We start from the raw sequence: 57211 nt of genomic DNA, 5'->3' as shown, positions 1-57211 counted from the left end.
CGAGACGTCGTCCGCGAGGAGCAGCTCGGCGTCGGCGGCGAGGGCCCGCGCGAGCGCCAGCCGCTGGACCTGCCCGCCGGAGAGCCGCACCCCGCGGTGGCCGACGAGCGCGTGGGCACCACCGGCGGTCGCGACGTCCGGGCCGAGCCGGGCGTCGTCGACCGGGCCCTCGAAGGAGCGCCCGTAGCCGAGCTGGACGTTGTCGGCGAAGGTGCCCGACAGCACCCGGGGCACCTGCGCGACGTACGCGACCTGACCGGGCCGGAGGAAGACCTCGGGGTCGTCGACCTCGCGGCCGTTCCACAGCAGCCCGCCGCGGTGGTCGACGAGCCCGGCGAGCGCCCGCAGCAGGCTCGACTTGCCCGAGCCGATCTGGCCGAGGAGCAGGACGAGCTCGCCCGCCCGGACCTCGAGGTCGACGTCCTCGACGCCGACGGTCCCGTCCTCGTGGACGGCGGTCATCCGCTCGAGCGTCAGCGTGCGAAGGGGGACGCGCGGCACCTCGGGCGGCTCGGGGGCCAGCCCGGTCACCAGGTCGACGCCCTCGGGCTGGTCCATGAGGTCGACCCCGCCGGCGAGCCGGCTCGTGACCTTCTGCCAGGCCCGCACCCCCGGGGCCTCGGTGACGACGGCCCCCGCGACCCGGCCGAACCAGTCGAAGCCGCCGACGGCACCGACGACGAGGAGCGCGGTCGCCAGGCCCCACCACTGCCAGAGGACCGCGGCCCAGGCGAGGACCATGCCGGCCTGCACCATGACCATGGGCACCCCTTCGAGCACCGCACGGACCCGGTGCTCCCGCACGGCGGCCTCGACGCGACCCCCGTCGACCCGGCCGAGATGACGGCGGACGTCCGGGACCCGTCCCGCGAGCTTGACGGTGCGGGCCGACTCGAGGGTCGAGACGAGGGCACGGCCGAAGTGGGCCCGGGTGGCCGAGGCGTGCGCGGCCGAGCGGCCGGCGACCGGACGCCCGAGGGCGCTGGCACCCGCGGCCGCCCCGAGGACGAGCAGCAGGACCATGCCCGCGAGGGGGGTGCCGGCCGAGACCGCCGTGATGAGGACGATCATCAGCCCGTTGACGACGTCGACCCAGCGGTCGGCGTAGCGGGCGTAGCGGTCGGCGTCCATGGCCCGCGCGACGATCTCGCCCGCGGGGACCCTGTCGAGGCGACGGTCCGCGGTCTGGCCGACGAGGACCGACATCCGCACGCGGAGCATGATCTCGATCCACCAGCGCGGGTACCGGATGATCGCCGCGGCGAAGAGCACGGGACCGGCGAGGATCGCCGCGACGCACACGAGCAGCCACCACCAGGGGTTGCCGCCCCGGCTCAGCTCCTCGACGGTGTGCCCCCAGGCGAAGCCGGTGAGGGCACCGATCGACCCGGTGAGCGAGAAGCCGAGGAAGAGGCCGACCGAGAGCAGCCCCCACTCCGGCCGGACCGTCAGGACGTGCCAGATGCCGCGGGCCAGCGACGGCCCGTCGCCCGTCGCGGGGCGGACCGGAGGCTCGACGCGGCGTCGGTTGCTGCCGATGGCACGCAGGGCGTCGGGGGCGTCCTCGGCCTCCGGGCCGGGGTCGTCGGAGGCCGAGCGGAGCAGGTCGCGGAAGGGGCCTTCCTGGACGACGAGGTCGGTGCGCGGACCGTGCTGGATGAGCCGGCCGCCCTCGAGCACGGCGACGAGGTCGGCCCGGGCGATCGTCGAGAGCCGGTGCGCGACGAGGATGCCGGTGCGGTCCCGCAGCAGGCGGTCCGAGGCGGCGACGACGCGGGCCTCGGTCACCGGGTCCATCCGGGCGGTCGCCTCGTCGAGGACGACGAGCTGGACGTCGCGCAGGAGGAGCCGGGCGAAGGCGACGAGCTGCTCCTCGCCGGCGGAGAGGGCAGCACCGCCGGGACCGAGCACGGTGTCGAGCCCGTCGTCGAGGGCGGCGACCCAGTCCCCGAGGCCGAGCTCGGCGACGACCTCCTCGAGCCTGGAGCGGTCGACGTCGGCGAAGAGCGCGATGTTCTGCGCGAGGGTGCCGGCGAGGATCTCGGTGCGCTGGGTGACGACGCCGACCGAGCGCCGCAGGTGCTGGAGGTCGAGGTCGAGCACGTCGACGCCGCCGAGCAGCACGGTCCCCGGCTCCGGGTCGACGGCCCGGGAGACGAGCGAGGCGAGCGTCGACTTGCCCGACCCGGTCCGCCCGACGAGCGCGAGGGTGCGCCCGGCAGGGAGGTGCAGGTCGACGTGCTCGAGAGCGAAGGTCCCCTCGGCGTAGCTGAAGTGCAGGTCGCGGAAGGTGAGATCGAGCTCGCCCGTGGGCACCGGCAGACCACCCCGAGGCTCCGGCTCGACCGCGAGCATCTGCCGCAGCCGCATGACCGCCCCGAGCCCGGCCTGGAGGTCCGGCAGCTGCTCGGCGACCCGGCCGACGATGCTCACGAAGCTCGTCGTGACGAGGAAGAGCGTGACGAGCTGGGCGACGGAGAGCCCGCCGCTCACGGCGACCGCGATGCCCGCGACCGCGATGGCGACGAGCAGCGAGTGCAGCAGGAGCATGCCGCGCATCGTCATGACCCGCTCGACGACGAGGACCTCGTGGAAGCGGTCGTGGACGACCGCGGAGAGCCGGGCGAGCCGTTGCACGGCGAAGGGGGCGCCGCGGCTCGTGCGCAGGTCGTCGCGTCCCGCGACGCCCTCCTCGAGGGCGGCGGCGTGGTCGGTCCAGGCGACCTCCTCGACGACCTTGCGCTCCACGACCTCGTTCATGAAGGGACGCATCACGAGGTAGGTGAGCACCGCGAAGACCGGGAAGAGGAACCAGGCCGGCCACCACGTCACCGCGGCGACGACCCACATGGGCAGCGCGGTGATGAGCGCGCGCAGGGCCATCCAGACCTGCTCGCGCACGAGGGTGCCGACGTCGTGGGTGTCGTCGTCGACCCGGTCGAGGACCTCCCCGACGGCCTGCTCCGAGAGAGCGTGGAGGGGCTGGTCGAGGGCGGCGTCGACGAGGTCGTCGCGCAGGCGACCCTCGGCGCGGACGACGACGCTCGACCAGAGGAAGCGCCCGACGGTGTCGAGCAGCCCGCCGCCGACGAGGCAGGCGGCGAGCCACAGGACGAGGGTGGAGCTGGGCCGCTCGGCGAGCCGGCCGGCGAGGACGGACCCGGCGGCCTGGCCCAGCGCGTAGACGACGAGCGCGGCGATCGCGGCTCCCGCGAGGGGGTGCCGCAGCCGGCGCCAGCCGACCTGCCGCTCGGGCGGGGTCGGCGTCGCCCCGGCCTCGGGGGCCGTGCGCGGTGCGGGGGCGAGCGTGGTCATGACCGGCCCGAGCGTACGCGCGTCCCCCGACCTGGCGACACCGACTTTTCGGGCACCCGCTCCCTGGGGTGCGAGGAGCTCTGCGACGAGCCTCGACGGGTCAGAAGATCGTGACGCGCTCCTGCGGTGCGAGCCACATGCCGTCGCCCTCGCGCACCCCGAAGGCGTCATGGAAGGCGTCGATGTTGCGGCACGCGTTGCCGCGCAGGTCCTGCGGGGCGTGCGGGTCGATCGCGAGCAGCCGCTCGGCCTCCTCGGTGCGGGCGTCACCGCACCACACCCGCGCCCACGACACGAAGAAGCGCTGGTCTCCGGTCAGCCCGTCCTCGCCGACCCTCGTCGCGGCCTCCTCCCCGACGGCGAGCCGGTAGGCCGCGTGGCCGATGGCGAGCCCCCCGATGTCACCGATGTTCTCCCCCACCGTGAGCGCGCCGTTGACCGACCGCCCGGGCGCGGTCCGCGAGCTCTGCCCGTCGAACTGCGCCTTGAGCCGGTCCGCGAGCGCGGTGAAGCGCTCCTTGTCCTCCGCGCTCCACCAGTCACGCAGCGCCCCGGTCCCGTCGAAGCTCGCACCCGAGTCGTCAAAGCCGTGGCCGATCTCGTGGCCGATGACGGCGCCGATGCCGCCGTAGTTGCTCGCGGGGTCGGCGTCGGCGTCGAAGAAGGGCGGCTGGAGGATCGCCGCGGGGAAGACGATCTCGTTCATCCCTGGGTTGTAGTAGGCGTTGACCGTCTGCGGGGTCATGAACCACTCGTCCTTGTCGACCGGCCCGCCGAGCTTGGCGAGCTCACGGTCGACGGCGACCTCGTGGCCCCGGCCGACGTCGGCGAGGAGGTCGCCGGTCAGCTCGAGGGCCGAGTAGTCCTTCCACCGCACCGGGTACCCGACCTTGGGGGTGAAGGCCTCGAGCTTGGCGAGCGCCTCCCCCTTCGTCGCCTCGCCCATCCACGGCAGACCGGCGAAGGACCGTCGGAAGGCCTCGACGAGGTGCGCGACGAGGTCGTCCATGGCCTCCCGGCTCGCGGCCGGGAAGTGCCGCTCGACGTAGAGCCGGCCGATGGCGTCGCCGAGGACGGACTCGATGAGAGAGACCCCGCGCTTCCAGCGGGCGCGCTGCTCGGGGATGCCGGAGAGGGTGCGCCCAACGAGGTCGAAGTGCGCCGCCGAGATCTCCCGGGTGAGGTAGGGCGCGGCCGAGAGGACGACGTGCCAGCGCAGCCACGCGCGCCAGGCCTGCGGGTCGACGGCGCCGAGGGCGTCCGAGAGCGCGGTGAGGTAGGCGGGCTGGCGGACGATGACGCGGTCGAGGGCTCCGGCCGGCAGCCCCCACCCCGTCGCCCAGGCGTCCCAGTCCATGGCCGGCGCGGCGGCCCGGATCTCCTCGAGGGTCTGCGGGTTGTACGTCGCGACGGCGTCGCGGTTGGCGACCCGGTCGTTGTGCCCGGCGGCGAGCCGGTGCTCCACCTCGAGCACCCGCTCGACGGTCGCGTCGAGCTCGGCCTCCGGGGTGCCGGTGAGGGCGAGGAGGGTGCGGACGTGACCGCGGTAGGCCTCGAGGACCACGGCGTGCTGCGGGTCGCGGTAGTAGCTCTCGTCCGGCAGCCCGAGGCCGTCCTGCTCGAGGTAGATGACGTACTCGTCGGGCTTGCCGTCGTCGGTGTTCACGAAGGGGGCGAGCGTCCCGGTGACGCCGAGGCGGCCGAGCCGCCCGAGGGCGGCCGCGAGGGTGGACGCGTCGGTGACCGTCTCGACCTCGTCAAGAAGTGGGCGAAGGGGTGCCGTCCCCGCCGCGTCGACGGCGTCGACGTCCATGAAGGCGGCGAAGAGGGCGCCGATGCGCTGGGCGTCCGGGTCGGAGCCCGGGTCGGCGGCGACCTCGTCGATGATCGTGCGGACGTCGGACTCGCTCCGCTCGCGCAGCACGTCGAAGACGCCGTAGCGGCCCTTGTCGGCGGGGATCTCGACCGAGCTGAGCCAGCTGTTGTTGACGTGGCCGTAGAGGTCGTCCTGCGGACGGACCTCAGGGTCGAGCGGGTGGTCGAAGGTCGGCGGGGTCTGCGTCGTCACGCCCGCCAGTCAAGCACGCGTCAGGCGGAGCGCCTGCGCGACGGGGTGGCGCTGCTCAGCGCGGAGGAGGTCTTGCTCGCGGCGCTGTCGGCGCTGCTGCGGACCCGGACGACGACCCGCTCGCCGCGCGGCGTCAGCAGGTCACGGCCCTCGCGGCGCGCGGGGATCGCCACGAGCCCGAGCACGCCGATGGAGAGGACCAGGCACACGAGGAGGCCGACGACGATCGCAGTCATGCCTCCATGATCCCTGCCGAGGCCCCGCTGAGCCAATCGACACGCCCCGGCGAGACCGACGACGTGCTCGCGGCTACGACGCGACGTCGCGGATGCGCTGGCTGACGACCGTCGTGATGCCGTCGCCGCGCATCGAGACGCCGTAGAGGGCGTCGGCGATCTCCATCGTCCTCTTCTGGTGGGTGATGACGATGAGCTGGCTGGAGCCGCGCAGCTCCTCGAAGAGGGTGATGAGCCGGCCCAGGTTGGTGTCGTCGAGGGCGGCCTCGACCTCGTCCATGATGTAGAAGGGCGAGGGCCGCGCCTTGAAGATCGAGACGAGCAGGGCGACCGCGACGAGCGAGCGCTCGCCGCCGGAGAGCAGCGAGAGCCGCTTGACCTTCTTGCCCGGCGGGCGGGCCTCGACCTCGATGCCGGTCGTGAGCATGTTCGACGGGTCGGTGAGCGTCAGCCGCCCCTCGCCGCCGGGGAAGAGACGGGAGAACACCCCTTCGAACTGCTCGGCGGTGTCCCGGAAGGCCTCGGAGAAGACCTGCTCGACCCGCTGGTCGACCTCGGCGACGATGTCGAGGAGGTCCTTCTTGGACTGGCGAAGGTCCTCGAGCTGGGTGGTGAGGAAGGTGTGCCGCTCCTCGAGCGCGGCGAACTCCTCGAGCGCGAGCGGGTTGACCCGGCCGAGGGCCTTGAGCCCGCGCTCGGCCGTCCGCAGCCGCTTCTCCTGCTCCTCGCGGACGTAGGGGCGCGGCTCGGGCATCTCGAAGTCGTCGCCCTGCTCGTCCGGGCCGGGGACGTAGGGCACGCCCTGGTGGGGGCCGTACTCCTCGACGAGCACCTCGGGGTCGATCCCGAGCTCCTCGATGGCGCGCTGCTGGAGCTGCTCGATCTTGGCGGTCTGCTGGGCGCGGGCGACCTCGTCGCGGTGGACGGAGTCGGTGAGCTCGCGCAGCTCGTCCTGCTGGACGGCGAGCGCGGCCCGCATCTCGGCGAGCCGGGTGTCCCGGGCGGCGCGGGCGGCCTCGGCCTGCTCCTGCTCGGCGGCCGCACGGGTCACGGCGGCGGCGGTGATCGCGGTGGCGTGGCGGGCGGCGGCCTCGACGGCTGCGGCGATCTCGGCCTCGCGGCGGCGACGCTCCTGACGGGCCTTGAGCCGCTCACGGGCGGCGATCTCGTTGCGGGCCGCACCCTCGAGGGACTCGGCGCGGCCGTGCAGGGCGCGGGCCCGCTCCTCGGTGGTGCGCAGGGTGAGGCGGATCTCCGTCTCCCCCGTGCGGGCGCGGCTCGCCTCGAGCTCGAGCCGGTCGCGCTCGTCGGTCGACGGGTCCCTGTCGGAGTCGCCCTCGGCGGGCTCGGCCTGAGCCTCGTCGAGCCGGGTCTGCAGCGCGGCGAGCTCGGCCCGGTCGGACTCGAGCCCGGCGGTGAGGTCGGTGATGGCCTTGCGGGTGCGGTCGGCCTCGGCACGCGCGACCCGGGCGGTCTGCCCGAGACCGCCGAGCTGCTCGGCGACGGCGGCCATCTGGGCGTCGCTGTCGTGCAACGCGTCGAGGGCGGTCTCGGCGGCCTCGCGGGCCCGGGTCTCGGCGGTCCGGGCGCTCGCGAGCTCGAAGCCGGCCTGCTCGCCGCGCCGGGTGGCCTCGGCGACCGCCTCGCGGGCCTCGTCGAGCGCGGACTGGAGCTCGAGCAGGCTCGGCGCGGAGGCCGACCCGCCCCGCACGAAGCCCGGGCCGAAGACGTCACCGGCTCGGGTCACGGCGGTGACGCCCTGCTCGGTGAGCCGCATCGCGTCGTCGTCGTCGCTGACGAGGGCGACCCGGTCGAGGACCTGGGCGACGGCGTCGGCGACGGTGTCCGGCGCGGTGACGACGTCGGCGGCCCAGGTCGCGCCGGAGGGCAGCGACGGCCAGCCGGAGCGGTCGACGGAGGCCGCGGTCGAGCCGACGACGAGGTAGATCTGCCCGGCGTCCTCCTCGCGGAGGCGGCGGACCGCCGCGGCGGCGTCGGAGGCCGAGCCGACGGCGAGCGCCTCGGAGGCGGAGCCGAGCGCGGCGGCGATGGAGGCCTCGTGCCCGCCGGAGACGGTGATGAGCTCGGCGATCGAGCCGAGGATCGTCGGTCCGCCCTCGCCGGCGGCGTCACGCAGCGCCTGGGCGCCGTCCTTGCGACGAAGGGAGAGCTCGAGGGCCTCGACGCGGGCCTGGGCGGCGCCGCGGTCGCGCTCGGCGGCGCGCTCGGCGTCGACCCAGCGGGTCACCTCGGCCTCGGCGGCCGCGTGCGTCGCGCTGGCCTGCTCGTAGGCGTCGTCGAGCCCGGCCTCGCTGCCCTCGGCGTCGACGATCGTCGCCTCGAGCCGACGGAAGGCCTGCTCGGCCTCCGTGGCCCGCTCCTCAGCCCGGGCGATCACCCCTTCGAGCCGGCCGACCTCGGCCTGGGCCGCCTCGACCTTGCTCTGCCGGGCGCCGACCTGACCGGTGAGCCGGGCCAGACCCTCGCGCCGGTCGGCCGCCGCCCGGATGAGGCGCTGGATGCGCTCGACCTCGGCGCTGTGCGCCTGCTCGGCGGCCTCGCGGGCGGCGGTGGCATCGGCGAGGCGGGCGGTGATCTCCGCGATCTCGGCGCGGAGGCGCTCCTCGTCGGCGCGGGCGGCGGCGGCCTGCTGGCGCAGCTGCTCGGGATCGCGGCCCGAGGTGGTCTCGTGCTCGTCGTCCTGGCCGAGGAGGCGCACCCGCTCGGCGGCGACGGAGGCGGTGGACTCGAGGCGGTCCGCGACGGACCGCAGGCTGACGAAGCGGCGGCCTGCCGCCGAGACGAGCGGGGCCGCCTCGGCCGCCTGTCGCTCCTGCTCAGCGATGGCGGCGCGCGCGGTGACGAGCTCCTCCTCGAGAGCGGCGCGCCGGCGCAGCAGCGCGGTCTCGTCGGCGACCTCCTGCTCGAGCGCGCTCGTCAGCTGGACGAGGTCGTCGGCGAGGAGGCGGAAGCGGGCGTCGCGCGCGTCGGTCTGGATGACCTGGGCCCGGCGAGCAGCCTCGGCCTGGCGGCCGAGCGGGCCGAGCTGACGCCGGATCTCGGTCGTGAGGTCGGCGACACGGGCGAGGTTGACCTCCATCGTCTCGAGCTTGCGCAGCGCCTTCTCCTTGCGCTTGCGGTGCTTGAGGACGCCGGCGGCCTCCTCGATGAAGCCACGTCGCTCCTCAGGGGTCGCGCGCAGGACGGTGTCGAGCTGGCCCTGGCCGACGATGACGTGCATCTCGCGGCCGATGCCGGAGTCGGAGAGCAGCTCCTGGATGTCGAGGAGCCGGCAGGACGTGCCATTGATGGCGTACTCGGAGCCGCCGTTGCGGAACATCGTCCGGCTGATCGTCACCTCGGTGTAGTCGATCGGCAGGGCGCCGTCGGTGTTGTCGATGGTCATCGCGACCTCGGCACGGCCGAGCGGCGCGCGGCCGGCGGTGCCGGCGAAGATGACGTCCTCCATCTTGCCGCCGCGCAGGCTCTTGGCCCCCTGCTCCCCCATGACCCAGGCGAGGGCGTCGACGACGTTGGACTTGCCGGAGCCGTTGGGGCCGACGATGCAGGTGATCCCCGGCTCGAGACGCAGAGCCGTCGCCGAGGCGAAGGACTTGAAGCCCTTGAGGGTCAGACTCTTGACGTACACGGCGGCGAGCCTACCTGCGACGGGGGCGCCGCCCCGGCAGCCCGGGCGTGCTCAGCGGGTGGCGGTGGGGTCGCCGTCGGCGGCCTCGCGGCCGGCGATCGCCTCGTGGTGGCGGATGACCTCGGCGATGATGAAGTTCAGGAACTTCTCCGCGAAGTGCGGGTCGAGGCCCGCCTCGTGCGCGAGTCCGCGCAGCCGCCCGATCTGCCGCTCCTCGCGGGCCGGGTCGGCCGGCGGGAGACCGAGGGTCGCCTTGAGCACCCCCACCTGCTGGGTGGCCTTGAAGCGCTCCGCGAGCAGGTGGACCAGGGCCGCGTCGATGTTGTCGATACTCTGCCGCAGCCGGTCGAGGTCGGGAGGTGTCTCGCTCACCCGGCCACCGTAGGTGGCCCCTCCGGCCGGACGCGACCGGGTCTCACGACTCGAGGATCACTTCTCGACGAAGCCGGTGGACTCCCCCTGCGCCGTCCCGTCCTGACGGACGACGGAGGTGACGTGACCCGGTCTGCGCGAGGACGAAGGCGCAGTCCGCAGGTGCGAGGAACGAGCCTCGGAGGGGGACTCGCGCAGCAGCGCCTCGAGGCGGTCGATCTGCTCAGGGTCACCCTCGGCGACGACCTCGACGCGGCCGTCGTCCATGTTGCGGGCGTGACCGACGAGGCCGAGCTCGAGCGCCCTGGCCCGGGTCCACCAGCGGAAACCCACGCCCTGGACCCGACCGCGGACGAAGAAGGTGGCGCGCGCAGTCATGACGGGCACGGTAATCCTTCGTCGCACCTCAGGGGAGCAACGTCGGTGCGCCTCCCCGACGTTGTCGGTGCGAGGTCCTAGCGTGCCCCTCGTGGGCGCACCGATCCCGACGACAGCGGTCCCGGCACCGGCCTCGGCCGAGGGCCGTCTCGACGGCGCCCTGCCCCCACGCCCGCCGCGGGGTCACCTCGCCGGCCTCGACGGCATCCGCGCGCTGGCGATCGGCGCGGTGATGCTCTTCCACCTCGATCCCGACTGGCTGCCGGGCGGCTTCCTCGGGGTCGACGTCTTCTTCGTCATCTCGGGCTTCCTCATCACCACGCTGCTCGTCCGCGAGACCGAGCGGGACGGGTCGATCGACCTGCGCGGCTTCTGGACCCGGCGGGCCCGGCGGCTGCTCCCGGCGCTGCTCGTCGTCGTCCCGGCCTGCATCCTCATCGCCCGCACCGTCGAGGCCGACCTGCTCGTGGGGATCCGGCGGCAGGCCCTCGGAGCCCTGACCTTCTCGACGAACTGGCTCGAGATCGCCAACGGCAGCGACTACTTCCACTCGACGAGCCCGCAGCTGTTCATGAACTTCTGGTCGCTGGCGGTCGAGGAGCAGTTCTACCTCGTGTGGCCGCTCGCGACGATCGTGCTGCTCTGGGCCCGGCGCCGCCTCGGGCTGAGCTGGGGCGCTCTCGGCGCCGCCGTGCTCGCCATCGGTGTGGTCTCGGCGGCGCTCATGGCGCTGCGCTACGACCCGGCGGACGTCACCCGGGTCTACTACGGCACCGACACCCACCTCGTCGGCCTCATGCTCGGCGCGGCCATGGCGATGACCTGGGCGGGGCCCTCGCGGGCCGGCACGACGAGCGCCGCGTGGCACCGCTGGCGTCGGCACATCATCGGCGGCGCCGGCGTGCTGCTCGCCGCCCTCCTCGTCCTGGCCCAGGAGGGCTCGGCGTGGACCTTCCGCCTCGGCATCCCGCTCGTCTCGCTCGCGACCGCGGTGCTCGTGCTGGCCTCGGTCGACCGGCCGGGACGCCTCCGCACCGTCCTCGAGGCCGCACCGATGCGCTGGATCGGCACGCGCAGCTACGGCATCTACCTCTGGCACTGGCCGGTCATCCTCGTCATCGGCCAGGACATCCCCACGGCCGCCGGGACCTCGGCCTTCGTGTGGACCCGGATCTGGGCAGTCGTCGTCACGCTCGCCCTCGCCGACCTGTCCTTCCGCTTCGTCGAGACGCCCGTGCGCCGCCTGGGCTTCGGCGGTGCGGTCGGGGCGATCGGTCGCCGGCTGCTGCGCGTGCCGCCGCGAGCACGACAGATCACGGCGGCCAGCGCCGCGCTCTCGGTGCTCGTCCTCGCGGCCGTGCTGCTCACCGCCCCGGACAAGACGAGCACGCAGACCACCCTGGAGAGCAACGCCGCCCAGGCCGCCGCGCCCCGAGCGACCCAGGCCGTCGAGGTCGCCACCGGCAACCCCGACTTCCGGATGCCGCAGGGCAAGGAGATCGATGTCTTCGGCGACTCGATGGCCGTCGGCTCGCTGCACGCCCTGCGCTACTACTTCCCGGGCATCCAGATCGACGCGAAGTCCAACCGTCGCTGGTCCGACGGTCGCGAGCAGGTCGCGGCGGCCGGCGACTCCCTGCGCCGCGCCGTCGTCCTGGCCTTCGGGACCAACGCCGGCAGCGACGAGCAGACCATCCGGGCCCTGCTCGACGACATCGGCCCCGACCGCATGGTCGTCATCGTCAACCTGCACGCCGACCGGCTGAGCCGGATCGCCGAGGACAACGCGACCCTCGCGGAGATCGCCAAGGACCACCCCAACGTCGCCGTCGCCGACTGGGACGGCGCGGTCTCGGCCGACCCCGACCAGCTGCAGGCCGACGGCATCCACCCCTCGCTCTCGGGCTCGCACGTCTACGCCAAGGTGATCCGTCAGGCCTTCGCCGACCTCTCCGAGGAGCACACCGGCAAGGCCGTGACGCTCAAGGAGCTGCCGATGCCGTAACCCCGGCACGCCAGAGTCAGGCACGAGCCAGGTCGAGGCGGGTCAGGGCCACCGAGCGCGGGCTCCCGGCCACGAGGCTGAGGATCACCCCGGCCACGCGCGCCCGGAAGGCGCCGGGGTGGACCCCCGCCTCGAGCCGGGTGGCCCACCGGTCGGCCACTGCTGCTCCCTCCGGGTAGTGCTCGGGCGAGAGGTCAGCGAGCACGGCGAGGTGGGCGACGAGGCAGGCGAGGTCGTCCTCGCGCCGGCCCGGGCCGGCGGTGTCGACGTCGATGAGCCGCTGCGGCTGCCCGTCGGCGCAGAAGATGTTGGCCTCGTGGAAGTCGCCGTGCGTGGGCACGAGCGGGCCGACCGGGAGGGTCTCGGCGAGGTGCTGGATCTGCTCGGTGAGCCGGGCGATCTCCGCGGCGTGGTCCGGGAGCGCTGCCGCGGCCATCGCGCCGTGGAAGTCCGCCCGGTCGGTCCACGAGGGCCGCGCGGGGAGGTCGAGCAGCTCCGCCGGGAGAGCGTCGAGAAGGGCCAGCGCCTCGGCCGGGTCGGGCTCGACGGTGGACTCCCCGATCTGCCAGGCCGAGAGCGACTCGGCGAGCGGCTGCCCCGGGACGACGGCGGTCACGAGCACGCCTGGCTCGGGGACCGCGACGACCTCGGGGCCGATGCCCGCGAGGAGCGCGTGCCGACGCTCGAGCAGCTCCCCCTTGTCGGGGCGGACGACCTTGGTGAAGTAGGTGCGGCCGGCCCGCTCCGTGCGCAGCACGGCCCGGCGCAGCGGACGGTAGACGAGCACCTCCGTCGTGTCCTCCCCCGTCGGACCCGGCAGCCAGCCCGCGAGCGTCTCGGGCGTGCACGCCCCGTCGAGACCGGGCAGACGCGGGTCCTCGGGGTGCCGCCAGACCCGGAGGTCGACCCCGTCGACGGTCACGGTGGCCGCCGATGCGACGTCCGCGGTGGTGACGACGAGGTAGTCCTGCCGCGCGTCTGCCCCTTCGCCGTAGCTCACGTGATAGGTCACCGAGGTCTCGGCGCCGACGCGGTCGTGGACCTCGTCGACGGTGCAGGTGAAGCGCGGCAGCTGGGCCCCCGGCGCACCGGTCAGGGCGCTCTGGAGGACGTCGGCGGCCTCGGGGCCGGTGAGCAGGGCGACGACGTCAGGCACGGAGCCATCCCATCAGGCGCAGACCCCGGTCGCCACCAGGCGACGGGGGTCTCGAACCCGCACGGGTGTCAGTCGGCGGAGTCCGCGGTGGGAGCCGACTTCGCCGAGACCGGGCTCACCGGCGACGGGGCGCTCTTCGGGCTTGGGGCGCTCTTCGGGCTCGGCGCGCTCTTCGGCGACGGGGCGCTCTTCGGGCTGGGGGCGCTGTAGGCCGAGACCGCGCTCACCGGCGACGGCGCGCTCTTCGCCGAGGCCTGGACGCGGGGTGCGGCCGGCGCGGGAGCCTTCTGCACCGGGGCGGTGGCCGCTGACCGGGCCGAGGGGGCCGACCTCGCGCTCTTGGCGGACTTGGCGGTCTTGGCGGACCTTGCACTCTTGGCCGACGCCGCGGACGTCGCCGAGACCGCGGACGTCGCCGAGACCGTGGTCGAGGTGGAGTCACCCGTGGCGGGGACGGAGATCCCGGGGCGCGGGTCGCCGGTCGGGGCGAGCTGGCCCTGGGCCAGGGCGACGCCGCCGAGGGCGGTGAGGCCGAGCGCTCCGGTGACGGCCCAGGCGGCGGTCTTCTTGGTGATCATGTCGTGCTCCCTTGCTCGGTTCCTGCGGTAGGCCTCAAGGCTGTCAGCGCGCCGTGAAGGAAGCGTGAGGCTCCGATGAGACCGCTCTCATCGACCGTCAGGAGCGCGGCCTCCGCGGCCGAGGCTGGCAGCGGGGGCACGAGGTCGAGCTGCGGTTCATGAACTGCTCGCGGCGCATGAGCGTGCCGCACCGCGGGCAGGGCCGGCCCTCCTGGCCGTACGCCGCCAGGCGCCGGTCGAAGTACCCGGAGGCACCGTTGACGTTGACGTACAGCGCGTCGAAGCTCGTGCCCCCCTGCTCGAGCGCCTCGCCCATGACGTCCCGGGCGTGACCGAGGAGACGCTCGATGGCGGGCTTGGTCAGCCCGGACGCCGGGCGCTCGCCGTGGATGCCCGCGCGCCACAGCGCCTCGTCGGCGTAGATGTTGCCGATGCCGGAGACCACCCGCTGGTCGAGGAGGACCCGCTTGATCCCGCTGCTGCGGCGCTTGACCTCGCGCGCGGTCGCCCGCACGTCGTAGGCCGGGTCGAAGGGGTCGAGGGCCACGTGGGAGAGCGACTCCGGCACCCCGTCGGGACGAAGGGGTGACCAGGCCAGCCCGCCGAAGGTCCGCTGGTCGACGAACCGCAGCTCCGGGCCGGCGTCGTCGAAGACGAAGCGGGCGTGGAGGTGGGTCTGGTCGGGGGTCTCGGCAGGACTGACGAGCATCCGCCCGCTCATCCCGAGATGCACGATGAGGCCGTGGTCGGGGGCCTGCGCCGCACGCGGCGCGACGGTGAGCCAGAGGTACTTGCCACGCCGGCAGGCCCGGTCGAGGTGCGCGCCCTCGAGCTGGTGCGCCAGGTCTGCCGGACCCGGGACGTGCCGGCGTGCGACGCGTGAGCCGGAGATCTCGACGTGGTCCAGGGTGCGCCCGGCGACGTGGTCGGCCAGCCCGCGACGGACGACCTCGACCTCGGGGAGCTCTGGCATCAGGAGGCGGGCGGGGCCGGCTCGCCCTCGGTGATCGCCGTCCAGGCGACCTGCGCGGCCTGCTGCTCGGCCACCTTCTTGGTCCGGCCCGTCCCGATCCCGCGGGACTCGTCGTCGACGAAGACCTCTGCGGTGAAGATCTTCTCGTGGTCCGGGCCGGTCGAGGAGATGTGGTAGGCGACGGTCGTGGCGCCGGCGGCGGCAGCTGCCTCCTGGAGCGAGGTCTTCCAGTCCAGGGCCGCCCCGAGGGTGGCGCTGCGCCGCATCACCGGGTCGAGCAGCGAGTGCACGAGCCGACCGGCGGCGTCGAGCCCGCGCGGCTGCGGGGTGGAGAGGTAGATCGCGCCGATGACCGCCTCGAGGGTGTCGGCGAGGATCGAGTCCTTGTCGCGCCCACCCGTGGCCTCCTCGCCCCGGCCCAGCCGGACGAAGTCACCGAGACCGATGGTGCGTGCGACCTCCGCCAGGGCACGCATGTTGACGACCGCCGAGCGGAGCTTGGCCAGCTCGCCCTCGGACATCTCGCCGTGGGTCTCGTGCAGGTGCGCGGTGACGACGAGCCCGAGGACCGAGTCGCCGAGGAACTCCAGTCGCTCGTTGTGCGGGATCGCGCCGTTCTCGTACGAGTACGAGCGATGTGTCAGGGCACGCGAGAGCAGCGGCTCGTCGACGGGCTCCCCCGTCACCTCGATGAGGTGCTCGAGGAGCTCGTCGACGGGCCGCTGCGAGGGCTCGCTGCGCTGTGTGCTCACAGCGAGGAGACTCAGCCCTGGTGCTCGGTGCGGTCCGCCGTCGCGTAGTAGCGACCCTTGTAGGTGCCGCAGGTCGGGCAGGCCTGGTGGGCCGGAGCCGGCGACTTGCACTGCGGGCAGGTGGAGAGCGCCACAGGGGTCGCCTTCCAGTTCGCCCGGCGCGACCGGGTGTTGGAGCGCGACATCTTCCGCTTCGGGACAGCCACGTCAGGTCCTCTTCTCTTCGTCGTCTCCCCCGGCACCTTCTGCCAGAGGTCGGAGGGCGTCTAGCGCCGCCCACCGGGGGTCAATCTGCTCGTGCTCGTGGTCCGGGTCGTCCTCGAGGCGGAACCCGCACTCCGGGCACAGCCCGGGGCAGTCCTCCCGGCACACGGGTTGGAACGGCAGCGCCGGCAGCACCGCGTCCCGGATCACCGGGTCGAGGTCGATGGTGTCGTCCTCGATCCGGAGCTCCTCGTCCGCATCCTGCTCGGTGGCCACCTCGCGGTGGTGCCGAGCCCGATCGGGCCACACGAAGAGCTCCTGGAAGCGGACGTCGACCGGCAGGTCGAGGTCGTCCAGGCACCGTACGCATGCCCCGGTCGCGGTGGCGTCGACCGTCCCTGTCACGAGGATGCCCTCGTGCACCGACTCGAGACGCACCTCCAGCTCCATCGGCTGGCCCGGTGCCACCGCGAGGACATCGGTCCCGAAGTCCTGCGGTGCCTCGACCGTGCGGCGCACCTCGCTCATCGACCCGGGTCGACGACCGACGTCCTTGGCGTCAAGGACGAAGGGCGAGGCTGGGTCGACGCGCTCCATGGCTCCACACATGTCGGATGGGACGGTCCACGTCATCGTGACGCAGACCGACGCACAACGTTACCGGAGCAGTCGCCGCTCCCCCAAACCCGACCCTGGACGAAGGGGCGGACCCCCCTTCGTCCGGGGTCAGGGGCGGGGCAGCCGGGCGATCAGCTCGTCCCGGACCCGGTCGCTCACCATGCCGGTGACGTCGCCGCCGAGGCGGCAGACCTCCTTGACCAGCGAGCTCGAGACGTGCTCGAGGGTCGGGTCGCCGGGGAGGAAGACGGTCTCGATGCCGGTGAGGTGACGGTTCATGAGCGCCATCGGCATCTCGTAGGCGAAGTCGGTGCCGCCGCGCAGCCCCTTGAGGATGACGGTGGCCCCGACCTGGGTGCACACGTCGACGAGGAGCTGGTTGGCGAAGGCCTCGGCCCGCACGCCGGGGAGGTCGGAGGTCTCCTCCTCGATGAAGGCGAGCCGCTCCTCGACGGCGAAGGTGCCCTGCTTGGCCGGGTTGTGCAGGACGGCCACGACGACCTCGTCGTAGATCGTCGCGGCCCGACGGATGATGTCGACGTGGCCGGCGGTCACCGGGTCGTAGGACCCGGGGCAGAGCGCGCGCTGCACCCCGCTCACTGCTCGGTGGGCTGCTCGTCGTTGGGGAGCAGCCCGTCGTCGTAGGCCTGCTTGACGATCGCCTCGACCTGCTCGAGCGAGCCGCAGCCCTGCTCGAGGAGCTGGTTGCGGGCGGTGGCGAAGGCGACGCCGAGCTCGGCGCGCAGGTCCTCGGAGGCGTCGGTCTGGGCGGGGTTGAGGATCGTCAGCTCCTCCTCGCCGATGTGGTGCATGAGCACCTCGGCGACGGCCTCGAGGGCGTCCTCGTACTTCTGGGTGTCGGTGCCCTTGGCCTGGAGGAGGTGGAGCAGCGCCTCGTTGGTCGCGGCATGCTCCTCCTCGCCGTGCTCCTCCTCCTCGCCGTCGATGACCTTCTTCGTCTTGAGCTTGGGGTAGACCTCGTGCTCCTCGGCCTCGGAGTGGGCCACGAGGAGCTCGGAGAAGGCCTGCCGGACCGCCTCGCGGTCGGCGTCGACGTCGCGCATCTGGCGGAGCATCTCCTCGAAGATGCGGTGGTCGTCCTTGATGAGCTCGACGATGTCGCCGCTGGTGGGCCGGGGGATCTCGTAGTCCGTCATGGCGCCAACATAGTGCTCGCGGCGGTCAGATCTGGTAGTCCGGGGCCCACCGCTCCGCGTACCAGAGGACGGTCTCGCCGTAGGTCTTCTCCTCGGTGCGCACCAGACCCATCGGCCAGGTCGGCTCGGGGCTGCGGGTCGACCGCTCGACGACGACGAGCGCCTCGGGGGCGAGCCACTCGTGGGTGAGGAGCAGGTCGAGGACCCGGCCGAGCGACTCCTCGTCGACGTCGTAGGGCGGGTCCGCGAGGACGAGGTCGTAGGTCAGGCTCGCGGGGCGGGCCAGCGCGGCCTCGACGGTGCCGGCCTGGACGCGCGCGCCGGCGACGCCCACGTCGGCGATGTTGCCGCGGATCACGCCGACGGCGCTGCGGTCGGACTCGACGAGCAGCACGCTCGCCGCGCCCCGGCTGGCCGCCTCGAGGCCGAGCGCCCCCGAGCCGGCGTAGAGGTCCATGACGTGCGCACCGTCGACGACCCCGCGGGCCTCGAGCGAGGAGAAGAGCGCCTCGCGGACACGGTCGCTCGTGGGACGGGTCGACTGGCCGCCCGGGGTGCGCAGGCGTCGTCCGCCGGCCTGGCCGCTGATGATGCGCGTCACGGTTCCATGATGAGTCATCGGCGCCTCGGCCCGCGCGTCGGGTCAGGACTTCTCGAGGTAGGCGGCGCGCTCCTCCTCGGCGAGCCGCTCGAGGGCGGCGGCGAGGTCGGGGTGCCCGGCGAGCTCAGGGTCGGCGGCGAGGACGGCGTCGACGTCCTCGCGGGCCTGCTCGATGATCGCCTCGTCGCGCAGCAGCGAGAGGTGCCGCAGCTGGCTGCGCACCCCCGACTGGGCCGTGCCGAGGACGTCTCCCTCGCGGCGCTGGGCGAGGTCGAGGCGGGCCAGCTCGAAGCCGTCGGTCGTCGCGGCGAGCGCCTCGAGGCGCGCTCGGGACACCTCGGCGTCCGACCCGGTGAGCAGCAGGCAGACACCCGGGTGGCCGCCACGACCGACCCGGCCGCGGAGCTGGTGCAGCTGGGAGATGCCGAAGCGGTCGGCGTCGAGGATGACCATCGTGCTCGCGTTGGGCACGTCGACGCCGACCTCGATGACGGTCGTCGAGACGAGCACGTCGACCTCACCGGCGGAGAAGCGGGCCATCACCTCGTCCTTGTCCTCCGGGCGCATGCGGCCGTGGAGCGCGGCGAGGCGCAGCCCGGCGAGCGCCGGCACCTGTGAGAGGAGCTCGACAGTCCCGACGACGTCGGCGAGCCGGCGCTCGGGTGCCTCGTCGTCGGGCACGCGCTCGCCGTCGGCGTCGTCGTCACCGGGGTCGGTGTCGCTCACGAGGTCGACGCCGTCGTCGACCGCGTCGTCGTCGCCGCCGATGCGCGGGCAGACGACGTAGGCCTGCCGACCTGCGGCGACCTCCTCGGCGAGCCGCTGCCAGGTGCGCTCGACCCAGCGCGGGTTGTCGACCGGCACGACATGGGTGGTGACCGGCTGGCGGCCCCGGGGCAGCTCGCGCAGCGTCGAGGTCGCCATGTCGCCGAAGACGGTGAGCGCGACCGTGCGCGGGATCGGGGTGGCGGTCATGACGAGGAGGTGCGGGGGGTGCTCCCCCTTGGCCCGCAGGGCGTCGCGCTGCTCGACGCCGAAGCGGTGCTGCTCGTCGATGACGACGAGCCCGAGGTCGGCGAAGGAGACGACGTCCTCGAGGAGCGCGTGCGTGCCGACGACGATGCCGGCCTGCCCGGAGGCGATGCGGGTGAGCGCCTCGCGGCGGGCCTGCGCGCCCATCGACCCGGTGAGCAGCTGGACCCGCGTCGCGTTGTCCGCGCCGCCGAGCATGCCCGCCTCGGCGAGGTCGCCGAGCAACACCCGGATGGTCCGCTCGTGCTGCGCCGCGAGCACCTCGGTCGGGGCGAGGAGCACCGCCTGCGCGCCGGAGTCGACGACGGCGAGCATCGCACGCAGCGCGACGACGGTCTTGCCGGAGCCGACGTCGCCCTGGAGCAGCCGGTGCATCGGGGTCTCCGCGGCGAGCTCGCCGAGGATCTCCTCCCCCACGGCCACCTGGCCGAGGGTCAGGGCGAAGGGGAGCCGCGCGTCGAAGTCGGCGAGCAGCCCCTGAGAGGGTCGGCGGGGCCGCGTCCGCTCCACGGCCCGCTCGGCCCGCCGTCGGCCGAGGAGCGCCTGGAGCACGAAGGCCTCCTCGTAGCGCAGCCGGTGCCGGGCGGCGGCGACGTCGTCCATCGTCTCCGGGGCGTGGAGCGCCTTGAGCGCGTCGAGCCGGCCGAGGAGCCCGCGGCGGGCGCGGATCTCCTCGGGGACGGCGTCGACGACCGCGTCGAGATGCCCCAGCACCACGCGGACGGCCGCGGACACACCCCACGACTGCACGCCGGGGACGTGCCGGTAGACCGGGATGAGCCCCCCTTCGTCGATGGCGAGGTCGCCGAGCGACTCGATCGCCTCGAGCGTCGAGTACGCGGGGTGGGCGAGCTGGCGGCGGCCCTTGTACTCGCCGACCCGGCCGGCGAAGAGCAGGGTGCGCCCGGCCTGGACGACCTTCTCGTGGCCGTAGGCGTTGAAGAAGGTGACCGACATGCGGCTGCGTCCGTCGGTGATGACCGCCTCGAGCATCTTGCCGCGGCGGGTCTTCATCGTCCGGGTCGTCGCCGTCTCGACGGTGGCCACGGCGACGAGGTACTCGCCGATCTCGGGCGAGCCGAGGTCAGCCCGGGTCGTGCGGTAGGTGCGCGGGGCGAAGTCGAGCAGGTCACCGACGGTGACGATGCCCCGGTGCTTCTCGAGCTTGGCCGCGGCGGCACCGACGAGGCTCTTGATCCGCGACTGCTCGGTCGTCACCGGCCCGACCTCCGCCGCATGCTCACTCCACCCCGATGAGCAGCGGGTAGGCGGGCTGCCCGCCCTGGAGCACCTCGACCTCGACGCCGAGGCTCAGCCCGCAGGCCGCCTGGCGCGCCCGCTCGACGAGCGCCTCGTCCGCGTCCGCGCCGACGACGAGGGTGACGAGCTCGGACCCGGCGCTGGCGAGCCGCTCGATGACCTCGACCGCGACCTCGCCGAGGTCGTCTCCGACGATCGTGATGTCGCCGGCCACGACCCCGAGGGCGTCGCCGACCTCGCACTGCCCGCCGCTCGTCAGGCCGGGCTTGACGGCGACGGTCACGCCCCCGTGCCGGGTCCCCGCAGCCGCGCGGGTCATCGCCATCTCGTTCGTGCTGACGTCGGCCCCCGGGTCGTGGACGGCCATCGCGGCGATGCCCTGGACCGCGGTCCCCGACTCGATGACGTGCACCTGCTGGCCCTCCTGGCCGGCAGCCTGGGCGCAGGCCCGGGCGGCGAGGATCGTGTCGCGGTCGTTGGGCAGGAGGATGACGTCGCCGGCACCGGTCCCGCGCACGGCCTCGAGCAGCTCGCCCGCGGACGCCCGACGGGCCGGGCCGGACATGACGACGGCGGCGCCCGCCTGATGGAGCAGCTCGGCGATCCCCGGCCCGGCGGCGCAGGCGACGACGGCCAGGCCGACCCGGGGCTGCGGCCGGAGCGCGTGCGTCAGCGGCGTGACCTCGACGCGGTGGGGACGTCCGGCGGCCATCCCTGCCTCGAGCGCCCCGCCGATGTCGTCGACGTGCACGTGGACCTTCCACAGCTCGCGGTCGCCGCTGACGATGACGCTGTCGCCGAGCCGGTCGAGCTCCTCGCGCAGCCGCGCCGCCGCGTCCTCGTCGGCCCCGTCGAGGAGGTACATCACCTCGAAGTCCGGGCCCTGGTGCTCCTCGTCCTTGGCGTCACCCGCGGAGACCGCCGGTGGCCGCACGGTCGGCACCGACCACTCGGGTCGCTTGCGCAGGTCCATGTTCATCGTGAAGTCGTCGACCTCGTAGCGGTCGAGCGGGGTGTGGTCGCGGACGACGCGGTCGAGCGCCTCGACGAAGAGCAGGTAGCCCGCCCCGCCCGCGTCGACGACGCCTGCCCGGGCGAGCACCTCGAGCTGCGAAGGGGTGCGCGCGAGCGCCTCGCGGGCCGCGACGACGCACCGTGCGGTGACGCCGGCCAGCGGCTCGCCGGCGGCTGCGGCCTCCTTCGCCGCCTCCGCGACCGCGTCGGCGACCGAGAGGATCGTCCCCTCCTGGGGACGGACGACGCTCTCCCGGGCGCGCACCGCCGCGGTCTCCATGGCCCGGGCGAGCAGGCGCGCGTCGGCGACCTCGGCGTCGGCCGCGACGAGCTCCTCGCTCACGCCGCGGACGAGCTGGCTGAGGATGACCCCGGAGTTGCCCCGGGCGCTGAGCATCGCGGCCCGGGACATCGCGGAGGCCTCCGCGGCGAGCCCGACCTGCCCGAGCACCCCGCGGCGCTCGTGGTCGGCCCGGACGGCGTCGAGCGCCTGGTCGAGGGTGAGGTAGAGGTTGGTGCCCGTGTCGCCGTCCGGGACGGGGAAGACGTTGAGCGCGTCGATCTCGGCCCGGCGGGCGGCGAGCGCCGACCGGGTGAGCACGGCCCAGCGACGCAGGGCATGAGGATCGAGGACGGTGAGCACGACTCGTACGCTAACGGAGCGCACCGACGCGGCCCGGCGCTTCGGAGCGACTGGTCGCCCGGGCACTGGAGGACGGCATGCCCCTGGCACCCCTGACCCGACGGAGCACGCTCGCCGAGCTCTGCCGACGCCCGGTGGGGCGCGACGTCGTCGACAAGCTCATGCTCCAGGTGGGCGCCCCACCACGCCTGCTCGGCGCGCTCGGCTGGCTGCGGCTCGGGTGGCTCGACCGGCTGGGTCGTCGCTGGACCGGCCCCGGTCTCGTCGACGGGGTGCTCGACATGGTCAACGCCGAGCCCGACCTGCCGCTCGACGGGCCGGCCCCCGACCCCGCCCCGTGGTGGCGCGAGGCGGTGGTCTACCAGGTCTACCCGCGGTCCTTCGCCGACGGCGACGGCGACGGCGTCGGCGACCTGCGCGGCATCATCGACCGGCTCGACCACCTCGCCGACCTCGGCGCCGACTGCCTGTGGCTCTCCCCGATCTTCGCCTCGCCCAACGAGGACATGGGCTACGACATCAGCGACTACCGCGACGTCATGCGCGAGATGGGCACGCTCGCCGACGTCGACGAGCTCGTCACGCAGTGCCACGCCCGCGGCATGCGGCTCATCCTCGACCTCGTCGTCAACCACACCTCCCACGAGCACGAGTGGTTCCGCCAGGCGATCGCCGACCCGGACGGTCCGTACGGCCGCTACTACTTCCTCCGCGAGGGCGACCCGGACCGGCCGCCGAACAACTGGCGCTCCTTCTTCTCCGGCCCCGCGTGGCGGTGGGTCCCCGAGGCCCGCCGATGGGCCTTGCACCTCTTCGCCCCCGGCCAGATGGACCTCGACTGGAGCAACCCGGCCGTGCGCGATGAGGTCGCCGACATCGTCCGGTGGTGGATGCGCCGGGGGGTCGACGGCTTCCGGCTCGACGTCATCAACTACGTCTCCAAGCCCGAGGGACTGCCGGACGGTCACCCCTTCGTCGGTGAGCTGCTGGAGTTCACCGGGATCGAGCACTACGTCTACGGACCCCGCCTCCACGAGCACCTGCGCGAGCTGCGCCAGGAGGGCTTCACCCGGCGCGAGCCCCCGGTGTCGACAGCCCGCCGTCGTCTGCCCGACGGCTCGCTCGGCGACCCGCTCCCGCCGGACCCGGTGGGGCTGATGGTCGGTGAGACGCCGGGCATCGGGCGCCAGCTCGGCCGGATGCTCAGCGGGCACGGTCGCCACGAGCTCGACCTCGTCCTCAACTTCGACGTCCTCGAGACCCCGGGCCACACCCGGTGGGACGACTACGCCTACGACCCGACGCACCTCAAGCGCTACTTCCGTGGGTACGCCGAGGCGATCACCGACGGCGACTGGCTCGCGGTCTTCTTCGACAATCACGACAACCCCCGGATGCTCAGCAAGATCGCCGCCGGCCGCGAGCGCGACCCCCGGACGCGGACGGCGATCGGCGCGATGCTCGCGACCCTCCAGCTGACGATGCGGGGCACGCCCTTCCTCTACCAGGGGCAGGAGCTGGGGGCGATCGACCACGACTTCCGCGGCGTCGACGACCTGCGCGACGTCGAGTCGCACAACCGCCACGCAGCCCTCGTCGCCGACGGGGCCTCGCCGGAAGATGCGTGGGCCGAGGTGCTCGCGGGCTCGCGCGACCACACCCGCGTGCCGATGCGCTGGGCGCCGGACGGCGGCTTCACGACGGGGACGCCGTGGCTCGAGGGCACCGACCGGGCGCCGGGCTTCTCGGCTGTCGAGCAGCGGGCCGACCCGGGGTCGGTCTACCACCGGCACCGCGAGCTGATCTCCCTTCGCCGCCAGCACCGGGCGCTCACCCTCGGCGACATCGAGTGGGTCCACCCGGCCCACCGGACCTACCTGGCCTACGTGCGGCGGCACGCCGACGAGGCCTTCCTCGTCGAGATCAACCTGTCCGAGCACCGGGTGCCCCGACCTCGGCTGCCGTGGGAGGTGGAGCCGGTCGTCGGCGGCCCCCGCGGACGGGTCATGGCACCGTGGGAGAGCACGGTCAGCCGGATCCGCTGAGCACCGTGGCCTCCGGGCACCGCACGCGTTTTGGAGCGTCGGCCGGACTCGGCTACTCTTGAGCGGTTGCCTGAGCCCTGCCACGTCCCGTGGACAGCCGGCTCGGCATGACGACTGACACCGACATCACACGATCTTCAAGGAGACCACCCGTGGCTGCCAACTGCGACGTCTGCGGCAAGGGCCCGAGCTTCGGGCACTCCATCTCGCACTCCCACCGCCGCACCAAGCGCCGCTGGAACCCGAACATCCAGCGCGTCAAGGCGCTCGTCGGCGACTCGGGCAAGACCCCGAAGCGCCTCAACGTGTGCACCTCGTGCCTCAAGGCGGGCAAGGTCAAGCGCTGACCTGCCGCTGAGCTGACGCCAGGCCGTCCCCCTCCGGGTGGGCGGCCTTTCGTCTGCCCACCATCGGCCTCACGCGTCAGCTCGCAGGAGCCTTGGCTCGTGCGAAGTGGTCCCAGCCGGTGACCTCGACGGGAGCACCGTCGAGCGTGACCGCGGGCTCCTCGGCCCCGACGACCCGGCCGATGACGCGCCACGGCGTGCGCACCTCCTCGGGGACGTCGTCGACGGACCGGAAGCAGGCGAGCAGCGAGTGCTCCTCTCCCCCGCCGAGCACCTGACGCAGCGCCTCGTCCTCGCCGAGGGCGAGCGCGAGCGGCCCGTCCGCCTCGGCCCGCAGCGCCGCACCGCCGAGATCGATGCCCACCCCGCTGGCCCGGGCCAGCCGGCCGGCGTCACGCACCAGCCCGTCGGAGATGTCGAGCATCGCGGTGGCCCCTGCCCGGGCCGCGAGCGGGCCGGACGCCCACGGCGTCGTCGGCCGCCGGTGGGAGCGCATGAGGGTCTCGACCGCCCTGTCGACCTCCGGGCTGCCGGCCGGCAGGGTCGGTGGGACCCGGCCGGCGAGGTAGAGCGCGAGGCCGCCACCGGACCGACCGAGCGACCCGACGACCGCGACGACGTCACCCGGCCGGGCCCCCGCACGGGTCACCGCCGAGCGCCCCTCGAGGTCACCCAGCGCGGTCATCCCGACGACGACCACACCGTCTGGCGCACCCGAGACATCCCCGCCGATGACCCCCGCGCCGACCCGGGACGCCTCGTGGGCCACCCCTTCGCAGAGGTCACGGAGCCAGCCCAGCTCGGTCGCCGGGTCCGCGGCGATCGTCAGGAGGAGGCCGGTCGGGACGGCACCCATGGCCGCGACGTCCGCGACGTTCTGCGTCACGAGCTTGGCACCGACCTCCCTGGCGCTCGACCAGTCGTCGCGCCAGTCGATCCCGCGCACCATCGAGTCGGTCGTCGCGACGACCGAGCCCGAGGTGGCGAGGACGGCCGCGTCGTCCCCGGGCCCGATGACGGTGGCCGGACCGCCCCCCAGGCCGAGGACGGGCAGGATCTGCGCGAGGACGGCCTCCTCGTCGAGGTCGGCCAGCCGAGGCGAAGGGGGACGCACGGGCCCACTCTCTCACCCGGTACGGTCAGGGCGAGACGCCCGGCGAGCGGGCGGGCCGAGAGGGGTGTCATGGTCCAGGCCTACGTGCTCATCCAGGCCGAGGTCGGGCGGTCCGGGCAGGTCCGCGCGGAGATCGCCGGCATCGCAGGGATCGTCGAGGTGCACGAGGTCACCGGGCCCTACGACGTCATCGCCCGCGCCGAGGGGACGACCATGGACGAGGTCGCCCGGCTCGTGCTCACCTCGCTCCAGCGGGTCGAGGGCATCACCCGCACCCTGACCTGCCCGATCGTCACGCTCTGAGCCGGATGACCGCCACCGAGGCCTCCCCCGGCCGCCGCGCCCTCGTCGTCGTGCTCGTCGTGCTCGTCACCGCGGGGCTCGGCCTGGCCGTCCTCCTCACCCGCACCGGACCGGTCGACGTCGCGCTGCCCCCCGAGGCACGCGGGCCGGCCTGCCAGGCCGCCGGTCAGGTGTGGCCGAGCGAGGTCGCCGGCCAGGGCACTCGCGACACCGATCCCGCCGACCGCTCGGTGAGCGCATGGGGGGACCCGCCGGTGATCGCCCGCTGCGGGCTGCCGGCGCTCGGTCCGACGATCGAGCAGTGCATCTCCGTCGACGGCATCGACTGGGTCGCGCAGGACCTGAGCGACGGGACGCGGCTGACGACCTTCGGCCGGGACCCGGCGATCGAGGTCCTCGTGCCGGACGCCGTCGCGCAGGCGCCGCTCGTGCTGCCGGGCTTCGCCCGCGCCGCCGCGGAGCTCCCCGAGAACGGCCGTCGCTGCTCCTGACGGCCGGCCCCACCCGCCGAGCGGCGTCGTGTCGTGCTGAGGTCCGGCCGTCAGACGACGAGAGCTGGCGGCCCTGGGCCGGTCTGCGCACGAACTTCAGCAGGACACGATCCTCCGGGCCCGCGACCGGGGCAGCGGCGACGATGCCGAAGGCATCAGCGCAGGCCGACGGGGCGCTCGAGCGCGAGCTGGACGAGCTCGTCAATGAGCTCGGGGTAGCTCAGGCCGCTCGCCTCCCACATGCGCGGGTACATCGAGTGCGGGGTGAAGCCGGGCATGGTGTTGATCTCGTTGATGAGCACCTCACCGTCCTCTGTGACGAAGCAGTCGACCCGGGCGAGCCCCTCGCAGCCCAGCGCCTCGAAGGCCTCGGCGGCGAGCCGCTGCACCTCCGCCGCGACGTCGTCGGGGAGGTCTGCGGGGCAGGACAGCGAGACCGCCGACTCGTCGAGGTACTTCGCCTCGAAGTCGTAGAACGCGTGCCCGTGCCCGGCCTCGACGACGATCTCGCCGGGCAACGAGGTGCGGGGCGAATCCAGGCCGTGGCCCTCGAGGACCGCGCACTCGATCTCGCGCCCGAGGATGCCGGACTCGACGATGACCTTGAGGTCGTGCTCGCGGGCCGCCTCGATCGCCGCCTCGAGCTGCTCGGGGGCATCGACCTTGCTCACGCCCATCGACGACCCGGCACGGCACGGCTTGACGAAGACCGGGTAGGTGAGCGCGGCGACAGCGTCCATCGCGGCCGCCTTGTCCCGACGCCACTGACGGTCGGTGATGACGGTGTACGGGCCGACGGGCAGCCCGGCACCGGCGAAGACGACCTTCATGTAGTGCTTGTCCATGCCGGCGGCGGAGGCGAGCACGCCCGAGCCGACGTAGCGGACGTCGGCGAGCTCGAGCATCCCCTGGAGGGTGCCGTCCTCGCCGTAGGGACCGTGGAGGAGCGGGAAGACGACGTCGACCTCGCCGAAGGCCCGCGGCGGCTCGCCCGGCTCGTGGACGGCCAGCGTGCGGTCGCCGACGGAGGTCGACAGCGCGACCTCGGTGCCCTCGTGGACGACCTGCGGGGTGTGGCCCGGGGTGAGCCGCAGCGGCGCGGGGTCGTCGGCGGCGAGTACCCACGAACCGTCCTGGGCGACACCGATCGGCACGACGTCGTAGCGCTCCCGGTCGATCGCCGAGAGGACCCCGGCCGCGGTGGCGCACGAGACGGAATGCTCGGAGGAGCGCCCGCCGAACACGACGGCGACGCGGGGCTTGCGGGGCTCGGAAGGCGTGGTGGAGGTCATCGCGCACGACTCTAGTGGGCGGCCCGGCCACCTCCACCCCTTCGGGTTTACCGTGTCGCCCATGGTCACCCCTTCGCCCGACGACTACGCCCCCGCGACCCAGGTCGTCGCCCTCGGCCGGCCGGACCGCGGCCCCGGGGCGCCGCTCAACGTGCCGCCCGTCTTCACCTCGACGTACGAGGCGGACGGGCCGGTGAACTACGCGCGCGCGGGCAACCCGACGTGGACGGCCCTCGAGGATGCGGTCGGCGCGCTCGAAGGGGGATCCGCCCTCGCCTTCGCCTCGGGCATGGCTGCCGTCTCGGCCGTGCTCTCCCTCGTGCCGGCCGGCGGGACGGTCGTCGCCCCCTTCGCCGCGTACAACGGGGTCGTCGTCAGCCTCACCGAGGCTGCCGAGGCCGGCCGGCTCACCGTGCGCTGGGTCGACGTCACGGACAGCGAAGGGGTGGAGGCAGCCCTCCCCGGCGCCGACCTCCTCTGGCTCGAGTCGCCGACGAACCCCCTGCTCTCCCTCGCCGACCTGCCCCGGCTCGTCGGATCCGCCCGGGAGGCGGGCGTGCTCGTCGCGGTCGACAACACCTTCGCCACCCCGCTGCTGCAGCGACCGCTCGAGCTCGGCGCCGACATCAGCGTCCACTCGGCGACGAAGTACCTCTCCGGGCACTCCGACGTCATCCTCGGCGTCACCGTCTCCCGGACCGGTGAGGGCGGCCCGGAGCTCCACGCCCGGCTGGCGCGCCACCGCCTGCTCGGCGGGGCGATCCCCGGGCCGATGGAGAGCTGGCTCGTCCTGCGGGGGCTACGCACCCTCGCGCTGCGGCTCGAGCGGGCCTGCGCGAACGCCGCTGAGCTCGCCGCGCGGCTCGAGGGCCACCCCGCCGTGACCCGCGTGCGCTACCCCGGGCTCGGGGCGATCGTCTCGATCGAGACGGTCGGCGGGGCGGAGGGTGCCGAGCGGGTGTGCGCCGCGGTCCGGCTGTGGTCGCACTCGACGAGCCTCGGCGGCGTCGAGTCGCAGCTGGAGCGGCGCCGGCGCCAGCCCGGCGAGCCGGCGTCGACGCCCGACGAGCTCATCCGGCTCTCCGTCGGGGTCGAGGACGTCGAGGACCTCTGGCGCGACCTGTCGCAGGCGCTCGACCACGCTGCCCGCTGAGGCGCCGGGCGACCTACGAGGAGCCGCGAGGGGTCAGTCCGTCTCCGACTTGCGTGCCCGCGACAGCAGCGCGTGCACCATGTCGTGGACCGAGACCCCGTGGTGCACACAGGCGTTGACCTGCTCGATGATCGGCACGTCGACGTCGTGGTCGCGGGCCAGCGCGTAGATCGAGGCGCACGACTTGACCCCCTCTGCCGTCTGGCGCGTCTTCTCCTGGACCTCGGCGACCGTCATGCCGTGGCCCAGGCCGACACCGAAGGAGTGGTTGCGCGACAGCGACGACATGCAGGTGGCGATGAGGTCGCCGACGCCGGCGAGCCCGGCGAATGTCCGGGCGTCGGCACCGAGGGCCACGCCGAGGCGGGTCATCTCGGCCAGCCCGCGGGTGATGATCGAGGACTTCGTGTTGTCCCCCAGCCCCATCCCTTCGGCCATCCCGACCGCGAGCGCGATGACGTTCTTCACCGCGCCGCCGACCTCCGCACCGACGAGGTCGGGCGAGGTGTACGGCCGGAAGTAGCTCGTCGCCACGGCGGCGGCGACCCGGTCGGCGGCGCTCTCCTCCGGGCAGGCGATGACGGTCGCGGCCGGCTGCCGCTGGACGATCTCCTTGGCAAGGTTCGGTCCGGACACCACCGCGATCCGCTCGGTGGGCACTCCCCCGGCCTCGGCGATGACCTCGCTCATCCGCTTCGTCGTCCCGAGCTCGACACCCTTCATGAGAGAGACGATGATCCGGTCACCGAGGACGTCGCCCCACCCGGCGAGGTTGTCGCGCAGCGACTGGCTCGGGACCGACAGGACGACGATGTCCGCGCCCTCGACGGCCTCTGCGGGGTCGGTCGTGCCCGAGATGGAGGACGACAGCTCCAGGCCCGGGAGGTAGTCGTCGTTGCGCCCGGCGCTGATCTGGTCGGCGAGCCCCTGGCGTCGTGCCCAGATCGTCACGTCGTTGCCGGCGTCGGCGAGCACCGTGCTGAAGGCGGTGCCCCAGCTGCCACCCCCGAAGACTGCGATCTTGCTCATCGTTGTCCCTCTCGTGCGGCCTTGCGCCGCGTGTCCTCGTTCTTGAAGTTGCCGATGACCGTCATGCCGTGAGCCTTGGGGTCGAAGCGGACCGCCGGCGCCCGCTCGCCACGGATCTCCTCGAGCTCCCGGGTGATCGCGGCCATGATCCGGTGGGTCGCCTCCATGGCGACCTCCATCGTCGGCTCCCGCTCGTAGAGGTCGTCGAGCTCGACCGGCGGCCCGAAGCGGATGTGGATCGTCTTGCGGGGGAAGAGCTTCGGGATGTGCGCGTACTCGGGGATGACATCCTGCGGGCCCCACTGCGCGACGGGGAGCACCGGGTGACGCGACTCGAGCGCGAGCCGGGCGGCACCGGTCTTGCCGCGCATCGGCCACAGGTCGGGGTCGCGCGTCAGGGTGCCCTCGGGGTAGATCGCGACGCAGCGTCCCTCCGCGAGGGCGGCGACCGCGTCGCGCAGCGCCGTGGCGGCCTCCCGCGACTCGCGGTGGACCGGGACCTGCCCCGCGCCGCGGAGGATCCGGCCGATGACGGGGGTCTGGAAGAGCTCGTTCTTCGCGAGGAAGACCGGGGCGATCCCGTGGTCGTAGAGCGTGTGCGCCCACGGGAAGGGGTCGAAGTACGACAGGTGGTTCGGGGTGACGATGAAACCGCCGTCGTCGGGGAGGTGGTGCAGGCCTGTCACCGAGTAGCGCGTCGCGAGGCGAAGGGGTGGTCGCAGCACGTTGGCGGCGAAACGGTATGCGCCGGGGACGGGTGTGCGGTGCCTGACCACGGTGCTCCCTTCGTCGGCCGGTGACCGCAGCGGTGCGGTCGCGCCGGTGCTCCGGCGAGGCTGACTCACCTTAACGAGAACTAGGCTGGCTGCCATGCAGGCCACGGTCCTCTCCCACGACCCGGACGGCACCGTCCTCGTCACCGATGCCGGCGCCCGGCTGCCGGCGAGCGCCGAGGCCTTCTCCGGGTCGGGGCTGCGCGACCTGCGACCGGGCCAGCGACTGAGCGTCGAGGTGGACGACGGCGTCGTGACGCGGGCGTGGATCACCGGCATCGGGGACGAGGAGCCGATCCTCTGACACGCCGAGGGCGCCCCCGGCCGCTTGTGCCGGGGTGCCCTTGTCGTGGGTTCAGCTCGTCTTCTTGGCGGACGCCTTCTTGGCCGTCGTCTTCTTGGCGGACGCCTTCTTGGCCGGAGCCTTCTTGGCCGTCGTGGTGGTGTCCTTCTTCGCCGGAGCCTTGTTGGCCGTCGTGGTGGTGGCCTTCTTCGCCGGAGCCTTCTTGGCCGTCGTCGTGCTGGCCTTCTTCGCCGGTGCCTTCTTGGCGGTGGCCTTCTTCGCCGTCGTCCTCGTGGCGGCCGTGGTCGAGGTCGCCTTCTTCGCGGGCGCCTTGCGACCTGAGGAGAGCCCGGTGACCTTGCCCGCCGTCTCGACCGCGGAGTCGACGGCTGAGGCGACCGTGCCGGCCGCGGCCCGGGCGACCGCGGGGGCCGCCTTGGGCAGCGACTTCGGGTTGGCGACGTAGGACTTGAAGCTCGTCGCGGCCTTGAAGCGTGGCACGTTCGTCTTCGGGATCTTGACCGGCTCGCCGGTCTGGGGGTTGCGCCCGGTCCGCGCCGCCCGGGCCGCCTTCTCGAAGGTGCCGAAGCCGGTGATGGCGACCTTGCCGCCCTTGCTGACCTCTCGGACGATCGCGTCGAGCACGGCGTCCAACGCGTCGGCGGCCGCCTTGCGGCTGCCCAGGGTCTGCTCGATCGACTTGATGAGTTCTGCCTTGTTCACATTCGCTCCACGGTGCTCCGAGCCGGCGTCCCCGGCGAGGACGAGCGGGCGACGTTGCCCGGTCTACCCATGACGGTAGAGCGCAACGGCGGACAGATCCATCACTACGGGCAGATCACTCCGGCGAGTCTCGCGCGCGAACCCGCTACGGAGCGGGCAGATCTCGACCGGTCAGGCCGGTGCGGTCGTCGGCTTGTACGCCGGACGCGACGCCTCGAAGGTGTCGATCGAGTCGGCGTGCGAGAGCGTCAAGCCGATGTCGTCGAGCCCCTCGAGCAGGCGCCAGCGCGTGTAGGCGTCGATGTCGAAGGTGCACACGATCTCGCCCGCCGTGACGGTCCGGGCGGAGAGGTCGACGGTGATCTCGGCGCCGGGGTTGCTCTCGAGGTACTTCCACAGCAGCTCGACGTCGTCCTGGCTGACGACGGCGGCGAGCAGACCCTGCTTGCCGGAGTTGCCGCGGAAGATGTCGGCGAAGCGGCTCGAGATGACGACACGGAAGCCGTAGTTCATGAGCGCCCAGACGGCGTGCTCGCGCGAGGAGCCGGTGCCGAAGTCGGGACCCGCGACGAGGACGGACCCGGAGGCGAACTCCGGCTGGTTGAGCACGAAGGTCTCGTCGGCCCGCCACGCGGCGAAGAGCCCGTCCTCGAAGCCCGTGCGGGACACGCGCTTGAGGTAGACCGCCGGGATGATCTGGTCGGTGTCGACGTTGCTGCGGCGCAGCGGGACGCCGATGCCGGTGTGGGTGGTGAACTTCTCCATCGTTGCTCCTCAGACGCTCTGGGCGACGGGCTCGAGGTCGGCCGGGCTGGCGAGGGTGCCTCGCACGGCGGTGGCCGCGGCGACGAGCGGGCTCACGAGGTGGGTGCGACCACCCTTGCCCTGCCGTCCCTCGAAGTTGCGGTTCGAGGTCGACGCGCTGCGCTCGCCGGGGGCGAGGGTGTCGGGGTTCATGCCGAGGCACATCGAGCACCCGGGGAGGCGCCACTCGGCACCGGCCTCGGTGAAGACGGCGTCGAGCCCCTCGGCCTCGGCCTGCAGCCGGACCCGCGCCGAGCCGGGGACGACGAGCATGCGCACGCCGTCGGCGACCTTGCGGCCCTTGACGACCTCGGCGGCTGCGCGCAGGTCCTCGATGCGCCCGTTGGTGCACGACCCGACGAAGACGGTGTCGACGGCGATCTCGCGCAGCGGCGTGCCGGCGATGAGCCCCATGTACTCGAGCGCGTTCGCCGCGGCGACGCGCTCGGACTCGTCGGCGATGTGCTCGGGGTCGGGGACGGCGTCGCCGAGCGGCGCGCCCTGGCCGGGGTTGGTGCCCCAGGTGACGAAGGGGGTGAGCGTCGCGGCGTCGATGTCGACGACGGCGTCGAAGGTCGCGTCGTCGTCGGTGCGCAGCTGGCTCCAGTCGGCGACGGCGGCGTCCCAGTCGGCGCCCTGCGGCGCGTGCTCGCGTCCCTGCAGGTAGTCGAAGGTCGTCTGGTCGGGGGCGATCATGCCGGCGCGGGCGCCGGCCTCGATCGACATGTTGCACACGGTCATCCGGGCCTCCATCGAGAGCGCCTCGATGGCCGGGCCGCGGTACTCCAGGACGTGGCCCTGGCCGCCGCCGGTGCCGATCTTGGCGATGACGGCGAGGATGAGGTCCTTGGCAGTGACGCCGTCGGCGAGCTCGCCGGTGACGTTGATCGCCATCGTCTTGAAGGGCTTGAGCGAGAGGGTCTGCGTCGCCATGACGTGCTCGACCTCGCTCGTGCCGATGCCGAAGGCGAGCGCGCCGAAGGCGCCGTGGGTCGAGGTGTGGCTGTCGCCGCAGACGACGGTCATGCCCGGCTGGGTCAGCCCGAGCTGCGGACCGACGACGTGGACGATGCCCTGCTCGGCGTCGCCCATCGGGAAGAGCCGGACGCCGAACTCCTCGCAGTTGGCGCGCAGCGTCTCGACCTGGGTCTTGCTCACCGGGTCGGTGATGGGGCCAGGGGTGGTCGGGACGTTGTGGTCCTCGGTGGCGAGGGTGAGGTCGGGACGGCGAAGGGGGCGACCGGCGAGCCGGAGGCCCTCGAAGGCCTGCGGGCTGGTCACCTCGTGCAGGAGGTGGAGATCGATGTAGATGAGGTCCGGCTCGCCCTCAGCACGCCGGACGACGTGCGCGTCCCACACCTTCTCCGCCAGGGTCTTGCCCATGCTGGACCTGCTCTCCTTCGTCGGTTGACGCTCGCCGGGTGGTGCCGTCGAGCGGTGTCCTGGGGCGAGGGTCGCACGCAGGTCGCGTCGGTCATCTTGCGTCTCAGGTCGTGAGATGTCAGTATCAGCACATGGACAACGGAAGTGGCGTCGGCGTTCTCGACAAGGCCGCCATCGTGCTGAGCGCCCTCGAGGCCGGCCCCTCGACCCTCGCTCAGCTCGTCACGGCGACCGGTCTGGCCCGCCCCACGGCGCACCGCCTCGCCGTCGCGCTGGAGCACCACCGCCTCGTCGGTCGCGACATGCAGGGCCGCTTCATCCTCGGTCCGCGTCTCGGCGAGCTCGCCGCCTCGGCCGGCGAGGACAAGCTCCTCGTCGCGGCCAACCCCGTCCTCGGCGCGCTGCGCGACCACACGAACGAGTCGGCGCAGCTCTTCCGCCGCCAGGGCGAGCACCGCGTGTGCGTCGCCGCGGCCGAGCGCCCGGTCGGCCTGCGTGACTCGATCCCCGTCGGCGCGACCCTGAGCATGCTCGCCGGTTCGGCCGCCCAGGTCCTCCTCGCGTGGGAGGAGCCCGACCGGCTGCACCATGGCCTGCACGGTGCGGCCTTCACCGCGACGATGCTCTCCCAGGTCCGCCGCCGAGGTTGGGCGCAGAGCGTCGGCGAGCGCGAGCCGGGCGTCGCCTCGGTCTCGGCCCCGGTCCGCTCCCCCTCCGGCCGGGTCATCGCGGCCGTCTCGATCTCGGGACCGATCGAGCGGCTCTCCCGCCAGCCCGGGCGCCTCCACGCGGCCACCGTCATCGCCGGCGCCAACAAGCTCACCGAGGTCCTCGAGCGGCACGCCAAGGCCGCCGAGGCCGCCGACCGCGACACCGAGTAACCCACCCACTCCCCCTTCGCCCGGTCCAGCAGATCCAAATTTCCCCAGGCTTCTGTCATCGGCCCGCGAATGTTCGCGAGCGGATCTCATCTCCCTAGGGAAATTTGGATCGTCAGGCGGTGCGGTAGGCCTGGGGGGCGACGTGGCGGGCGTGCATCTCCTCGGTCACCCCGCGGTTCGCGATGATCTGCGCGTAGAACCGCCCGGACTCCTTGACCGTCCGATCCCCGCTCTCCCAGTCGAGATGGACGAGCCCGAAGCGCGGCGCCTCGCCCACGTCCCACTCCCAGTTGTCGACGAAGCACCAGTGGTAGTACCGCTCGAAGGGCAGCCCGCTCGTCACCATCGTCGCGAGGTGCTCATGGAGGTACCGCGCGCGGAAGGCGTCGTCGTTGTCGCACGTGCCGTTCTCGGTCACCCAGATCGGACCGGGGTAGCGCTGCACGATCGGCGCGACCACCTCGAGCAGCCCCTGCGGGTAGATCTCCCAGTCGAGGTCGTTGACCGGCACGTCCTCGAAGCGGTTGTCCGAGATCCCTGTGACCGCGCTGCGCGTGTAGTAGTTGATCCCGACGTAGTCGTGGTGCGCGCCGGGCGTCACGTCGTCCGGCTGCCCGCCGAGCTCGATGCCGAAGCAGCCGCCGAGCATCGCGTCGGTGAGCACGTCCTGGAAGAGGTGGGCGTTGACCCTCGCCATCGCCCGGTGGACGGGGTTGCCGGAGGCGAAGGGGGCGAAGGGGCGGACGTGGTGGGCGAAGCCGACGCGCGCCTGCGGCGCAATCTCGTGGATCAGGTGATAAGCGCGGCAGTGCCCGATCGCCATGTGCCGCAGCACCTTCCGCAGCGCGAGCCAGGCGTTGGTCCGCCCGGGCGGGAAGTTGCCGAAGAGGTAGCCGCCGACCGCGTAGACGTTCGGCTCGTTGATCGTGCACCAGTCGGTGACGACGTCGTGGAGCTCCGCGACGACGACCCGCACGAACCGCAGCCAGGTGTCGACCGCCCGGTCGTGCTCCCACGCCCCCATCGCCTCGAACCACGACGGATGGCTGAAGTGGTGCAGCGTGACCATCGGCTCGATGCCGGCCGCCCGCACCGCCTCGAGCTCCTCGCGGTAGCGGGCCAGCGCCTCGCGGTCGAGCTCGCCCGGGCGGGGCTCGACCCGTGACCACTCGATGCCCATGCGGTAGGTCTCCAGCCCGAGCTGTGACATGAGCGCGGTGTCCTCGCGCCACCGCTCCCAGTGACCGGTGCTGCGCAGCGGGGTGGAGCCGTCCTTGATGCGCCCGGGGATCATCGACCAGTCGTACCAGCTGTTGGCCCGGTCGCCGCCCTCGATCTGGACAGCCGCCGTGGCCACCCCGAGACGGAGGTCACCGAGGTCGAAGGAGGTGGGGATCTCAGGCATGGCGTCATCCTGCCGCACCGGAACGACGAAGACCCCCGCTCGATGAGCGAGGGTCTCCGACCGATGTAGCCCCGACGGGATTCGAACCCGCGCTACCGCCTTGAGAGGGCGGCGTGCTAGGCCACTACACAACGGGGCCATGTGTGCTGATCGGCCGGCGAACCGACCAGGACAACGGAGGAAACCTTACCCGGTGAGGGGAGGATCTCCGAAATCCGCATCTCCTCCGCCGGAGCGGAGAAGCAGCGCTGGGGTACCAGGACTCGAACCTAGAACGACTGAACCAGAATCAGCTGTGTTGCCAATTACACCATACCCCAAGGGGTATCACTGCCCCTTCGTTCTTCTCCCGGAGGAGAACCCGCGCGGGCAGCGCACCGAGGGTCGATCTTAGCGGCCGTGCCCGCCGGTCCCAAATCGCCTCAGCCGAGCCGCTCCCGCAGCCCTCGCAGCCGCGCCATCGTCGACGGCTTGCCGAGGATCTCCATCGACTCGAAGAGCGGCGGGCTGATCCGCTGCCCCGAGACGGCGGTGCGCAGCGGGCCGAACGCGAAGCGCGGCTTGATGCCCATGCCCTCGACGATCGCCTCGCGCAGCGCGGCCTCGATCTGCGGCGCGTGCCACTGGTTCGCGGCGATGTTCTCACCGAGCACACCGTCGGGCTTGTGCAGCCCGTCGAGCGCGGCGATGGCTGCGTCGAGCACCGCCGGCGCGTCGTCCTTGAGGCCGTCGAGCGCGTCCTGCGCGAGCTCCAGCTCGTCGTCGGCGACGTAGAAGGGTCGCACCATGGGCGCGGCCTCCGAGAGCAGGTTGACCCGGGTCTGGATCTGCTCGGCGATGCTCTTGAGCCGCGCGAGCTCCCCCATCGTCGGGCTCTCGCCGAGCACCCCGTCGGCCTGGAGGAAGGGGACGAGCCGGCTCGTGAGGTCGCCGAGCTCGAGGTCCCGGATGTACTGCCCGTTGAGCCAGTCGAGCTTCTTGAGGTCGAAGATCGGGCCGACCGTGTTGACCTTGCTCCACGCGAAGTCCCGGCTGAACTCCTCGAAGGTGAACTTCTCGACGTCGCTGCCGTCCTCCCCCTTCGCCGGCGGGTAGGCCAGCAGGCCGAGGAAGTTCACGACCGCCTCGGGCAGGTAGCCCTGCTCCTGGAACCACGCGAGACGGGCCCAGGGGTTCTTGCGCTTGGAGATCTTCGACTTGTTCTCGTTGCGCAGCAACGGCATGTGCGCGAACCTCGGCGGGGTGAGGCCGAGCCACTGGTAGAGCAGGACGTGCTTGGGCGTCGAGGAGATCCACTCCTCACCGCGCACGACGTGGGTGATGCCCATCTCGTGGTCGTCGACGACGACGGCGAGGTGGTAGGTCGGGAAGCCGTCGGCCTTGAGGATCACCTGGTCGTCCGGTCGCGGCGCCGAGACGGTCCCACGGATGACGTCCTCGAAGGTCGTCGGCGCGTCGTCGGGGACGAGCATCCGCACGACGGGCGTCTCGGAGAAGCCCTCGAGCTCGGCCCGCTCCTCGCGGGTCTTGCCGTGGCAGAGCCGGTCGTAGCCGGTCGGCTGCTTGAGCTTCTGCTGGCGGTCGCGCATCGCGGCGAGCCGCTCGGAGGAGCACCAGCAGTGGTACGCGTGGCCGTCCGCGATGAGCCGCTCGACGTAGGGGCGGTAGGTCTCGAGCCGCTCGCTCTGCCGGTACGGCGCGTACGGCCCGCCGACGTCCGGCCCCTCGTCCCACCGCAGCCCGAGCCACCCGAGGGTGTCGTAGAGCTGCGCCTCGCTCGTCGGGTTGAAGCGCGCGCGGTCGGTGTCCTCGACCCGCAGGACGAACCGGCCGCCCTGCTGGCGCGCGAAGGCGAGGTTGAAGAGGGCCATGTAGGCGGTGCCGACGTGCGGGTCACCGGTGGGCGAAGGGGCGACCCGCAGTCGCGGGGTGGCGTCAGGGGCTGTGCTGGGCGTCGTCATGATGGTCCGATGCTAGCCGCGCGCTAGCGTGGTCGGATGACCCGTGAACCCAACGCCTGGGAGGTGCGCCTCCGTGAGGACCCCGGCCACTCCGCCTGGTACGTCGAGCGTTTCCGCGCGATGGCCCGGGAGGGGCGCGACCTCGACGGGGAGGCACGGCTCGTCGACGCCATGCTCCCCCGCGGCTCCCGCGTCCTCGACGCGGGCTGCGGGCCCGGCCGGGTGGGCGGCTACCTCCACCGCGCCGGCCACACCGTCGTCGGCGTCGACTACGACCCGGCCCTGATCTCTGCCGCCCAGGAGGACCACCCGGGCCCGACCTGGCTGGCCGGGGACCTCGCCGACCTCGACCTGCCGGCGGCCGGCATCGCCGACCCCTTCGACCTCGTCGTGTGCGCCGGCAACGTCATGACCTTCCTCGCGCCGAGCACCCGGGCCGAGGTCCTGCGCCGGTTCGCCGCCCACCTCGCCCCGGAGGGGCGAGCCGTCGTCGGCTTCGGGGCGGGCCGCGACTACCCCTTCGCCCGCTTCCGTGAGGACGCGGCGTCGGCCGGGCTGAGCGAGCAGCTCATGCTCTCGTCGTGGGACGTGCGTCCCCTGACCGAGGACTCCGACTTCCTCGTCGCGGTGCTCGGCCGCTGACCGAGCGGCGGCGCGGGAGACGCCGGAGCAGGTGCACCAGCCCCAGCCGCCGGGCTACCAGGCGCAGCGGTCGCGCCAGCGCCGCGCCGACCATGACCCCGAGCGCGATCGCCACGATGACGCTCGTGACGTCGACGACGGCCTGGACGGCGGCGCCGGCTCCCACCTCGATCTGGGTCACCGAGATCAGCCCGAGCGAGCCGGGCACGAGCAGCCAGAAGCACGGCAGGAAGGCGACGGCCCGGGGCAGCTGCGGCCGAAGGAACTCGACGAGCGTCGCCCCGAGGCTCGCGACGACCGCGCCGGCGAAGGCCCCCGCCCAGCGCGCCCCGAGCAGCTCGTGCCCGAGCAGCTGCCCGAGGTAGGTGCCGAGGACGGTGACGAGGAGCCACGGCATGCTGCGCAGCGGCAGCGCCTCCATGAGCGCGATGGCCACGGTCACGAGGACGACACCGACGAGCGGCGCGCCCCACCCGAGCGCGTCGGGCCGCGGCTGCTGCAGCACCTCGACGGGCACCCGCTGCAGCGCGACCGCCCCACCGACCCCGAGGGCGAAGAGCAGCATCTGGGTCGTGCCGTGGCCGAGCCGGGCCGTGCCCGCGACCATCGCCCCGGCAGCCAGCTCGGTGAGCCCCGTGACGATCGTGGCACCCGGCAGGAGGACGGCGATCGGCGCGACGAGGGTCCACAGCGGCGCGTCGACGAGCCCCTGGGCGTGCGCCCAGCACGCAGCCGCAGCGGTGGCGAAGGCGGCCGCGAGGGGCACGAGGGTGCGCACCGTCGGGTGGCGGCCGGCGAGGAGGATGAGGACGACCGTGACCGGCGCGAGCAGCACGGCGAAGAGCAACGACGACCACGCCGGTGCGAGGACGAGCGCGATACCCGCCGCGGAGAGGATCACCCCGAGCGGCAGGCCGATCCGCGGGTAGCGGTGGGGCTGGCCGCGGAGCGAGGCGAGGTGCTCCAGCGCGGCGTCGGCGTCGGTGCGTCCGGTCCGCAGCCCGGCGTGGATCGCGCTGACGTCGGCGAGCTGGTCGAGCCGCAGCCCGCCATCGACCTTCTCGAACGTCGCCGCCCGGCCCGGGGCGAGCGCGACGTGCAGCGCGGTCGGGAAGCAGCCGACCTCGACCTCGGGGTGGCCGAGGGCCAGCGCCGCCTCGCGGACGTCCTCCTCGGCCTCGTGGACCGGCATGCCCCCGGCGAGCAGCCCGGCGCCGAGCCACGCGAGGAGCCGCCGGTCGCGCTCCTCGAGGGTCTCGGTCACCGCTCGGCGGCGACGAAGGGGTTCGAGAGCGTCCCGATGGCGTCGATCTCGATCTCGACGCGCTGGCCGGCGACGACCGGGCCGACGCCCGCCGGGGTGCCGGTGAGGATGACGTCACCCGGCAGCAGCGTGAAGGCCTTGCTCGCGTAGGAGATGAGCGCGGCGACGCCGTGGACCATGTCGCTCGAGTGCCCGTCCTGGAAGACCTCGCCGTCCCGCGTGGTGACGATGTCGACGGCCTGCGGGTCGAGCTCGGTCTCGATCCACGGGCCGAGCGGGCAGAAGGTGTCCATGCCCTTGGCCCGCGCCCACTGCCCGTCCCCGCGCTGGAGGTCGCGGGCGGTGACGTCGTTGGCGATCGTGTAGCCGAAGATGACCTTCTTGGCCTCCTCGGGCTCGATGTCCTTGCACATCCGCCCGATGATCACCGCGAGCTCGCCCTCGAAGGACACCTCGCTCGTCGACGCCGGGATGACGACCGGGTCGCCGGGGCCGACGACGGCGGTGTTGGGGATGAGGAACATCATCGGCTCGTCCGGGACCTCGTTGCCCATCTCGGCCGCGTGGTCGGCGTAGTTGCGCCCGATCCCGATGATCTTGCTCCGCGGGATGACGGGGGCCAGCAGCCGCACGTCCTCGACCTGGTGGACCGTGCCGGTCAGCTCGATCCGCTGGTAGAGCGGGTCGCCGGTGACCTCCGCGATCTTCTTGCCCTCGCCGTCGACGAGGCCGTAGGCGGGCTCGTCACCTGTCGTGTACCTCGCGATGCGCATGGGCACACGATAGGACGCGTGGGCACCGTGGCCGACAGCCGTCAGTGACGGGCAGCCGCGCGACGACGGGCGGCCGCCGCCCCGCCCAGCAGGCCGGCCATCGCGAGGAGGGCGAGCACCGCCGGGAGCGTCGCGCCCACGGGCAGACCCCCATCGGTCTGCACGAGCGCCGGGGTCTGCGGCCCCCCTGCCGTCGGGCTGGGCGGCACAGTGCTCGTCAGGTCCACGGTGGGCGAGCTGCTCGACGACGAAGGGCTGGACGACGGCGAGGAGGGCTCCTCACCCCCGCTCAGCTCCCGCAGCATCGCTGCGACGACGGAGGCGATGAGTGCGTACCCATCGTCGTTGGCGTGGATGTCCTGCTCGGTGCACATCCACGTCATCGAGCAGATCATCGCGACGTTGGCCGGGATCTCGCCGTAGGTCGGGTCGTCGACCATGGTGAAGTCGCTCGTGCGGAAGGCGTCGCTGACATCTGCGAAGTCGGCACCGGCGGCCGTGGCCGAGGTGTCGTAGATGCCGTTGAGTGCGTTGACGAGGGTGAGGGACAGCCGCGCGAGATCCTGGCCGGAGGGACCGGTGAGCCAGGCAGCGAGGAAGACGTCGGGGTAGTTGGTCACGATGACCTGTGCCTGCGGGGCCGCGGCGCGCAGCTCGGTGAGCAGACCGGGCAGCTCTGCCCGGATCGTCGCAAGGCCCTGCTGGACGCAGGCGAGGTCGACCGAGCCGGAGCCCGAGACGCAGGTCTGCACGTTGTTGCCGCCGAGGGAGAGTGTCACGAGGCGGGTCTCTGGGTGCTCCGCGAGGAAGGCGAGCGCGGCCTCACGCTGCGAGCCCTCGTAGCTGCAGAAGCGGCCACCATCACGGTAGGACTCGACCGTCTCGCCCCCGCACGAGAGGTTCGTCAGCTGCGCACCGGGGGCCAGGGCCGCGAAGGCGTCGAGCACCGGGCCTGCGTACCCGCCCTCAAGGTCCGCGCCGCTGCCCGGCTGGTAGCCGGCGCCGTAGGAGTCGCCCAGCGCGAGGTAGGCGACCGGCTCGTCGGTGGCTGCTGCCGGGCGGGCCAGCGCTGGTCCGGCACCCAGCCCGAGGACGAGCAGCACGGCGGCCAGGACGGTGAGGATGCGACGCTGCATACCTGCTCCTTGCGGTACGGGCCCGACGTTGGGCGTGATGACGGCCGACCTTACGCGCGGTTGGGCCATCGCGTCGGCGTCCCGGCAGACTGTCTCCATGCTTTCTCCTCGCCCTCGCGCGGACTGGGCCGCGGAGGCGAGTGCCCACGCGGCCCGTGTCGACGAGCTGACCGCCGGGCACCGGGAGCGCCGGGCCCGGGGCGAGAAGCACCCCGTCGAGGACTTCCTCTTCGAGTACTACGGGCACCGACCTGCCCAGCTGCGCCGCTGGCACCCGGGAGTCGGGGTCGCCCTGGCGGACGCACCGGAGTACGCGGCGTGGTCCGGCTACGTCGTCGACGACGACGGGTTCGCCCGGGTCGACGACGAAGGGGTGATCGCCCGCCGAGGGCGGGCTGTCGCCTTCGTCCGGGGTCTGCTCGAAGCGACCCTCTCCCGACCGCCGCACCTCGGCTGCTTCGGCATGCACGAGTGGGCGATGGTCTACCGGCTCGCCCCCGGCGAGCAGCGGCACGAGCAGCTCCCCCTTCGGCTAGGGCAGGCGCAGACCGACGCTGTCGTCGAGCGCCACCAGGTGCGGTGCAGCCACTTCGACGCCTATCGCTTCTTCACCGAGCCGGCCCGCCCGCTCAACCAGCTCCGGCCCACCCGGGAGGGTCAGGTCGGGCTCGAGCAGCCCGGCTGCCTGCACGCGGGGATGGACCTCTACAAGTGGTGCTTCAAGCTGAGCCCGCTTATCCCCTCCGCCCTGACGCTCGACGCCTTCGAGCTGGCCCGCGAAACCCGGACGCTCGACATGCAGGCCTCCCCCTACGACGTCAGCGGGCTCGGGCTGAGCGCCGTCCGGGTCGAGACTTCCGCCGGCAAGGCCGAGTACCTCGAGCGGCAGCGCGACCTGGCCGGCCGGTCGAACGCCCTGCGCCGTCGCCTGCTCAAGGTGCTGCCCACCACCTGAGAGTGGCGACGATCACACCCGCCTCGTACGGTCGGTGCATGACCGGACCCACCGACGAGGCCACCACCCCTGACGCCTCGGTCACCGCCCTTCGCCCTCTTGCCGACGACGCCGTGGCCCTGGCCGACCGCTGGGCCGCCGCGACCCAGTCCGGCGAGACCGCCCGCGAGGCGGCGACGACCCGTCAGCTCGCCTCCCTCCTGTCCGACCCGGCCGGGCTCGACCTCGCGGTCCGGTTCGTCGACCGCGTCGTCCGACCCGAGGACGACGCCGTCGCCGCACGAGAGCTCGCCTCGCTCTCGGCCTCGGACGCCTCATTCCTCGGTCGGGTCGATCGGAGCCTCCTACGTGCCGGGGCGCTCGCGGCGCGGGTCGCGCCGCGGCTTGTTGTCCCGGTCGCCCGCGCCCGGATGCGCCAGATGGTCGGGCACCTGCTCGTCGACTCCCGCGACCCCGCCCTCGGCCGGCACCTCGCCGCCGCGAGGGAGCAGGGCTTCCGGCTCAACATCAACCTCCTCGGCGAGGCCGTCCTCGGCGAGGACGAGGCGGCGCGTCGCACCGACCGCACCCGCCGGCTGCTCGAGCGTCCCGACGTCGACTACGTCTCGATCAAGGTCTCCTCGCTCGTGAGCCAGATCGTCACGTGGGACACCGAGGGCACGGTCACCCGCTGCCTCGACCGGCTCCGCCCGCTCTACCGTGTGGCCGCCGAGCACGACCACAAGTTCGTCAACCTCGACATGGAGGAGTACCGCGACCTCGACCTGACGCTCGAGGTCTTCGAGCGGATGCTCTCCGAGGAGGAGTTCCACCGGCTCGAGGCGGGGATCGTCCTGCAGGCCTACCTGCCCGACGCGCTCCCGGCGCTGCAGCGGCTCATCGGATTCGCGCAGCGACGCCAGGCCGCAGGCGGCGCGGGCATCAAGGTCCGCCTCGTCAAGGGCGCCAACCTCGCGATGGAGCAGGTCGAGGCCGAGCTGCACCACTGGCCGCAGGCCCCCTACGAGACCAAGGCCGAGGTCGACGCGAGCTATCTGCGCTGCGTCGAGCGCGCCCTGCGAGCGGACGCGGTCGACGCGGGAGTACGGATCGGTGTGGCGAGCCACAACCTCTACGACCTCGCGGCGGCCCACCTGCTCGCGGAACAGCGAGGGGTCACCACCGCGGTCGACGTCGAGATGCTCCAGGGCATGTCACCCGCGCAGGCCCGGGCCGTCCGCGACACGGTAGGCACCGTGATCCTCTACACCCCCGTCGTCGACCCCGCCGACTTCGACGCTGCCGTCTCGTACCTCGTGCGCCGCCTCGAGGAGAACGCCACGCCGGAGAACTTCCTCCATGCCTTCTTCGCCGAGGGCGACCCGGCCGCGATGCCCGAGCAGGAGCGTCGCTTCCGGCAGAGCATCACCGACATCGCGACGACCTCGGTCGGCCCGCGGCGCGAGGCTGGTCGCGCCGAGATCGGCGAGACCTTCGCCGGCACGCCCGACTCCGACCCGGCGCTGCCGGCCAACCGCGACTGGGCCGCCCGGGCCGTGGCCGACGAGCCACCCGCGCTGCGCTCGCCCCACCTCGGCTCGACGGACGAGGTCGACGAGGTCGTCGCCCGCGCCGCTGCCGCGCACGCGGGCTGGGCCGCCCGGCCGGCGAGCGAGCGCGCCGCCATCCTGCGCCAGGCCGCCCGCGAGCTCGACGGGCGCCGTGAGCAGCTGCTCACCGTCATGGCGGCCGAGGCCGGCAAGACCCCGGCCGAGGCCGACCCGGAGATCTCCGAGGCCGCCGACTTCGCGCGCTACTACGCCGACCGTGCAGAAGAGCTCGAGGACGGGCCGATGACCGACGGGGCCCGGTTCACCCCTTCGCCGGTCACCCTCGTCACCCCGCCGTGGAACTTCCCCGTGGCGATCCCCATCGGCGGAGTCCTCGCGGCGCTGGCCGCCGGGTCCGCCGTCATCATCAAGCCCGCTCCGCAGACCCCGGGGTGCGTCGAGGCTGCCGCCGACGCGCTCTACGCGGCGGGCGTGCCCGACGACGTCCTCCAGGTCGTGCGCACGGACGAGGACGAGGTCGGCCAGCACCTCGTCAGCCACGACGACATCGACACCGTCGTGCTCACCGGCGCCTCCGAGACCGCGGCGCTCTTCGCCGGGTGGCGCAGTAGCCGGGCCGGCGGGCCGCGCGTCTACGGCGAGACCTCGGGCAAGAACGCGCTCGTCGTCACCCCTTCGGCCGACCTCGACCTCGCGGTCGCCGACCTCGTCCAGTCAGCGTTCGGGCACGCGGGGCAGAAGTGCTCTGCCGCATCGCTCGCGATCCTCGTCGGCTCGGTCGGCCGCTCGGAGCGCTTCCGCCGCCAGCTCGTCGACGCCGTGCGCTCGATCCGGGTGGGCTATCCCGTCGACCTCTCGACCCGCATGGGTCCGCTCATCGAGCCGCCGGGCGACAAGCTGCGCCGCGCCCTGACGACCCTCGAGCCCGGCGAGAACTGGCTCGTCGAGCCGCGGCAGCTCGACGAGTCGGGCCGGCTCTGGTCGCCGGGTCTGCGCGAAGGGGTCCTGCCGGGCTCGTTCTTCCACCTCACCGAGGTCTTCGGGCCGGTGCTCGGTCTCATGCACGCCGACGACCTCGACGAGGCGATCGAGCTGCAGAACGCGACGGAGTACGGACTGACCGGCGGCATCCACTCGCTCGACGCCGACGAGATCGACTACTGGACCGAGCACGTCGAGGTCGGGAACGCCTACGTCAAGCGGCACATCACCGGCGCGATCGTCGAGCGTCAGTCCTTCGGCGGGTGGAAGGCCTCCAACGTCGGCCCCGGAGCCAAGGCCGGCGGCCCGAGCTACGTCGCCCAGCTCGGCACGTGGTCCCCTGACGGCCTGCCGACGAAGGGGGCGGACGTCGCCCCGGCCGTGCAGCGGACCGTGGAGGCGATGCTCACCCGGCTCGACGACCGGGTCTCCGACAAGGACCGGGAGATGATCGCAGCCGCTCTGCGCAGCGACGCGCTCGCGTGGGCGGAGGAGATCGGGGTCGAGCACGACCGGGCCGGCCTGCGGGTCGAGTCGAACGTCTTCCGCTACCGGCCGGTCCCCCGCGTCGTCATCCGTGCCGGCGCCGACGCCTCGGTCGCCGAGGTCGTCCGGCTCGTCGGGGCGGCGACGCTGACCCGCACCCCGGTCCTGGTCTCGGCGCACCCCGACCTCGGCCTGCCGGGCAGCCTCGGTCACGTCCAGGTCGTCACGGCGGACGACGACTCCTTCGCCGCTGGTGCGCCCGCCCAGGCCGGACCGGCGGGCCGCGTCCGGGTCGTCGGGTCCACCCCTTCGCCGCTCTCCCAGGTCTCCCCCACCGAGCTCACCGTCATCGACGGTCCGGTGCTGGCGACGGGCCGACGCGAGCTTCTGACCTTCGTGCGCGAGCAGGCGATCAGCCGCACCCGGCACCGCTTCGGGCACGTCGAGCAGGGGTGAGCCTTCGCGTCAGCGGACGGCGACGCCCCCTCGCATGAGGCCGTAGGTGATGCCGTCGAGCAGTGCCTCCCACGAGGCCTCGACGATGTTGGCGGCCACCCCGATGGTCGTCCACGACGTCGACCCGTCGCTCGTCTCGATGAGCACGCGGGTGATCGCGTCGGTGCCGTGCGCGGCGTCGAGGATGCGCACCTTGTAGTCGATGAGCTCGAGCTGGCCGATCTCCGGGTAGACGACGGCCAGCGCCTGGCGCAGCGCCTCGTCGAGCGCGTTGACCGGTCCGTTGCCCTCGCCCGTGGCGACGATCCGCTGGCCACCGGCATGGACCTTGACCGTGGCCTCGGAGAGGGCCTCCTCGCCGGCGCCGCGGACGTCAGTGATAGCGCGCCAGGACTCGATCTGTGCGTAGACCGGCATGCTCGGGTCGACCTCGCGCCGCAGCAGCAGCTCGAAGGACGCGTCCGCCGCGTCGAAGGTGTACCCCTGCTGCTCGAGGCTCTTGACGCGGGCGAGGACCCTGGCGAGGACGTCACCGTCGCCGGAGAGGTCGACGCCGAACTCGCGGCTCTTGAGCTCGACGGTGGCCCTGCCCGCCATGTCGGAGACGAGCATCCGCATGTCGTTGCCGACGTCCTTGGGCTCGATGTGCTGGTAGAGGTCGGGGTCGACCTTGATCGCGCTCGCGTGCAGACCCGCCTTGTGCGCGAAGGCTCCCGCGCCGACGTAGGGCTGCCGCGAGAACGGCGGGTAGTTCGTCACCTCGCTGATCGCGTGCGCGATCCGGGTCGCGTCCTGCAGCCGGTAGGGCTCGACGAGGTCCATGCCGAGCTTGAGCTGGAGGTTGGCGAGGACGGTGATGAGGTCGGCGTTGCCGGTGCGCTCGCCGTAGCCGTTGATCGTCCCCTGCACGTGGTCGGCGCCGGCCTCGACCGCCGCCATCGTGCTGGCCACGGCGCAGCCGGTGTCGTTGTGGCAGTGGATGCCGACGCGGGCCCCGGTCGTGGCGATGACGTCTGTGACGGCGGCGTGGACCTGGCCAGGCAGCATCCCCCCGTTGGTGTCGCACAGCGCTACGACCTCCGCACCGGCGTCGACAGCGGCCTGCACGCAGGCGAGCGCGTACTCGCGGTCGAGGAGGTACCCGTCGAAGAAGTGCTCGGTGTCGACGACGACGGTTCGGCCCTGGGCGACGAGGTGGCTCACGGTGTCGGTGATCATCGTGAGGTTCTCCTCGCGGGTCGTGCGCAGCGCCCGCTCGACGTGCCCGGGGTGCGACTTCGCGACGAGCGTGATGACGGACGCGCCGGAGTCGAGGAGCGCCTGGACCTGGGGGTCGGTCGCGGCGGAGCCGCCCGCCTTGCGCGTGGCGCCGAAGGCAGCGAGCGTCGCGTTGTGCAGCGTCAGCTCGCTCTGCGCCCGCCGGAAGAACTCGGTGTCGTTCGGGTTGGCCCCCGGCCATCCCCCTTCGATGTGGGTGACGCCGAGGTCGTCGAGGTGCCGGGCGATGGTCAGCTTGTCCGCGACAGAGAGGTTGATCCCCTCCTGCTGCGCGCCGTCGCGCATCGTCGTGTCGTAGACGTGGAACGTCGTGCTCATCTGCTTCTTCCTGACGGCACCGGGGTGCGAAGGGGTGGTGCGACCCGCTCGTCGCGCCGGGGCCGAGCCGTGGGTGGGCCTGGACTCCCCTTCGCCGTCTCGGGCACCCTGCTCTGCCCGACAAAGCGAAAGACCCCCCGGGTACGGGAGGTCTGCGCGACGAGCGGGGCTCGTCGCGCCTAGATAATGAGCAGCGTCGCGGTAGCGGCGGAGGTCATCTCGGGCATCACGTGAGCCACCCTGCCACCGCGGCCCGGGGCCTGGGCAGGGCGTCCGCATCGTGGTCAGCGCAGGATCGCCTCGATCGCCGCGGCCACGCCGTCCTCGTCGTTCGAGCCGGTCCGGTCGGTGACGACGGCCTGCACCTCGGGGTGGGCGTTCGCGACGGCGAAGGAGCGGCCCGACCAGGTGAGCATCGGCAGGTCGTTGGGCATGTCGCCGAAGGTCCACACCTCGGCGGCGTCGATGCCGATCTCGGCGCACCATGCCTCGAGCGCGGCAGCCTTCGTCACCCCCGGGGCGGACATCTCGGCGAGCCCCCCGGAGCCGGAGTAGGCGAGGATGACGCGGTCACCGACGACCTCAGCGGCACTGGTGAGGAACTCCTCGTCGTCGAGATGCGGGTTGCGTGCGAGCAGCTTGCCCGCGGCGGCGTCGCGCAGGTCCTCGATGCGGGAGGTCGTCACGAGGTCCTCGGGGTGGTCGTGGATCGCCGCGAACATCCGCTCCGCGGCGAGCCCCGTCGACCGCTCGGCGGCGAAGCCGGTCCCCGGGAGCTCGGACCGCAGGTCGGCCACCACCTCCGCGACGACATCGGGCTCGATCGTGCGCTCGCCGAAGACCCGCTGCTGCAGCACGTCGTAGCGGAAGGCGCCGTTGCCGCACAGGGCGATCCCTCGCGCCCCGACGACGTGCGCGAGGTCGTCGAGCCACCGGGGTGGCCGGGCTGTGACGAGAACCGTCTCGATCCCGGCGTCCGCGGCCGCGCGCAGCGCCCGGACGCTGCGCTCCGAGACGGAGCCGTCCGAGCGCAGCAGCGTGCCGTCGAGGTCCGTGGCGAGGAGCCGAGGGACGCTCACCCTGCCCTCTCCCATGGCGACGGCCTCACCCCTTCGCCCGTCACACCAGCCGGGTCATCCAGCCGTAGGTGTCCTCGCTCCGGCCCTGCTGCATCGACAGCAGCCGCTCGCGCAGGCCGCGGGTGACCTCGCCGCCGCTCTCCCCCGCGGTCGACGGGGCGCTGCCGCCGCCGGCCCAGCGCAGCTCACCGATCGGGGTGATGATCGCCGCGGTGCCGCACGCGAAGACCTCGAGGATCTCGCCGCTGGCGACCCCGTCCTTCCACTCCGCGATCTCGACCTTGCGCTCGACCGGGGTGAGGTCGAACTCGTGGGCGAGCTCGAGGACGGACATGCGGGTGATGCCCGGGAGGATCGTGCCGGTGAGCTCGGGGGTGACGAGCGTGCCGTCCTTCATGACGAAGAAGACGTTCATGCCGCCGAGCTCGTCGACGTAGGTGTGGGTCGCGGAGTCGAGGAAGACGGCCTGGTCGCAGCCGTTCTGCGCGCCCTCGATCTGGCCCGCGAGCGCCGAGGCGTAGTTGCCGCCGCACTTCGCGGCGCCGGTGCCGCCGGCCCCGGCGCGGGCGAAGTTCTCCGCGACCCACAGGGTGACCGGCTTCGGGCCGCCGGTGAAGATCGAGGCGGCGGGGCTGGCGATGACCGAGTACTTCACCTCGCTGCTCGGACGCAGGCCGAGGAAGGCCGCGGAGCCGTACATGAAGGGTCGCAGGTAGAGGCTCTTCTCGCCGTCGCCGAAGGCGGGGACCCACGCCTCGTCGGCCTCGACGAGCACCTTGAGCGACTCGACGAAGTCGTCGACCGGCAGCTCTGGCAGGGCCATCCGGCGGGCGCTCGCGATGAGGCGCTCACCGTTCTTCTCGGGGCGGAAGGTCCACACCGAGCCGTCCTCGTGGCGGTACGCCTTGAGCCCCTCGAAGATCTCCTGCGCGTAGTGCAGCACCGAGGCTGCCGGGCTGATCGTGATGTCCCCGTAGGGGGCCAGCTCGGCACCGGTCCACCCCTCGTCGACCCGCCACGTCGCGGTGACCATGTGGTCGGTCATGTGCGTGCCGAAGCCGGGGTTGGCGAGGATCTGCTCGCGCTCCGCCGGGCTCACGGGGCTGGGGTTGGTGGTGCGGGTGTAGGACAACGTCATCGTCGGCTCCTGGGCTCTGGCATGCGGTGGTTGCAGGGTAGCCCTCGCCCCCGCCGGACCTGTTTATCGGGTCTTGGAACCAGCTGCACCCTCACCCGAGGAACTTCCTCGGGCGGAGGTGCGACTTCTCGGGCGGAGCACCAGGCTGCCCGAGGACGGCGAAGGGGGGTGAGCCGGCTTCGGTTCTCATGGTCCTCGCAACACCTCGTTCTGAGGAGTTGCGAGGACCATGGTCGTTTCGGAGGGGCGTAGGCGCCCGGTGGAGGTGACGCCGGAGCTGGTGGCTGCGGTGGTTGCCGAGTTCGAGACCTCGGGGTCGGTGGGTGCGGCGTCCCGGGTGGCGGGGTGTTCGCACTCCTTGGCGCGCAGGTTGCTGGTGGCGGCGGGGTTGTTCCCGGCGGAGCCGCAGCCGTTGGGTAAGCCGGTGGCCCGGGCAGAGTTCGACGCCCTGGTCGCGGCCGGGGTTCATCACAGCGTGGCTGCCCGGCAGGTCGGCGTTGCTCCCCTGACGGGGAGTTACTGGGTGCGGGGGATCCGAAGGAGTCATGGGCGCACGATCTATCCCGATGGGCGGGTCGTCAGGGCGCCGGCCGCGCGACCCGCTAGACCTGCCGCTGTGGACGAGGTCGTCGGGACGGGCCGGGTGTTGTCGTTGCAGGAGCGGTTGGTCATCGCTGACGGGGTGGTCAACGCTCTGTCGTACCGGGCGATCGGTGCGCTGATCGGCCGGCCGGCCTCGACGGTGTGGCGGGAGGTGAAGACGCACCGCGACCAGCAGGGTCGGTACCTCCCGCACCAGGCCCATGCCAAGGCCGCGGCGACCAGGGCCCGACCCAAAGCGTCCAAGCTCGCCGCCTACGGGCCGTTACGGGACTACGTGATCGGCGCGCTGTCCCGGAAGTTGTCACCGGAGCAGATCAGCAACAGGCTCAAGGTCGATCACCCCGACGACGAGAGCATGCGCGTGTCACACGAGACGATCTACCAGGCCCTGTACTTCCAGGCCCGCGGCGGCCTCAAACGCGAGGTCCAGGCGGCGCTGCGCACCGGCCGTGCCGTGCGCAAGCCCCAGGCCCGTGGGGTACGTGCGCCGCGGTTCGTCGACCCGATGATCATGATCAGCGACCGCCCAGCGGTCGTGGAGGACCGCGCCGTGCCCGGCCACTGGGAAGGTGACCTGATCATCGGCAAGGACTCCCGCTCGGCGATCGGGACCCTGGTCGAGCGCACCACCCGGTACGTCATGCTGCTGCACCTGCCCGGCGCTCACGACTCGATCACCGTGCGTGACCAGCTCGTCAAGACCATGGCCACCCTGCCGCAGCACCTGCGCGGATCGCTGACCTGGGACCAAGGCTCGGAGATGGCCGCGCACGCCTCGTTCACCATGGCCACGGACATGCCCGTGTACTTCTGCGACCCGGCCTCACCCTGGCAACGCGGGTCCAACGAGAACACCAACGGGCTCCTGCGCCAGTACTTCCCCAAGAGCACCGACCTGAGCGTCCACTCACCCGAAGACCTTGAGTACGTCGCTCACGAGCTCAACCAAAGACCACGAAAGACGCTCGACTGGGCAACCCCAGCCGAGCACCTTCGTGATCTACTCACCGGCTAGACAAACCACTCGGTGTTGCTAACACCGCGAGAATCCGCCCGGCCTCTGCGGCCGGCTCCCCCCTTCGTCGGGTGGTGGAGTCGCTCAGAGGCGGCCGGCGATCGCGTCGCCGATCTGCGAGGTGCTGCGCACGACGTCGCCCCGCTCCTGGAGGTCGGCCGCGACGGCCGCCTCGACCCGCTCGGCCTGCTCGCCCAGCCCCAGGTGGGCCAGGAGCATCGAGGCGGAGAGGATCGCGGCGGTCGGGTCGGCCTTGCCCTGGCCGGCGATGTCGGGGGCCGAGCCGTGGACCGGCTCGAACATGCTCGGCGCCGCACCTGAGGGGTTGATGTTGCCGCTCGCGGCGAGCCCGATGCCACCGGCGACGGCCGCGGCGATGTCGGTGATGATGTCGCCGAAGAGGTTGTCGGTGACGATGACGTCGAAGCGCGCCGGGTCGGTCGCGAGGAAGATCGTCGCCGCGTCGACGTGCTGGTAGGCGGTCTCGACGTCGGGGAACTCGGCCGCGACCTCCTCGACGGTGCGCCGCCACAGGTGCCCGGCGTTGACGAGGACGTTGTGCTTGTGGACGAGGGTGAGGTGCTTGCGCGGGCGGGCCTGCGCGCGGGCGAAGGCGTCGCGGACGACACGCTCGACACCGAAGCGGGTGTTGACGGAGGTCTCGGTCGCGATCTCCTGCGCGGTGCCGACGCGCAGCGCGCCGCCGTTGCCGACGTACGGGCCCTCGGTGCCCTCGCGGACGACGACGAAGTCCAGGCCCTTGCTCGTGACGTGCTCGGCGAGCGGGCTCGTCACGCCGGGGTAGAGCTTGGCCGGGCGCAGGTTGACGTAGTGGTCGAGGGCGAAGCGCAGCGGCAGCAGCACGCCCCGCTCGAGGACGCCGCTCGGGACGCTCGGGTCACCGATGGCGCCGAGGAGGATCCCGTCGTGCCCACGGAGCTCCTCGACGACGGAGTCCGGGAGGGTCTCGCCGGTGGCGTGCCAGCGCTTCGCGCCGAGGTCGTACTCGGTCGTGCTGATCTCGACGTCGGCGCCGAGCGCACCGAGCACCTTGAGCCCCTCGGCGACGACCTCGGGGCCGATGCCGTCGCCGCCGATGACGGCGATGTCGAAGGCGGTCCTCGATGCGGGCGAAGGGATATCGAGCTCGGTGGTCGTCATGGCCGGGATGCTAGGTTGCGCGTCCGCCATGTGGGCACCCTGTCCCGCATACCGGACCACCCCCTTCGCACGAGCCAAGGCTCGTGCGAGTCCCGGGCGAGGGAGAGGGTCAGTCGACCTTGCGGCACGCGCCCTTGTCGGCCGACTGCGCGAAGCGGGCGAAGATCTTCAGCGCCTGCGAGACGGGACGGTCCCGGTCGACCGGGGTCCACCCCAACGAATCCTGCTCAGCCCGCCGACGGGCGAGCTCCTCGTCGTCGACGAGGAGGTTGACCCGACGGCCCGGGATGTCGAACTCGATGACGTCGCCGTCGCGGACCAGCCCGATCGGGCCGCCGGACGCGGCCTCCGGGGAGACGTGGCCGACGGACAGGCCGGAGGAGCCGCCGGAGAAGCGGCCGTCGGTGATGAGCGCGCACTTCGGGCCGAGGCCGACGCCCTTGAGGTACGAGGTCGGGTAGAGCATCTCCTGCATGCCCGGCCCGCCCTTGGGGCCCTCGTAGCGGACGACGACGACGTCCCCGGCCTGGACCTGCCCGCTGAGGATCATCTCGACGGCCTGGTCCTGCGACTCGGCGACGCGTGCCGGCCCGCTGAAGGACCACTGGTGCTCGGGCACGCCGGCGGTCTTGACGATACAACCGTCCGGGGCGAGGTTGCCGGTGAGGACGGCCAGTCCCCCTTCGGCGGTGAAGGCGTGCTCGACCGAGCGGATGCAGCCCGACTCGCTGTCCGTGTCGAGGCTGGTCCAACGGTTGGTCGAGGAGAAGGCCTCCGTCGTGCGGACGCCGCCGGGTGCGGCGTGGAAGAGCTCGATCGCCTTGTCGGTCGCGGCGCCAGAGCGGATGTCCCAGTCGGAGAGCCACTGGGCGAGCGAGGCGCTGTGCACGGAGCGGACCCCGTCGTCGAGCATCCCGCCGCGGTGCAGCTCACCGAGGATCGCGGGGACGCCGCCGGCGCGGTGCACGTCCTCCATGTAGTAGTCGCTGCTGTTGGGGGCGACCTTGACCAGGCACGGGGTGACGCGCGAGAGCGCGTCGATGTCGTGCTGGTCGAAGTCGACTCCGGCCTCCTGGGCGGCCGCGAGGAGGTGCAGGATCGTGTTCGTCGAACCACCCATGGCGATGTCGAGGCGCATCGCGTTGGCGAAGGCGGGCTTGGTCGCGATGGAGCGCGGCAGCACCGAGTCGTCGTCGCCCTCGTAGTAGTCGCGGCAGAGGTCGACGACGAGCCGACCGGCGTCGAGGAAGAGCTCGCGGCGGGCGGCGGCGGTGGCCAGGGTCGAGCCGTTGCCGGGGAGGGAGAGGCCGAGCGCCTCGGTGAGGCAGTTCATCGAGTTGGCGGTGAACATGCCCGAGCACGAGCCGCAGGTCGGGCAGGCGGACTGCTCGATCTGGGTGATCTCCTCGTCGGAGACGGTGTCGTCGACGGACTTGATCATCGCGTCGATGAGGTCCAGCCGCGTGGCCGCAGTGCCATCCTCACCGATGATCGCCTTACCGGCCTCCATCGGCCCGCCGCTGACGAAGACCGTGGGGATGTTGAGGCGCAGCGCGGCGAGCAGCATGCCCGGGGTGATCTTGTCGCAGTTGGAGATGCAGACGAGCGCGTCGGCGCAGTGCGCCTGGACCATGTACTCGACGGCGTCGGCGATGACCTCACGGCTCGGGAGGCTGTAGAGCATCCCCGCGTGGCCCATCGCGATGCCGTCGTCGACGGCGATGGTGTTGAACTCCTTGCCGACTCCCCCGGCCTCCTGGATCGCGCCGGCGACGAGCTGTCCCATGTCCTTGAGGTGGACGTGCCCGGGGACGAACTGGGTGAAGGAGTTGGCGATCGCGACGATCGGCTTGCCGAAGTCGCTCTCCCCCATGCCGGTCGCGCGCCACAGCGCGCGGGCGCCGGCCATGTTGCGGCCGTGGGTGGTGGTCCGGGATCGCAGCTCAGGCATGGGTCAAACCTAGTTCTCGTCGGGGTGGGGGCGAAGGGGTGTCCGCCGCAGCGGGACGGGGCGGCCGGGAAATGCCGCAGCCGCCACGTCGGGCGTGGCGGCTGCGTGGCGGTCCGGCTGCGTCAGTCGTCGCTGCCCTGGTCGCGGCGGTCCATGGACTCCTGGAGGGCGCGGCGCGCCTCCTGTGCCTCGTCGCTCATGACGGTGCTCCTCATCGGTACGTGTGCGGCGACGGCACCGACCCTGGTGGGGGTGAGCAGTGGTCCGGCCGCAGGGTCGCCGCGCGCCGTACCGGACATCGCCTGCGCCCACCGTACGTCCGAGGTGTCCACCTGACGGACCCCCCGACCACATGCTGGGACGCCGGACCCGCACGAGCCAAGGCTCGTACCCTCCCCTGTTCGCACGAGCCAAGGCTCATACCCTCAGCGGGCGCGGGCGAGGCGCCGGGAGAGGAGCACGACGAGCGCGACGAGAGCCACCGCGACGAGCACCCACCACCACGGGACCCGGCCGAGGGCCGCCTCGAGCACCGCGAAGCCGATCGTCGTGTAGATCGTCGCCCACAGGACCGCCCCGACGACCAGGGCCGGCCCGAAGTGCGTCCACGGCATCCGCAGCGCCCCCGCGCTGAGGTTGATCGCGGTCTGCAGCCCGACCGTGAGGAAGCCCAGGCTCACCGCCGGCGGCCCGATCTGGCGCACCAGCCGCTCCCCCTGCGTGAGGAGGCGGCCCTGCTCACCCGGGCGATCCCCCTTCGCCCGCCGCCGCTCGGCCGCCGTCCGGGCCCCGCGACCGATCGCGTAGGTGACGCTCCCCCGGACCATGGCACCGAGGAATAGGAAGCCGAAGGCGAGCCAGAACGGCCAGCTCTCGAGCATCTCTTCCACCGGGTCAGCGTAGGCGGCGCGACGGGAGCGCGACCCGTCCCCCCTTCGCCAGACAAGGGTGCGCCTCACCCGGGAACATTTCCCGGGTGAGGCGCACCTTTATCGGATAACCCGATAAAGGGTCAGCGGGCGGCCGAGCCCTCCGTGTAGTCGTCGTCGGTCTGCTTCCACGAGAAGTGCGAGCGCAGGACCTTGCCGGTCGCCTCGATCGGGTGGCCGGCCTCCTTCTCGCGCAGCTCCTGGAACTCCGCGCCGCCGTTGTCCTGGTCGTCGATGAAGCGCTGCGCGAAGGCACCGGACTGGATGTCGCCGAGGACCTCCTGCATGCGCTGCTTGACACCGGCGTCGACGATGCGCGGGCCGGAGACGTAGTCGCCGTACTCGGCCGTGTCGGAGATCGACCAACGCTGCTTGGCGATGCCGCCCTCCCACATGAGGTCGACGATGAGCTTGAGCTCGTGGAGCACCTCGAAGTACGCGATCTCCGGCTGGTAGCCCGCCTCGGTGAGCGTCTCGAAGCCCGCCTGCACGAGGTGGCTCATGCCGCCGCAGAGCACCGCCTGCTCGCCGAAGAGGTCGGTCTCGGTCTCCTCGGTGAAGGTCGTCTTAATGACGCCGGCGCGGGTGCCACCGATGCCCTTGGCGTACGACTTCGCGAGGTCCCAGGCGCTGCCCGAGGCGTCCTGCTCGACGGCGATGATGTCCGGGATGCCGCGACCGGCGACGTACTCACGCCGCACGGTGTGACCGGGGGCCTTCGGCGCGACGAGGATGACGTCGACACCCTTCGGCGGCTGGATGTAGCCGAAGCGGATGTTGAAGCCGTGCCCGAAGACGAGGGCGTCACCCTCGGTGAGGACGGGCTCGATGTCCTCGGCGTAGAGGTGACGCTGCACCTGGTCCGGGGCGAGGATGACGATGACGTCGGCCTCCTCCGCGGCCTCGCGCGGGGTGAGGACGCGCAGGCCCTCGTCCTCGGCCTTGGCGCGGCTCTTGCTGCCCTCCTTGAGGCCGACGCGGACGTCGACGCCGGAGTCGCGCAGGTTGAGCGCGTGCGCGTGGCCCTGCGAGCCGTAGCCGATGACGGCCACCTTGCGGCCCTGGATGATCGCCAGGTCGGCGTCGTCGTCGTAGAACATCTCGGCCATCGTGGGCCTCTCCTTCGGTTGGGGTGGTGCGTGCTGCTGCGTACGTGGGTGAGTGGTCAGGGCGAAGGGGGTGAACCCCGCCTCGCGTGGCCGGCTAGTGCCGTCCGCCGCGGTCGGTGATCGAGCGGCCGCCCCGGCTGATGGCGACCATGCCGGACTTCACGATCTCCTTGACCCCGTAGGGCTCGAGGATCTCCAGCATCGCCCGGTGCTTGTCGGCGTTGCCGGTCGACTCGATGGTCACGGAGTCGGCGGTGACGTCGAGCATCCGGGCCTTGAAGAGCTGGACGGTCTCGAGGATCGGGCCGCGGGTGCTCGCGTCGGCGCGGACCTTGACGAGGAGCAGCTCGCGGTCGACGGAGGTCAGCGGGTCGAGCTCGACGACCTTG

The 57211-nt window shown here is 72.7% G+C and carries 50 protein-coding genes and 2 tRNA genes (2 of these 52 cut by a window edge); 12 read left to right on the top strand and 40 right to left on the bottom strand.

The features are described from left to right. The 6 genes from JNO54_RS07090 to JNO54_RS07065 all read right to left on the bottom strand — a co-directional run. Nucleotides 1-3315, bottom strand: the 5' portion of a protein-coding gene (locus JNO54_RS07090) for an ATP-binding cassette domain-containing protein (protein WP_204143265.1). It extends 195 nt beyond the left edge of the window; 3315 of the gene's 3510 nt are visible here — the first part of the coding sequence; the start codon lies at nt 3313-3315; the stop codon falls past the left edge of the window. Nucleotides 3316-3415: 100 nt separating this feature from the next. Continuing rightward, complete coding sequence (locus JNO54_RS07085; protein ID WP_204143264.1) at nt 3416-5383, bottom strand: M13 family metallopeptidase; 1968 nt, start codon at nt 5381-5383, stop codon at nt 3416-3418. Nucleotides 5384-5403: 20 nt separating this feature from the next. Next, nucleotides 5404-5619 (bottom strand): hypothetical protein, encoded by a 216-nt coding sequence (locus JNO54_RS07080; protein WP_204143263.1) that lies wholly within the window; start codon nt 5617-5619, stop codon nt 5404-5406. A gap of 73 nt (nt 5620-5692) precedes the next feature. After that, nucleotides 5693-9268 (bottom strand): chromosome segregation protein SMC, encoded by a 3576-nt coding sequence (gene smc / locus JNO54_RS07075; protein ID WP_204143262.1) that lies wholly within the window; start codon nt 9266-9268, stop codon nt 5693-5695. 51 nt (nt 9269-9319) lie between these two features. Further along, entirely contained in the window at nt 9320-9640 is a 321-nt protein-coding gene (locus tag JNO54_RS07070) for a chorismate mutase (RefSeq protein WP_204143261.1), read from the bottom strand. A 57-nt stretch (nt 9641-9697) separates the two neighbouring features. Continuing rightward, nucleotides 9698-10018, bottom strand: a complete 321-nt coding sequence (locus JNO54_RS07065) for an acylphosphatase (RefSeq protein ID WP_204143260.1) — start codon at nt 10016-10018, stop codon at nt 9698-9700. Nucleotides 10019-10109: 91 nt separating this feature from the next. Between JNO54_RS07065 and JNO54_RS07060 the strand changes: the two genes are divergently transcribed. Continuing rightward, nucleotides 10110-12023 carry an acyltransferase family protein gene (locus JNO54_RS07060; protein ID WP_307818097.1) on the top strand — a complete coding sequence of 638 codons (1914 nt, stop codon included), beginning with the start codon at nt 10110-10112 and terminating at the stop codon, nt 12021-12023. A 16-nt stretch (nt 12024-12039) separates the two neighbouring features. On the opposite strand, the gene JNO54_RS14940 is transcribed toward JNO54_RS07060, so the two are convergent. From JNO54_RS14940 to JNO54_RS07005, 11 genes are all read right to left on the bottom strand, one after another. Further along, complete coding sequence (locus JNO54_RS14940; protein ID WP_204143258.1) at nt 12040-13179, bottom strand: phosphotransferase family protein; 1140 nt, start codon at nt 13177-13179, stop codon at nt 12040-12042. A 68-nt stretch (nt 13180-13247) separates the two neighbouring features. Next, nucleotides 13248-13757 carry a hypothetical protein gene (locus JNO54_RS07050; protein ID WP_204143257.1) on the bottom strand — a complete coding sequence of 170 codons (510 nt, stop codon included), beginning with the start codon at nt 13755-13757 and terminating at the stop codon, nt 13248-13250. Between the two features lie 97 nt (nt 13758-13854). Beyond that, on the bottom strand, nt 13855-14730 hold the full coding sequence (gene mutM / locus JNO54_RS07045; RefSeq protein WP_204143256.1) for a bifunctional DNA-formamidopyrimidine glycosylase/DNA-(apurinic or apyrimidinic site) lyase: 876 nt from the start codon (nt 14728-14730) through the stop codon (nt 13855-13857). Further along, complete coding sequence (gene rnc / locus JNO54_RS07040) at nt 14730-15482, bottom strand: ribonuclease III (RefSeq protein WP_204143255.1); 753 nt, start codon at nt 15480-15482, stop codon at nt 14730-14732. The genes mutM and rnc overlap by 1 nt, the downstream gene beginning before the upstream one ends. Nucleotides 15483-15493: 11 nt before the next feature. Continuing rightward, on the bottom strand, nt 15494-15688 hold the full coding sequence (rpmF, locus tag JNO54_RS07035) for a 50S ribosomal protein L32 (RefSeq protein ID WP_204143254.1): 195 nt from the start codon (nt 15686-15688) through the stop codon (nt 15494-15496). 1 nt (nt 15689) lies between these two features. Continuing rightward, nucleotides 15690-16283 (bottom strand): YceD family protein, encoded by a 594-nt coding sequence (locus JNO54_RS07030; RefSeq protein ID WP_204143253.1) that lies wholly within the window; start codon nt 16281-16283, stop codon nt 15690-15692. A gap of 129 nt (nt 16284-16412) precedes the next feature. After that, nucleotides 16413-16895: a pantetheine-phosphate adenylyltransferase gene (coaD, locus tag JNO54_RS07025; protein WP_204144597.1), complete on the bottom strand. Its 483-nt coding sequence runs from the start codon at nt 16893-16895 to the stop codon at nt 16413-16415. Nucleotides 16896-16900: 5 nt separating this feature from the next. Then, on the bottom strand, nt 16901-17461 hold the full coding sequence (locus JNO54_RS07020; protein ID WP_204143252.1) for a hemerythrin domain-containing protein: 561 nt from the start codon (nt 17459-17461) through the stop codon (nt 16901-16903). Nucleotides 17462-17486: 25 nt separating this feature from the next. After that, nucleotides 17487-18062: a 16S rRNA (guanine(966)-N(2))-methyltransferase RsmD gene (gene rsmD / locus JNO54_RS07015; protein WP_204143251.1), complete on the bottom strand. Its 576-nt coding sequence runs from the start codon at nt 18060-18062 to the stop codon at nt 17487-17489. A gap of 42 nt (nt 18063-18104) precedes the next feature. Beyond that, complete coding sequence (locus tag JNO54_RS14935; RefSeq protein WP_204143250.1) at nt 18105-20312, bottom strand: ATP-dependent DNA helicase RecG; 2208 nt, start codon at nt 20310-20312, stop codon at nt 18105-18107. A 22-nt stretch (nt 20313-20334) separates the two neighbouring features. Continuing rightward, the gene (locus JNO54_RS07005) at nt 20335-22011 is read right to left on the bottom strand and encodes a DAK2 domain-containing protein (RefSeq protein WP_307818096.1); all 1677 of its coding nucleotides are present in this window, start codon (nt 22009-22011) and stop codon (nt 20335-20337) included. A gap of 77 nt (nt 22012-22088) precedes the next feature. Here JNO54_RS07005 and JNO54_RS07000 point away from each other — a divergent pair, with 77 nt between their 5' ends. Next, nucleotides 22089-24056 carry an alpha-amylase family glycosyl hydrolase gene (locus tag JNO54_RS07000; RefSeq protein WP_204143248.1) on the top strand — a complete coding sequence of 656 codons (1968 nt, stop codon included), beginning with the start codon at nt 22089-22091 and terminating at the stop codon, nt 24054-24056. Between the two features lie 152 nt (nt 24057-24208). Continuing rightward, complete coding sequence (rpmB, locus tag JNO54_RS06995) at nt 24209-24403, top strand: 50S ribosomal protein L28 (protein ID WP_204143247.1); 195 nt, start codon at nt 24209-24211, stop codon at nt 24401-24403. A 76-nt stretch (nt 24404-24479) separates the two neighbouring features. On the opposite strand, the gene thiL is transcribed toward rpmB, so the two are convergent. After that, complete coding sequence (gene thiL / locus JNO54_RS06990; protein ID WP_204143246.1) at nt 24480-25517, bottom strand: thiamine-phosphate kinase; 1038 nt, start codon at nt 25515-25517, stop codon at nt 24480-24482. A 69-nt stretch (nt 25518-25586) separates the two neighbouring features. Between thiL and JNO54_RS06985 the strand changes: the two genes are divergently transcribed. After that, nucleotides 25587-25820: an Lrp/AsnC family transcriptional regulator gene (locus JNO54_RS06985; RefSeq protein ID WP_204143245.1), complete on the top strand. Its 234-nt coding sequence runs from the start codon at nt 25587-25589 to the stop codon at nt 25818-25820. A 5-nt stretch (nt 25821-25825) separates the two neighbouring features. After that, nucleotides 25826-26311 (top strand): DUF3515 family protein, encoded by a 486-nt coding sequence (locus JNO54_RS06980; protein ID WP_204143244.1) that lies wholly within the window; start codon nt 25826-25828, stop codon nt 26309-26311. A 155-nt stretch (nt 26312-26466) separates the two neighbouring features. On the opposite strand, the gene JNO54_RS06975 is transcribed toward JNO54_RS06980, so the two are convergent. Next, nucleotides 26467-27603, bottom strand: coding sequence for a D-alanine--D-alanine ligase family protein (locus JNO54_RS06975; protein WP_204143243.1), 1137 nt, complete (start codon nt 27601-27603; stop codon nt 26467-26469). A 61-nt stretch (nt 27604-27664) separates the two neighbouring features. Here JNO54_RS06975 and JNO54_RS06970 point away from each other — a divergent pair, with 61 nt between their 5' ends. Beyond that, nucleotides 27665-28756, top strand: coding sequence for a trans-sulfuration enzyme family protein (locus JNO54_RS06970; RefSeq protein WP_204143242.1), 1092 nt, complete (start codon nt 27665-27667; stop codon nt 28754-28756). Nucleotides 28757-28789: 33 nt separating this feature from the next. Here JNO54_RS06970 and JNO54_RS06965 read toward each other — a convergent pair whose 3' ends face one another. Together JNO54_RS06965 and JNO54_RS06960 are read right to left on the bottom strand one after the other, a co-directional pair. Next, nucleotides 28790-29785: an NAD(P)H-dependent glycerol-3-phosphate dehydrogenase gene (locus tag JNO54_RS06965; protein WP_204143241.1), complete on the bottom strand. Its 996-nt coding sequence runs from the start codon at nt 29783-29785 to the stop codon at nt 28790-28792. Further along, a complete protein-coding gene (locus tag JNO54_RS06960; protein WP_307818095.1) occupies nt 29782-30630 on the bottom strand; it encodes a lysophospholipid acyltransferase family protein in 849 nt (282 codons plus the stop codon). The genes JNO54_RS06965 and JNO54_RS06960 overlap by 4 nt, the downstream gene beginning before the upstream one ends. A gap of 25 nt (nt 30631-30655) precedes the next feature. Between JNO54_RS06960 and JNO54_RS06955 the strand changes: the two genes are divergently transcribed. Next, on the top strand, nt 30656-30862 hold the full coding sequence (locus JNO54_RS06955) for a hypothetical protein (protein ID WP_204143239.1): 207 nt from the start codon (nt 30656-30658) through the stop codon (nt 30860-30862). Between the two features lie 51 nt (nt 30863-30913). On the opposite strand, the gene JNO54_RS06950 is transcribed toward JNO54_RS06955, so the two are convergent. From JNO54_RS06950 to leuC, 3 genes are all read right to left on the bottom strand, one after another. Beyond that, entirely contained in the window at nt 30914-31564 is a 651-nt protein-coding gene (locus tag JNO54_RS06950; protein ID WP_204143238.1) for an HU family DNA-binding protein, read from the bottom strand. A gap of 171 nt (nt 31565-31735) precedes the next feature. Continuing rightward, nucleotides 31736-32329 (bottom strand): 3-isopropylmalate dehydratase small subunit, encoded by a 594-nt coding sequence (leuD, locus tag JNO54_RS06945; RefSeq protein WP_204143237.1) that lies wholly within the window; start codon nt 32327-32329, stop codon nt 31736-31738. A 9-nt stretch (nt 32330-32338) separates the two neighbouring features. Beyond that, on the bottom strand, nt 32339-33751 hold the full coding sequence (leuC, locus tag JNO54_RS06940; RefSeq protein ID WP_204143236.1) for a 3-isopropylmalate dehydratase large subunit: 1413 nt from the start codon (nt 33749-33751) through the stop codon (nt 32339-32341). 131 nt (nt 33752-33882) lie between these two features. Between leuC and JNO54_RS06935 the strand changes: the two genes are divergently transcribed. Next, entirely contained in the window at nt 33883-34632 is a 750-nt protein-coding gene (locus tag JNO54_RS06935) for an IclR family transcriptional regulator (protein ID WP_204143235.1), read from the top strand. A 112-nt stretch (nt 34633-34744) separates the two neighbouring features. Here the strand turns inward: JNO54_RS06935 and JNO54_RS06930 are convergent, their stop codons facing one another. The 4 genes from JNO54_RS06930 to gltX all read right to left on the bottom strand — a co-directional run bounded on the left by JNO54_RS06930 (nt 34745) and on the right by gltX (nt 37998). Continuing rightward, nucleotides 34745-36037 carry a glycoside hydrolase family 1 protein gene (locus tag JNO54_RS06930; RefSeq protein ID WP_204143234.1) on the bottom strand — a complete coding sequence of 431 codons (1293 nt, stop codon included), beginning with the start codon at nt 36035-36037 and terminating at the stop codon, nt 34745-34747. 66 nt (nt 36038-36103) lie between these two features. Then, a tRNA-Glu gene (locus JNO54_RS06925) sits at nt 36104-36176 on the bottom strand. Between the two features lie 109 nt (nt 36177-36285). Next, a tRNA-Gln gene (locus JNO54_RS06920) sits at nt 36286-36357 on the bottom strand. Nucleotides 36358-36459: 102 nt separating this feature from the next. After that, a complete protein-coding gene (gltX, locus tag JNO54_RS06915) occupies nt 36460-37998 on the bottom strand; it encodes a glutamate--tRNA ligase (RefSeq protein ID WP_204143233.1) in 1539 nt (512 codons plus the stop codon). A 36-nt stretch (nt 37999-38034) separates the two neighbouring features. Between gltX and JNO54_RS06910 the strand changes: the two genes are divergently transcribed. Beyond that, entirely contained in the window at nt 38035-38640 is a 606-nt protein-coding gene (locus JNO54_RS06910) for a class I SAM-dependent methyltransferase (RefSeq protein ID WP_204143232.1), read from the top strand. Here the strand turns inward: JNO54_RS06910 and JNO54_RS06905 are convergent. The 3 genes from JNO54_RS06905 to JNO54_RS06895 are packed head-to-tail and all read right to left on the bottom strand — an operon-like array spanning nt 38567 to nt 41813. Next, nucleotides 38567-39904: a threonine/serine exporter family protein gene (locus JNO54_RS06905; protein WP_204143231.1), complete on the bottom strand. Its 1338-nt coding sequence runs from the start codon at nt 39902-39904 to the stop codon at nt 38567-38569. The genes JNO54_RS06910 and JNO54_RS06905 overlap by 74 nt on opposite strands. Continuing rightward, nucleotides 39901-40677, bottom strand: coding sequence for a fumarylacetoacetate hydrolase family protein (locus JNO54_RS06900; protein WP_204143230.1), 777 nt, complete (start codon nt 40675-40677; stop codon nt 39901-39903). Before JNO54_RS06900 ends, JNO54_RS06905 begins: the two co-directional genes overlap by 4 nt. A 41-nt stretch (nt 40678-40718) precedes the next feature. Beyond that, nucleotides 40719-41813 (bottom strand): SGNH/GDSL hydrolase family protein, encoded by a 1095-nt coding sequence (locus tag JNO54_RS06895; protein ID WP_204143229.1) that lies wholly within the window; start codon nt 41811-41813, stop codon nt 40719-40721. A 97-nt stretch (nt 41814-41910) separates the two neighbouring features. On the opposite strand from JNO54_RS06895, the gene JNO54_RS06890 reads away from it, so the two are divergent. Next, the gene (locus tag JNO54_RS06890) at nt 41911-42768 is read left to right on the top strand and encodes a 3-methyladenine DNA glycosylase (protein WP_204143228.1); all 858 of its coding nucleotides are present in this window, start codon (nt 41911-41913) and stop codon (nt 42766-42768) included. Nucleotides 42769-42806: 38 nt separating this feature from the next. Then, nucleotides 42807-46241, top strand: coding sequence for a bifunctional proline dehydrogenase/L-glutamate gamma-semialdehyde dehydrogenase (locus JNO54_RS06885; RefSeq protein WP_204143227.1), 3435 nt, complete (start codon nt 42807-42809; stop codon nt 46239-46241). 9 nt (nt 46242-46250) lie between these two features. Here JNO54_RS06885 and cimA read toward each other — a convergent pair whose 3' ends face one another. The 3 genes from cimA to JNO54_RS06870 all read right to left on the bottom strand — a co-directional run bounded on the left by cimA (nt 46251) and on the right by JNO54_RS06870 (nt 50054). Next, complete coding sequence (gene cimA, locus JNO54_RS06880) at nt 46251-47837, bottom strand: citramalate synthase (RefSeq protein ID WP_204143226.1); 1587 nt, start codon at nt 47835-47837, stop codon at nt 46251-46253. A gap of 284 nt (nt 47838-48121) precedes the next feature. Beyond that, entirely contained in the window at nt 48122-48916 is a 795-nt protein-coding gene (locus JNO54_RS06875) for an HAD family hydrolase (protein ID WP_307818094.1), read from the bottom strand. A 40-nt stretch (nt 48917-48956) separates the two neighbouring features. Beyond that, a complete protein-coding gene (locus tag JNO54_RS06870) occupies nt 48957-50054 on the bottom strand; it encodes a branched-chain amino acid aminotransferase (RefSeq protein ID WP_204143224.1) in 1098 nt (365 codons plus the stop codon). Between the two features lie 448 nt (nt 50055-50502). Between JNO54_RS06870 and JNO54_RS06865 the strand changes: the two genes are divergently transcribed. After that, a complete protein-coding gene (locus JNO54_RS06865; protein ID WP_443667581.1) occupies nt 50503-51672 on the top strand; it encodes an IS30 family transposase in 1170 nt (389 codons plus the stop codon). A gap of 84 nt (nt 51673-51756) precedes the next feature. On the opposite strand, the gene JNO54_RS06860 is transcribed toward JNO54_RS06865, so the two are convergent. The 6 genes from JNO54_RS06860 to ilvN all read right to left on the bottom strand — a co-directional run. After that, the gene (locus tag JNO54_RS06860; protein ID WP_204143223.1) at nt 51757-52833 is read right to left on the bottom strand and encodes a 3-isopropylmalate dehydrogenase; all 1077 of its coding nucleotides are present in this window, start codon (nt 52831-52833) and stop codon (nt 51757-51759) included. Between the two features lie 109 nt (nt 52834-52942). Beyond that, entirely contained in the window at nt 52943-54784 is a 1842-nt protein-coding gene (gene ilvD / locus JNO54_RS06855; RefSeq protein WP_204143222.1) for a dihydroxy-acid dehydratase, read from the bottom strand. 122 nt (nt 54785-54906) lie between these two features. Then, the gene (locus JNO54_RS06850; protein WP_204143221.1) at nt 54907-55116 is read right to left on the bottom strand and encodes a hypothetical protein; all 210 of its coding nucleotides are present in this window, start codon (nt 55114-55116) and stop codon (nt 54907-54909) included. 93 nt (nt 55117-55209) lie between these two features. Beyond that, nucleotides 55210-55665, bottom strand: coding sequence for a DedA family protein (locus JNO54_RS06845; RefSeq protein ID WP_204144595.1), 456 nt, complete (start codon nt 55663-55665; stop codon nt 55210-55212). Between the two features lie 131 nt (nt 55666-55796). Then, nucleotides 55797-56822: a ketol-acid reductoisomerase gene (gene ilvC, locus JNO54_RS06840; protein ID WP_204143220.1), complete on the bottom strand. Its 1026-nt coding sequence runs from the start codon at nt 56820-56822 to the stop codon at nt 55797-55799. A gap of 94 nt (nt 56823-56916) precedes the next feature. Next, a protein-coding gene (gene ilvN, locus JNO54_RS06835) for an acetolactate synthase small subunit (protein ID WP_204143219.1) crosses the window boundary here: on the bottom strand, nt 56917-57211 show its 3' portion. 218 nt of this gene lie beyond the right edge of the window; the window shows 295 of its 513 coding nt (coding positions 219-513); its start codon lies beyond the right edge, outside the window; the stop codon is at nt 56917-56919.

The sequence above is a fragment of the Janibacter endophyticus genome, from assembly GCF_016888335.1.
Lineage (GTDB): Bacteria > Actinomycetota > Actinomycetes > Actinomycetales > Dermatophilaceae > Marihabitans > Marihabitans endophyticum.
Note: the sequence above shows the minus strand (reverse complement) of the source record. Positions and strands in the feature narration are given on the sequence as shown.

Coding starts and splice junctions, on each gene's coding strand:
- leuD (WP_204143237.1), bottom strand. CDS start 32,329: ATGGAGAAGTTCACCACCCACACCGGCATCGGCGTCCCGCTGCGCCGC.
- JNO54_RS06985 (WP_204143245.1), top strand. CDS start 25,587: ATGGTCCAGGCCTACGTGCTCATCCAGGCCGAGGTCGGGCGGTCCGGG.
- JNO54_RS06965 (WP_204143241.1), bottom strand. CDS start 29,785: ATGAGCAAGATCGCAGTCTTCGGGGGTGGCAGCTGGGGCACCGCCTTC.
- JNO54_RS06935 (WP_204143235.1), top strand. CDS start 33,883: ATGGACAACGGAAGTGGCGTCGGCGTTCTCGACAAGGCCGCCATCGTG.
- ilvD (WP_204143222.1), bottom strand. CDS start 54,784: ATGCCTGAGCTGCGATCCCGGACCACCACCCACGGCCGCAACATGGCC.
- JNO54_RS06845 (WP_204144595.1), bottom strand. CDS start 55,665: ATGCTCGAGAGCTGGCCGTTCTGGCTCGCCTTCGGCTTCCTATTCCTC.
- JNO54_RS07000 (WP_204143248.1), top strand. CDS start 22,089: ATGCCCCTGGCACCCCTGACCCGACGGAGCACGCTCGCCGAGCTCTGC.
- JNO54_RS06930 (WP_204143234.1), bottom strand. CDS start 36,037: ATGCCTGAGATCCCCACCTCCTTCGACCTCGGTGACCTCCGTCTCGGG.
- JNO54_RS06980 (WP_204143244.1), top strand. CDS start 25,826: ATGACCGCCACCGAGGCCTCCCCCGGCCGCCGCGCCCTCGTCGTCGTG.
- JNO54_RS06900 (WP_204143230.1), bottom strand. CDS start 40,677: ATGCGCATCGCGAGGTACACGACAGGTGACGAGCCCGCCTACGGCCTC.
- JNO54_RS06885 (WP_204143227.1), top strand. CDS start 42,807: ATGACCGGACCCACCGACGAGGCCACCACCCCTGACGCCTCGGTCACC.
- gltX (WP_204143233.1), bottom strand. CDS start 37,998: ATGACGACGCCCAGCACAGCCCCTGACGCCACCCCGCGACTGCGGGTC.
- JNO54_RS07065 (WP_204143260.1), bottom strand. CDS start 10,018: ATGACTGCGCGCGCCACCTTCTTCGTCCGCGGTCGGGTCCAGGGCGTG.
- JNO54_RS06860 (WP_204143223.1), bottom strand. CDS start 52,833: ATGACGACCACCGAGCTCGATATCCCTTCGCCCGCATCGAGGACCGCC.
- JNO54_RS06970 (WP_204143242.1), top strand. CDS start 27,665: ATGGTCACCCCTTCGCCCGACGACTACGCCCCCGCGACCCAGGTCGTC.
- JNO54_RS07050 (WP_204143257.1), bottom strand. CDS start 13,757: ATGATCACCAAGAAGACCGCCGCCTGGGCCGTCACCGGAGCGCTCGGC.
- JNO54_RS07080 (WP_204143263.1), bottom strand. CDS start 5,619: ATGACTGCGATCGTCGTCGGCCTCCTCGTGTGCCTGGTCCTCTCCATC.
- JNO54_RS06910 (WP_204143232.1), top strand. CDS start 38,035: ATGACCCGTGAACCCAACGCCTGGGAGGTGCGCCTCCGTGAGGACCCC.
- mutM (WP_204143256.1), bottom strand. CDS start 14,730: ATGCCAGAGCTCCCCGAGGTCGAGGTCGTCCGTCGCGGGCTGGCCGAC.
- JNO54_RS06890 (WP_204143228.1), top strand. CDS start 41,911: ATGCTTTCTCCTCGCCCTCGCGCGGACTGGGCCGCGGAGGCGAGTGCC.
- cimA (WP_204143226.1), bottom strand. CDS start 47,837: ATGAGCACGACGTTCCACGTCTACGACACGACGATGCGCGACGGCGCG.
- JNO54_RS06955 (WP_204143239.1), top strand. CDS start 30,656: ATGCAGGCCACGGTCCTCTCCCACGACCCGGACGGCACCGTCCTCGTC.
- ilvC (WP_204143220.1), bottom strand. CDS start 56,822: ATGGCCGAGATGTTCTACGACGACGACGCCGACCTGGCGATCATCCAG.
- leuC (WP_204143236.1), bottom strand. CDS start 33,751: ATGGGCAAGACCCTGGCGGAGAAGGTGTGGGACGCGCACGTCGTCCGG.
- JNO54_RS06870 (WP_204143224.1), bottom strand. CDS start 50,054: ATGACGTTGTCCTACACCCGCACCACCAACCCCAGCCCCGTGAGCCCG.
- JNO54_RS06895 (WP_204143229.1), bottom strand. CDS start 41,813: ATGCAGCGTCGCATCCTCACCGTCCTGGCCGCCGTGCTGCTCGTCCTC.
- JNO54_RS07030 (WP_204143253.1), bottom strand. CDS start 16,283: ATGGAGCGCGTCGACCCAGCCTCGCCCTTCGTCCTTGACGCCAAGGAC.
- JNO54_RS06975 (WP_204143243.1), bottom strand. CDS start 27,603: ATGACCTCCACCACGCCTTCCGAGCCCCGCAAGCCCCGCGTCGCCGTC.
- JNO54_RS07020 (WP_204143252.1), bottom strand. CDS start 17,461: ATGACGGACTACGAGATCCCCCGGCCCACCAGCGGCGACATCGTCGAG.